The 57671-nt window shown below is 32.6% G+C and carries 53 protein-coding genes and 1 other RNA gene (1 of these 54 running past the window's edge); 39 read left to right on the forward strand and 15 right to left on the reverse strand.

The features are described 5' to 3' along the window. Positions 1-344: 344 nt before the first annotated feature. Together OF897_RS06085 and rpoN are read left to right on the forward strand one after the other, a co-directional pair. Positions 345-542, forward strand: a complete 198-nt coding sequence (locus tag OF897_RS06085; protein ID WP_267264799.1) for a hypothetical protein — start codon at positions 345-347, stop codon at positions 540-542. A 168-nt stretch (positions 543-710) separates the two neighbouring features. Beyond that, a complete protein-coding gene (gene rpoN, locus OF897_RS06090; RefSeq protein WP_267264800.1) occupies positions 711-2174 on the forward strand; it encodes an RNA polymerase factor sigma-54 in 1464 nt (487 codons plus the stop codon). Positions 2175-2235: 61 nt separating this feature from the next. Here rpoN and OF897_RS06095 read toward each other — a convergent pair whose 3' ends face one another. Both OF897_RS06095 and OF897_RS06100 read right to left on the reverse strand, forming a co-directional pair. Then, the gene (locus OF897_RS06095; protein WP_267264801.1) at positions 2236-2910 is read right to left on the reverse strand and encodes a beta-carotene 15,15'-monooxygenase; all 675 of its coding nucleotides are present in this window, start codon (positions 2908-2910) and stop codon (positions 2236-2238) included. Next, complete coding sequence (locus OF897_RS06100; RefSeq protein WP_034674450.1) at positions 2903-3394, reverse strand: RNA polymerase sigma factor; 492 nt, start codon at positions 3392-3394, stop codon at positions 2903-2905. Before OF897_RS06100 ends, OF897_RS06095 begins: the two co-directional genes overlap by 8 nt. Positions 3395-3581: 187 nt before the next feature. On the opposite strand from OF897_RS06100, the gene rnpB reads away from it, so the two are divergent. Then, an RNA gene (gene rnpB / locus OF897_RS06105) (RNase P RNA component class A) lies at positions 3582-3909 on the forward strand. 99 nt (positions 3910-4008) lie between these two features. On the opposite strand, the gene OF897_RS06110 is transcribed toward rnpB, so the two are convergent. Together OF897_RS06110 and OF897_RS06115 are read right to left on the reverse strand one after the other, a co-directional pair. Continuing rightward, positions 4009-4878 (reverse strand): polyphosphate kinase 2 family protein, encoded by an 870-nt coding sequence (locus tag OF897_RS06110; protein WP_267264802.1) that lies wholly within the window; start codon positions 4876-4878, stop codon positions 4009-4011. A 149-nt stretch (positions 4879-5027) separates the two neighbouring features. Beyond that, positions 5028-5483, reverse strand: a complete 456-nt coding sequence (locus OF897_RS06115) for a DUF1573 domain-containing protein (protein ID WP_267264803.1) — start codon at positions 5481-5483, stop codon at positions 5028-5030. A 128-nt stretch (positions 5484-5611) separates the two neighbouring features. On the opposite strand from OF897_RS06115, the gene OF897_RS06120 reads away from it, so the two are divergent. The 6 genes from OF897_RS06120 to OF897_RS06145 all read left to right on the forward strand — a co-directional run bounded on the left by OF897_RS06120 (position 5612) and on the right by OF897_RS06145 (position 11986). After that, positions 5612-8314, forward strand: a complete 2703-nt coding sequence (locus OF897_RS06120; protein ID WP_267264804.1) for a valine--tRNA ligase — start codon at positions 5612-5614, stop codon at positions 8312-8314. Continuing rightward, the gene (locus tag OF897_RS06125; RefSeq protein ID WP_267264805.1) at positions 8314-8625 is read left to right on the forward strand and encodes a hypothetical protein; all 312 of its coding nucleotides are present in this window, start codon (positions 8314-8316) and stop codon (positions 8623-8625) included. Before OF897_RS06120 ends, OF897_RS06125 begins: the two co-directional genes overlap by 1 nt. Before the next feature lie 101 nt (positions 8626-8726). Then, entirely contained in the window at positions 8727-9368 is a 642-nt protein-coding gene (locus OF897_RS06130; RefSeq protein ID WP_267264806.1) for a DUF4241 domain-containing protein, read from the forward strand. A 54-nt stretch (positions 9369-9422) separates the two neighbouring features. Next, positions 9423-10310 carry a ribokinase gene (locus tag OF897_RS06135; protein WP_267264807.1) on the forward strand — a complete coding sequence of 296 codons (888 nt, stop codon included), beginning with the start codon at positions 9423-9425 and terminating at the stop codon, positions 10308-10310. 91 nt (positions 10311-10401) lie between these two features. Further along, the gene (locus OF897_RS06140) at positions 10402-11238 is read left to right on the forward strand and encodes an alpha/beta hydrolase family protein (RefSeq protein WP_267264808.1); all 837 of its coding nucleotides are present in this window, start codon (positions 10402-10404) and stop codon (positions 11236-11238) included. Between the two features lie 103 nt (positions 11239-11341). Continuing rightward, positions 11342-11986, forward strand: a complete 645-nt coding sequence (locus OF897_RS06145) for an HD domain-containing protein (protein ID WP_267264809.1) — start codon at positions 11342-11344, stop codon at positions 11984-11986. Here OF897_RS06145 and OF897_RS06150 read toward each other — a convergent pair. After that, positions 11983-13224: a hypothetical protein gene (locus OF897_RS06150; RefSeq protein ID WP_267264810.1), complete on the reverse strand. Its 1242-nt coding sequence runs from the start codon at positions 13222-13224 to the stop codon at positions 11983-11985. The two genes, OF897_RS06145 and OF897_RS06150, sit on opposite strands and share 4 nt — an antisense overlap. A gap of 52 nt (positions 13225-13276) precedes the next feature. Between OF897_RS06150 and OF897_RS06155 the strand changes: the two genes are divergently transcribed. Further along, positions 13277-13867, forward strand: a complete 591-nt coding sequence (locus OF897_RS06155) for a hypothetical protein (RefSeq protein WP_267264811.1) — start codon at positions 13277-13279, stop codon at positions 13865-13867. A gap of 3 nt (positions 13868-13870) precedes the next feature. On the opposite strand, the gene OF897_RS06160 is transcribed toward OF897_RS06155, so the two are convergent. From OF897_RS06160 to OF897_RS06200, 9 genes are all read right to left on the reverse strand, one after another. Next, entirely contained in the window at positions 13871-14761 is an 891-nt protein-coding gene (locus tag OF897_RS06160) for a DUF72 domain-containing protein (RefSeq protein ID WP_267264812.1), read from the reverse strand. A gap of 222 nt (positions 14762-14983) precedes the next feature. Further along, positions 14984-15310, reverse strand: coding sequence for a hypothetical protein (locus OF897_RS06165; RefSeq protein WP_267264813.1), 327 nt, complete (start codon positions 15308-15310; stop codon positions 14984-14986). Positions 15311-15315: 5 nt separating this feature from the next. Next, positions 15316-18669 carry a T9SS type A sorting domain-containing protein gene (locus tag OF897_RS06170; RefSeq protein WP_267264814.1) on the reverse strand — a complete coding sequence of 1118 codons (3354 nt, stop codon included), beginning with the start codon at positions 18667-18669 and terminating at the stop codon, positions 15316-15318. 240 nt (positions 18670-18909) lie between these two features. After that, complete coding sequence (locus tag OF897_RS06175) at positions 18910-19110, reverse strand: helix-turn-helix transcriptional regulator (protein ID WP_267264815.1); 201 nt, start codon at positions 19108-19110, stop codon at positions 18910-18912. After that, positions 19107-19556 (reverse strand): hypothetical protein, encoded by a 450-nt coding sequence (locus OF897_RS06180; RefSeq protein WP_267264816.1) that lies wholly within the window; start codon positions 19554-19556, stop codon positions 19107-19109. Before OF897_RS06180 ends, OF897_RS06175 begins: the two co-directional genes overlap by 4 nt. Positions 19557-19953: 397 nt before the next feature. Beyond that, positions 19954-21612: a ribonucleoside-diphosphate reductase subunit alpha gene (locus OF897_RS06185; RefSeq protein WP_056077045.1), complete on the reverse strand. Its 1659-nt coding sequence runs from the start codon at positions 21610-21612 to the stop codon at positions 19954-19956. Between the two features lie 319 nt (positions 21613-21931). Next, positions 21932-22219, reverse strand: a complete 288-nt coding sequence (locus OF897_RS06190; RefSeq protein ID WP_267264817.1) for a hypothetical protein — start codon at positions 22217-22219, stop codon at positions 21932-21934. 265 nt (positions 22220-22484) lie between these two features. Then, complete coding sequence (locus OF897_RS06195; RefSeq protein WP_267264818.1) at positions 22485-22712, reverse strand: hypothetical protein; 228 nt, start codon at positions 22710-22712, stop codon at positions 22485-22487. A 12-nt stretch (positions 22713-22724) separates the two neighbouring features. Next, positions 22725-23699: a ribonucleotide-diphosphate reductase subunit beta gene (locus tag OF897_RS06200; protein WP_267264819.1), complete on the reverse strand. Its 975-nt coding sequence runs from the start codon at positions 23697-23699 to the stop codon at positions 22725-22727. A 433-nt stretch (positions 23700-24132) separates the two neighbouring features. Between OF897_RS06200 and OF897_RS06205 the strand changes: the two genes are divergently transcribed. The 5 genes from OF897_RS06205 (at position 24133) to OF897_RS06225 (ending at position 29398) form a co-directional block, all read left to right on the forward strand. Then, positions 24133-24822, forward strand: a complete 690-nt coding sequence (locus OF897_RS06205) for an ABC transporter ATP-binding protein (RefSeq protein WP_267264820.1) — start codon at positions 24133-24135, stop codon at positions 24820-24822. A 101-nt stretch (positions 24823-24923) separates the two neighbouring features. Next, the gene (locus tag OF897_RS06210) at positions 24924-25274 is read left to right on the forward strand and encodes a four helix bundle protein (RefSeq protein ID WP_267264821.1); all 351 of its coding nucleotides are present in this window, start codon (positions 24924-24926) and stop codon (positions 25272-25274) included. A 142-nt stretch (positions 25275-25416) separates the two neighbouring features. Then, positions 25417-26646, forward strand: coding sequence for an ABC transporter permease (locus OF897_RS06215; RefSeq protein ID WP_267264822.1), 1230 nt, complete (start codon positions 25417-25419; stop codon positions 26644-26646). Between the two features lie 164 nt (positions 26647-26810). Continuing rightward, the gene (locus tag OF897_RS06220; protein WP_267264823.1) at positions 26811-28079 is read left to right on the forward strand and encodes an ABC transporter permease; all 1269 of its coding nucleotides are present in this window, start codon (positions 26811-26813) and stop codon (positions 28077-28079) included. Between the two features lie 113 nt (positions 28080-28192). After that, positions 28193-29398, forward strand: a complete 1206-nt coding sequence (locus OF897_RS06225; protein WP_267264824.1) for an efflux RND transporter periplasmic adaptor subunit — start codon at positions 28193-28195, stop codon at positions 29396-29398. A gap of 75 nt (positions 29399-29473) precedes the next feature. Here the strand turns inward: OF897_RS06225 and OF897_RS06230 are convergent, their stop codons facing one another. Further along, on the reverse strand, positions 29474-29767 hold the full coding sequence (locus tag OF897_RS06230) for a hypothetical protein (RefSeq protein ID WP_267264825.1): 294 nt from the start codon (positions 29765-29767) through the stop codon (positions 29474-29476). A 172-nt stretch (positions 29768-29939) separates the two neighbouring features. Between OF897_RS06230 and OF897_RS06235 the strand changes: the two genes are divergently transcribed. The 24 genes from OF897_RS06235 to hisH all read left to right on the forward strand — a co-directional run. Then, a complete protein-coding gene (locus tag OF897_RS06235; protein WP_267264826.1) occupies positions 29940-30269 on the forward strand; it encodes an ArsR/SmtB family transcription factor in 330 nt (109 codons plus the stop codon). 72 nt (positions 30270-30341) lie between these two features. After that, complete coding sequence (locus tag OF897_RS06240) at positions 30342-30860, forward strand: DUF6428 family protein (RefSeq protein ID WP_267264827.1); 519 nt, start codon at positions 30342-30344, stop codon at positions 30858-30860. A 77-nt stretch (positions 30861-30937) separates the two neighbouring features. Beyond that, positions 30938-31549 carry a low molecular weight phosphatase family protein gene (locus OF897_RS06245; RefSeq protein ID WP_267264828.1) on the forward strand — a complete coding sequence of 204 codons (612 nt, stop codon included), beginning with the start codon at positions 30938-30940 and terminating at the stop codon, positions 31547-31549. Positions 31550-31553: 4 nt separating this feature from the next. After that, positions 31554-32588 carry an ACR3 family arsenite efflux transporter gene (gene arsB, locus OF897_RS06250; RefSeq protein WP_267264829.1) on the forward strand — a complete coding sequence of 345 codons (1035 nt, stop codon included), beginning with the start codon at positions 31554-31556 and terminating at the stop codon, positions 32586-32588. A gap of 100 nt (positions 32589-32688) precedes the next feature. Further along, a complete protein-coding gene (gene glyA / locus OF897_RS06255; RefSeq protein ID WP_267264830.1) occupies positions 32689-33954 on the forward strand; it encodes a serine hydroxymethyltransferase in 1266 nt (421 codons plus the stop codon). Positions 33955-34077: 123 nt separating this feature from the next. Continuing rightward, a complete protein-coding gene (locus tag OF897_RS06260) occupies positions 34078-34545 on the forward strand; it encodes a regulatory protein RecX (protein ID WP_267264831.1) in 468 nt (155 codons plus the stop codon). A 64-nt stretch (positions 34546-34609) separates the two neighbouring features. Then, entirely contained in the window at positions 34610-38014 is a 3405-nt protein-coding gene (locus OF897_RS06265) for a T9SS type A sorting domain-containing protein (RefSeq protein WP_267264832.1), read from the forward strand. A 7-nt stretch (positions 38015-38021) separates the two neighbouring features. Continuing rightward, positions 38022-38255, forward strand: coding sequence for a hypothetical protein (locus OF897_RS06270; protein ID WP_267264833.1), 234 nt, complete (start codon positions 38022-38024; stop codon positions 38253-38255). 293 nt (positions 38256-38548) lie between these two features. Next, complete coding sequence (locus tag OF897_RS06275; RefSeq protein ID WP_267264834.1) at positions 38549-40510, forward strand: polysaccharide biosynthesis protein; 1962 nt, start codon at positions 38549-38551, stop codon at positions 40508-40510. A 107-nt stretch (positions 40511-40617) separates the two neighbouring features. Beyond that, on the forward strand, positions 40618-41427 hold the full coding sequence (locus tag OF897_RS06280; protein WP_267264835.1) for a polysaccharide biosynthesis/export family protein: 810 nt from the start codon (positions 40618-40620) through the stop codon (positions 41425-41427). 24 nt (positions 41428-41451) lie between these two features. After that, on the forward strand, positions 41452-43827 hold the full coding sequence (locus OF897_RS06285) for a GumC family protein (protein ID WP_267264836.1): 2376 nt from the start codon (positions 41452-41454) through the stop codon (positions 43825-43827). A 245-nt stretch (positions 43828-44072) separates the two neighbouring features. After that, positions 44073-45365 carry a nucleotide sugar dehydrogenase gene (locus tag OF897_RS06290; RefSeq protein WP_267264837.1) on the forward strand — a complete coding sequence of 431 codons (1293 nt, stop codon included), beginning with the start codon at positions 44073-44075 and terminating at the stop codon, positions 45363-45365. Positions 45366-45384: 19 nt separating this feature from the next. Beyond that, complete coding sequence (locus OF897_RS06295; RefSeq protein ID WP_267264838.1) at positions 45385-46473, forward strand: DegT/DnrJ/EryC1/StrS family aminotransferase; 1089 nt, start codon at positions 45385-45387, stop codon at positions 46471-46473. A 1-nt stretch (position 46474) separates the two neighbouring features. Beyond that, the gene (locus OF897_RS06300) at positions 46475-47545 is read left to right on the forward strand and encodes a DegT/DnrJ/EryC1/StrS family aminotransferase (protein WP_267264839.1); all 1071 of its coding nucleotides are present in this window, start codon (positions 46475-46477) and stop codon (positions 47543-47545) included. Continuing rightward, positions 47529-48041, forward strand: coding sequence for a GNAT family N-acetyltransferase (locus tag OF897_RS06305; RefSeq protein ID WP_267264840.1), 513 nt, complete (start codon positions 47529-47531; stop codon positions 48039-48041). Before OF897_RS06300 ends, OF897_RS06305 begins: the two co-directional genes overlap by 17 nt. Before the next feature lie 22 nt (positions 48042-48063). Further along, positions 48064-48576: an acyltransferase gene (locus tag OF897_RS06310; RefSeq protein WP_267264841.1), complete on the forward strand. Its 513-nt coding sequence runs from the start codon at positions 48064-48066 to the stop codon at positions 48574-48576. Positions 48577-48589: 13 nt separating this feature from the next. Next, positions 48590-50092, forward strand: coding sequence for an oligosaccharide flippase family protein (locus tag OF897_RS06315; RefSeq protein WP_267264842.1), 1503 nt, complete (start codon positions 48590-48592; stop codon positions 50090-50092). Between the two features lie 10 nt (positions 50093-50102). Next, entirely contained in the window at positions 50103-51293 is a 1191-nt protein-coding gene (locus OF897_RS06320; RefSeq protein ID WP_267264843.1) for a glycosyltransferase family 2 protein, read from the forward strand. 30 nt (positions 51294-51323) lie between these two features. After that, on the forward strand, positions 51324-52517 hold the full coding sequence (locus OF897_RS06325; protein WP_267264844.1) for an O-antigen ligase family protein: 1194 nt from the start codon (positions 51324-51326) through the stop codon (positions 52515-52517). Continuing rightward, on the forward strand, positions 52514-53638 hold the full coding sequence (locus OF897_RS06330) for a glycosyltransferase (protein ID WP_267264845.1): 1125 nt from the start codon (positions 52514-52516) through the stop codon (positions 53636-53638). The genes OF897_RS06325 and OF897_RS06330 overlap by 4 nt, the downstream gene beginning before the upstream one ends. 182 nt (positions 53639-53820) lie before the next feature. Further along, positions 53821-54747: an NAD-dependent epimerase/dehydratase family protein gene (locus OF897_RS06335; protein ID WP_267264846.1), complete on the forward strand. Its 927-nt coding sequence runs from the start codon at positions 53821-53823 to the stop codon at positions 54745-54747. A gap of 1 nt (position 54748) precedes the next feature. After that, positions 54749-55837, forward strand: coding sequence for a glycosyltransferase family 4 protein (locus OF897_RS06340; RefSeq protein ID WP_267264847.1), 1089 nt, complete (start codon positions 54749-54751; stop codon positions 55835-55837). 143 nt (positions 55838-55980) lie between these two features. Beyond that, positions 55981-57123, forward strand: a complete 1143-nt coding sequence (locus tag OF897_RS06345) for an N-acetyl sugar amidotransferase (protein ID WP_267264848.1) — start codon at positions 55981-55983, stop codon at positions 57121-57123. A gap of 1 nt (position 57124) precedes the next feature. Next, positions 57125-57671, forward strand: the 5' portion of a protein-coding gene (hisH, locus tag OF897_RS06350) for an imidazole glycerol phosphate synthase subunit HisH (protein ID WP_267264849.1). The gene runs 68 nt beyond the window's last position; 547 of the gene's 615 nt are visible here — the first part of the coding sequence; it begins with the start codon at positions 57125-57127; its stop codon lies off the right edge, out of view.

The following is a 57671-nucleotide window of genomic DNA, read 5'->3' on the forward strand; positions in this document are numbered from 1 at the left end:
GAGAGTAGGTCGCCGCCAGTTTTTTTTCAAACTCCTCAGTCTTTAAGACTCGAGGAGTTTTTTTTTGATATATAAGCAAGGATTTGAAGTTTGAAGTTTGAAATTTGAATTTCAAGTTTGGAAAGATTATCTTGGCATAATAAATAAGCAACTTTGTTGATTATTAATTATTAATTGTTAGTTGTATTGCTCCTTCGGAGCTTATGAAAATAATGCTTTAATGTTCTACAAAGGTTGCACTCCTCCGGAGTGTTTGTTACGTTTTACCTTGACTATTGATTTGATTTAAAATCGAGATTTTTGAGCTTTACATTTAAAAATGGTAAATATTGAATTCTAAAAAGATGGATTTAGAAATCCTAATTTTAGTTGATAGACAAATATTACTATTGGATGCCTATAACCCTGGCCCGAATAAAAGGGGGTTAACCCATATCAGGAAGTCGGAAAGGTTGATAGATAATGAAGATGGCAAAGCTGTGGAGCGAGAAGTAGTAGAGGATAGCCGGATGATGCTCTTAAAAATCCTTAATAAATTTTAATTTTATTAATTTTGTCTAATTCAGTAATTATTTTACTAAACAAAATAAGCCAAAACATAAATGTATTGGCTTTCTAAATTTATTACTACAAAAATCGTGCTAAACATGTTTTTGTCAAAAAAAATTATTAAATTCGTAGATGCTACATTAACAAACACAAAGTAGAATATGCTAAAACAACATTTACAACTTAAATTAGGACAGAAACTTGCTCCACAGCAAATTCAGCTGATGAAGTTGATTCAGCTTCATACTTTGGAGTTTGAGGAGGAACTTGAAAGGGAACTTGAAGAAAATCCGGCACTTGAAGTAGCAAAAGATGAATCTAAAGAAGATGAATATTCTTCTTCAGAAGATAACTATGAAAGTGAGGGTACAGAAAGCATCGAAACAGATTTTGATGTCAATGAATATATATACGACGATGAGCCTAGTTATAAGACGGCTTCAAGTAATTATTCAGCGGACGATGAGGATTTCGACAATGAAAGTTTGCTTACAGAAGGACAGTCGTTGTATGACTATTTAATGGAGCAAATTAATCTTATAAATATCAACGAAGAAGATCTAAAAATTGCTGAATATATTATAGGAAATTTAGATACAGACGGATATTTAAGAAGAGAAATTAAAGCAATTGTAGACGATTTGGCTTTCTCGCAAGGAATTTATACAACGAAAGAAAAAGTAGAGGATATTCTTGAAAATTATATCCAAAAACTAGATCCTTCAGGAGTAGGAGCAAGAGGCTTACAGGAGTGTCTCTTGCTTCAAATTGAAAAGAAAGTGAGCTCTGATAAAGCAGTTTCTTTGGCTGCAAATATTCTCAGATTTCAATTTGATGCTCTAACCAATAAACATTACAACAAGATCATTCAAAAATATGATATTGAGGAAGAAGATTTGAAAGATGCTTTAGAAGAAATTTCAAAATTATCTCCAAAAGTTGGCGGTAACTTCGATACTCAAACAATTACTATCAATCAGGAGATTATACCGGATTTTGTTATTCAGGTAAAAGATGGGGTGGTTATTCCTATGTTGAATAGTAAAAATGCTCCAACTTTGAGGGTTTCTGAGGAATATAAAGATATTTTAACAACATATTCTCACGATAAAAAATCATCCGAGCATAAACAGGCTGCTTTATTTATTAAGCAAAAATTAGATGCTGCAAAATGGTATATTGATGCTATTAATCAACGGCAGAACACTTTGCTTCAGACGATTACTGCTATTGTGAAATTTCAGTATAACTATTTTATTACTGGTGATGAAAAATCTCTAAAACCGATGATTCTGAAAGATATTGCGGATATTACCGGTTTTGATATTTCGACAATTTCAAGAGTGGTGAAAAGTAAATATGCAGATACACCAAATGGTATCCTTTATCTTAAAGATTTGTTTTCTGACAGTTTAACTAATGACGACGGTGAAGAAGTTTCGACTAAAGAAATCAAAAATCACCTTCAGGAAGTAATAAGTAAGGAAAATAAGAGAAAACCTTTGACTGATGATGCTTTAGTAGTTATTTTGAAAGAACAAGGCTACAATATTGCTCGAAGAACGATTGCAAAATATCGTGAACAGCTTAATATTCCGGTCGCAAGATTAAGAAAAGAACTTTAAAAATAGAAAAGCATTTCAAATTTGAAATGCTTTTTTTATCTAAAATATTATTAAATATTTTTTAATTTTCATGAGATTCTATTTCTTTTAACTGATTTAAATTTTTATCTAGCCTGCTCATGATAATTCCGTAAACTAGACGATAGTAAATCCAAATTAAAATGACACACAAGATTGTACTTACAACAATTCCAACAATAAATCCAGTAAAAGATGAACTGTCGAGTTCAATGTGTTGAGCATTTAAGATATAAAAGGTAAATCCTATTAATGCAGTTATTAGAATTAATAATAATCCGATATTAGTTAAGATAAATGCATTTACGGTCTTCTTGAATGTAATTATTCTTATGATAAATAACTTAAGGTCTTCTTCGACTTTAATTTTACGGTAGTTTTGGTAAAACTTAAGTACAAAAAATCCCGTAACAACAAGACTTAAAATTTTTATAATTAAATAAATATTATCGAGTTTAGTAACAAGTTGGTTATCTTTTTGAACCCCCATTTTCTCTAAAATATTCAGGAAGCTATCTGATTCGTTACTTTGTATTAGATAAAACACACCTAAAACACTGAAAAATAAAAACTCGACCACGCTAATCCAGAAAATATATTTCATGTAATTACGTGATTTTTTATTGAGCATTTTCAGAATCTCATTATTGTCATATTTTGGTTGAACAGGTTGTTCCTGCCAAGTTTTCTTAAAGCTGTCTAAATCAAATTCAGGCATGTTTTTCCATTTTTTCTTTAAGGATTTTCTTTAATCTGTTCATTTTCACGCGCGCATTTACCTCGGTAATACCTAAATTTTCTGCAATATCTTTATAAGGCAAATCGTCAAGATACATCATCACAATTGCTCTTTCTACATTTGGTAAAGTCTTGATTACGGTGTAAAGAAGTGAAATTTGCTGCTGTTTGTCATCATCATCTTCAATAAAATCTCTGTGATTGATGTCGAGCTCATTGGTTTGTAAACTTTTACTTTTTTTTCTGAAAAGAGTGATTGCCGTGTTGAGAGCAACACGATACATCCAAGTAGAAATTTTTGAATTTCCTTTAAAAGAATCATAGCTTCGCCAAAGCTGTAAAACAATTTCCTGAAAAAGATCTTCTTCGTCTTCCAGAGAATTGGTATACAGACGCGAAACCTTAATAATCAATCCCTGATTATCTTTCACAAGCTGCGCAAACTCTTTTTCTTTAGAAATCAAAATAAATGTATAACGGCACGAAGATAATAATTATTAGTCAATTGTGAATTTTACTTCGTAAGTGAATTGTAAATTTTATGTTTTAATTTAATTAAAAAGTTTCAAAAAATTGACAACGAAGTGAATTGACTGTTCATCATTCACAAAATGTGAATTACTATTCGCATTTTACATATCTTTGCAGCCACGAGAAAGTCGGCTTGTTGATTCTTATTTCGGTAAGGGTAGGAAAGTCCGGACACCATAGAGCAGTAAAGCGGATAACATCCGTCATCCGTGAGGATAGGACAAGTGCAACAGAAAGCAGGTACAGTTCGGCTGTAGTGAAACCAGGTAAACTCTTTGCGGTGCAATGATAAGTATATCGGTTCTTTTCAGTAATGAAAATAGGGGCTGCTCGTCCTGAAAGCCGAGGGGTAATCAGCTCAAGTTTTGCAGCAATGTAAAGCGTAGATAAATAACAGGCATCCCGACTTTTCGGGATACAAAATCCGGCTTACAGATTTTCTCGTGATTTTTGTTAAAATTGCTACGAATGCATGAATATTTTTCAGAATTTTTTCTTTAAATTGATTCGTGCATTTGTGGCAATGTTTATTTCTTATTAGGCTCTCTTATTCGTTTTCTAACTGCTTTTTAGCCTCATCCAAACCCGCTTTGTCTTCTTTTGAAAGTTGTGGGAATTTCAAATCCATTTTTTCTAAAGTATCAATGATAATCTGTATTGCTGAAAGTCTTGCAAACCATTTGTTATCAGCTGGAATTACATACCAAGGCGCTTCATCTTTTGAAGTTTCATTAATTGCTGTTTCATAACAATCCATATACTGATCAAATAAAGCTCTTTCAGGAAGATCGGCTGCAGAAAATTTCCAGTTTTTTTCCTGTTCGTTGATTCTGTCTAATAATCTTTTCTTTTGTTCGTCTTTTGAAACGTGAAGAAATATTTTGACAATAGTTGTTCCGTTATTGGCTAAATGTTTTTCGAAACTTCTTATACTTTCATATCTGTTTTCCCAGAATTTCTTATCGAAATCTTTTACAGAATCCCAGGTTTTCTCGCTTAAATTATATTCAGGATGCACTTTACAAACCAAAACACTTTCATAATGAGAACGGTTGAAAATTCCAATCATTCCTTTTTGGGGTAAAGCCAAATAATGTCTCCAAAGAAAATCATGAGCATATTCTTTTGAGCTTGGTGTTTTAAAACTTGTCACATTACACCCTTGCGGATTTACTCCACCAAAAACATGCTCTATTAAACTGTCTTTTCCGGCTGCATCCATTGCCTGAAGTACAACCAAAAGAGATTTACTTCCATCGGCATACAATTTTTCCTGTAGTTCACGAAGTTTTTCTTTTTCCTGAATTAATATTTGTACACCTTCTTCTTTAGTCAGTTTTCCTTTATATTCTGTTGAAGTTTTTTTTATTGAAAATTTATCTTTAATTAAAAAATCGTCTGAGAAATTATTATTCATGTTTTTAAAATATTTAAAGTTTAGAATTAAATTTTTTATGTTTAGTAGATTCCATCAACCAAAATCTAAAAGCCATCAACTATTCAAACATAAATGTAACAAAAAAACCGCCTCGAGTGAAACGGTTTAAGAATTTTTTTGAGTAAAAATTATTTTTTAGCTGCAATTTTAGCCGCTTTTTTGTCAGCTTTTGCTTTTGCTTTTTGTTCTGCAGCAGTTAATGGCTTTGGTTCTGGAGCATTTGCGTTTACATCACCTTTAATGTAGATTACGCTTCTGCTGTTTACCGGGTCATTAGAAAATACTTCAATCATTTTGTTGAATGCTCCAGGGCTAGCTGTGTTGTATCCAACTTTAATTTTAGCAGATTTACCTGGTGCAATTGGATCTTGGCTAAATTCAGGAGTTGTACATCCACAAGATGGCTTTACGTTTGAAAGAATCAAAGGCTTATCACCTGTATTTGTTACTGTGAAGAATCGTGTACCATCAGCATTTGGCTTAATTGTACCGTATTCATAAGTAGTTCTGTCGAATGTAATTGTCTGTGCAGTTGCTAATGCAAATGTTCCGAATAATGCAATTCCTGCAAATAAATTTTTCATATTCTTGAATGTTAATATGTTTGTTAGATAAATTTTGAGAAACAAAGTTAAAAATTATTTTAATTAATGCTTACATTTTTTTACTTTAAACTATTTTTGCAAATTATAAGTTAAAGAAACCAGAATTTATGCAGATTTCAGAAAAGTATAATCCACAGGAAACAGAACAGAAATGGTACAATTACTGGCTGGAAAACAAATATTTCCACTCAGAACCCAACGAGAAGCCACCTTATACGATTGTAATTCCGCCACCAAACGTCACAGGGATTCTTCACATGGGGCATATGTTGAATAATACCATTCAGGATGTTTTGGTTCGTCGTGCAAGAATGCAGGGCTTTAATGCTTGTTGGGTTCCGGGAACAGATCACGCTTCAATTGCTACGGAAGCGAAAGTTGTTGCTAAACTGAAATCTGAAGGAATTAATAAATCTGATATTACAAGAGAAGAATTCTTAAAACATGCATGGGATTGGACCGATAAATACGGAGGAACCATCCTTGAGCAGTTGAAAAAATTAGGTTGTTCTTGCGATTGGGACAGAACGAGTTTTACTATGGAACCTAAACTTTCGAGTCAGGTAATCAAATCTTTTGTTGATCTATATAATAAAGGATTGATTTATCGTGGTTACCGAATGGTAAACTGGGATCCGGAAGCGAAGACCAATATTTCTGATGAAGAAGTAATCTTTAAAGAACAAAACGGAAAATTATATTTCCTAAAATATAAGATCGAAGGTACAGAAGAGTTTCTTTCGGTTGCTACAACGCGTCCTGAAACTATTTTTGGGGACACTGCTGTTTGTATCAATCCTAATGATGAAAGATATGCTCATTTGAAAGGTAAAAAAGTAATTGTACCGATCGTAAACAGAGTGGTTCCGATCATTGAAGATGAATATGTTGATATAGAATTCGGAACTGGAGCTTTAAAAATTACGCCGGCTCATGACATTAATGATTACGAAATCGGAAAAAAGCACAATCTTCAAATGATTGATTCTTTAGACGATGACGGAAATTTAAATGATCACGGACAACATTATGCCGGGAAAAATAGATTTGATGTAAGAAAACAAATCGCAAAAGAATTAGAAGAAAAAGATCTTTTGTTGAAAGCAGAAGATTATGTAAATAAAGTAGGGACTTCAGAAAGAACAGGTGCAGTTATCGAGCCTAAAGTTTCTGTACAGTGGTTTTTAAAGATGTCTGAAATTGCAAAACCAGCTTTGGATGTCGTAATGGATGATGAAGTAAAATTCTATCCTGAAAAATTTAAAAATACCTACAAATATTGGATGGAAAACATCCGCGACTGGAATATCTCCCGTCAGCTTTGGTGGGGACAGCAAATTCCTGCTTTCTATTATGGTGACGGCGAAAATGATTTCGTAGTTGCAGAAAATATCGAAGAAGCTTTAGTTTTAGCAAAACAAAAAACAAGCAACGATCAACTAACAACCGACAACCTAAAACAAGACGAAGACGCTCTTGATACATGGTTCTCATCTTGGTTGTGGCCAATGTCGGTTTTTGATGGTTTGAATAATCCTGAAAATAAGGATATCAATTATTATTATCCAACTTCAGATTTGGTAACAGGTCCGGATATCATTTTCTTCTGGGTTGCCAGAATGATCATGGCAGGATTGGAATACAGAAAAGAAGTTCCATTCAAAAATGTTTATTTTACTGGGATTGTAAGAGATAAAATTGGCAGAAAAATGTCTAAATCTCTTGGGAATTCACCGGATCCGCTAGATTTGATCGAACGTTACGGAGCTGATGCAGTGAGAGTAGGCATTATGATGAGTTCTGCAGCCGGAAATGATTTGAAGTTCGATTCTGAGCAGATTGATGAAGATGGAAATGTTTTAACTGAAAAGCAGGTAAAACAAAGAATGGAGGAAGGTAAAGAAGCAATTTACACTTCGCCGCTTTGTGATTTGGGAAGAAATTTTGGAACAAAAATCTGGAATGCTTTCCGTTTGATAAATATGTGGAATCATGAAGATAAACCAGCCAATCAAACTGAAATTCAGACAATAGAATGGTTCGAAAATCAGTTGAATAAAACGATTGCTGAAGTTAACGATCAATTCAGTAAATTTAGAATTTCTGACGCTTTAAATTTACTTCAAAAATTAGTTAAAGATGATTTCTGTGGTTGGTATCTGGAAGCAATCAAACCTAATTATGGGGAAGGTATTTCTAAAGAAGTTTATACAAAAACGATTTATTTATTTGAAGAATTAATGAAGCTACTTCATCCGTTTATGCCTTTCTTGACGGAGGAACTGTGGCAGACTATTTCGGAAAGAAATATAGAAGATGCTTTAATGATTTCTCAGCAAAAGAAAGCAGAAGCATTTAATGAAGATATCATTAAGAAATTTGAAACAGCTCAGGAATTCATTTCTGGAGTTAGAAATTATCGCCAGACAAAAGGTATTTCACCAAAAGAAGCAGCTGAAATTTACACTAATGCTTCAGAGTTAGCGAACGAATCTGTTATCAGAAAACTTGCCAACGTTTCAGAAATTCACTTCGATACAAAAACAGATAAGCCAAGCTTTACATTTTTGATTGGTTCGACAGAAGTTTCAATTCCTTTGAGTGAAAACTTAGATTTAGGAGAAGAAAAAACGAAAACTGAAGAAGAAATAAAATATCTAAAAGGATTTTTAATTTCTGTGGATAAAAAACTTTCTAACGAAAAGTTTGTTGCCAACGCAAAACCTGAAGTTGTAGAATCTGAGCGTAAAAAACAAAAAGACGCTCAAGATAAAATTGCAATTTTAGAAGAGAAATTAAAGAGTTTATAATGAACTTTAAAGATAAAGTTGGGACTTTTAGGGTAATAAGTAGTTTTACAATAAGAAGAAAAAAAGAGTTTTATCTAATTGGAGAATTGTTGGAGGGAAGTTTAAGTGAAAATAATTATATTAATATTGTTTTAAACTCCAGTCTAGTAATATCTGCGAAAATTTCTTCACTTGAAAATATTGAAGTTGCTAATGATCTTAAAACTTATCAATTAATAGTAATAGAGAGTTTAGAGGATGAAATGAATGATATTTTATTTTGTCAAAATGTAGAAACTGAAAATGTATACATCACTTTAGGTGGTGAATAGAAATTGAAAAAATTGTAGGATGCCAGAAGCTGGATATGGGATAATTTTTAAAGTCTAATCAAACATCCAGCTTCTATCATCAAACAACCATCAAAAAAATAATGACACACTTAGAAAATATACAAAAACTTTTCTCAAAAGACTTTGTTGAAAGTCCGTTGTTGGAAAGTTTTGAAGTCGGAAAAATATATCTTTCGACCGGAAAACTGGTTGCTTGTGATCCTTTGATTACAAACGATATGCAGCCGTTTTCTACTGAATTTCCAAAAGGAGATTTTCAGGTTTTACTTCATAAAGAAAGAGAAAGTAACTGTGTTGCGTATGCTGAGATTATCTTTAGTAATTCAAAAATTGCTTCATGGAAATTAGCGACAACAAAAGAACAAAATATTAAAGATCTTGCTGAAGGCGAAGTTTACGGTTATCCTGTAGAAAGCGGAATGGGCTGTTTTATGGACGTTCAGACTCAGGAACAGTTAAATCTTTTAGAGCAAAAACTTTTTCAGAGAAAAGGGGATGATTTTATGGGAATTTACGAAGAGTTTTTTCATGAACATTTCTTTGATGAGAACGGAGCAATTGATCAGTTCTCATTTTTGAAACCAACTGAAGAAAATCCCGGAAATATTTTCGCTTTCGAAACCGGTTACGGAGAAGGTTTTTACGCAAGTTATATTGGTTTTGATAATGAAAATAATCCGGTAAAAATTATTACTGAATTTATTGAGATATTGGTGAACTAAAATTGCTTACTTTTAAAGCCTTAGTTTTTAATTTACAAGACTAAGATTAAAATTATGAACTTTTCTTCAGAGCATCCAAAAATTGTAGTTGTAGGCAGTTGTTCGCTGGATTTGGTATTGTATACTGACAAAATCCCGTTGTGCAATGAAACGGTAATGGCAAAACATTCTGAAAATTTTTTTGGTGGAAAAGGTGCAAATCAAGCAGTTGGTACGGCAAGATTGGGAGCGAGTGTTTACTTTATAGGCTGTGTTGGTTTCGATCCTTTAGGACAGCAAATTATGCGAAATCTGGTTACAGAAAACGTTAATGTTGGTTTTGTATACGAAACAGATCAAGAGTCAACAGGAATTGCTTATGTGACAAGCTGTGACGGAGATTTTTCGATCGTTGTAGATCCTGCAGCCAACAAAATGCTTACTGTAAAACAAATCAATGATGCCGAAAAGTACATTCATAGTTCGGATCTTATTCTTTTACAATTGGAAATTCCGATGGAAGTGGTAGAATATACTGTGAAAAAAGCAAAAGATTTAGGTAAAATGGTCGGTTTATATGCTTCGCCGGGTAAAAAACTTAATGAAGAAATTCTTGATCAGGTTGATTTTATTATTGCCAAAAGTAATGAACTTTCTATCATTTTCGGAGAAGATAAAAGAGAAGAAATTCTAAAAAAATATTTCAACAAACTTTTTGTAAGAGACGAAACAAATTCTACTATTTATTTTGACGGAACAGAAATGAAATATTTCCGTAACGAAAATGAAAGCATGGTCTACAAAATGGGAATGGGAGACGCTTTTACTTCAGGTTTTGCAGTCGCTTTGTGTCATCAAAATACAATTGAAGACTGCGTGAAATTTGGGAATATTGTTTCTTCAAAAGTTTCTACAGGAAAAGGTGCGCAATCTGCACTTCCTTATCTTAAAGATTTGATTTAAACTTTATTTAATGCATATTGAAAAGTCTTTAAAATAAAGATTTATAATACTAAAAAGTCCACATTTGATGTGGATTTTTTATTTCTAATCGATGGAAAAACTTACACTGACTACAAAAGATAAAACTCAAATTGTTGGACATTTATTTAAGCCTGAAAAATCTAACAGGAAAATCATTCTGATCAATTCAGCAACGGGTGTAAAACAACAGGTTTACTTTTCTTTTGCACAGTTTTTTACTGAAAAAGGATTTACTGTCATCACTTACGATTATCGCGGAATCGGGCTTTCAAAACCCGAGAAAATGAGAAATTTTAAAGCTTCTATGCGAATCTGGGGGAATGAAGATTTTAAAACGGTTACAGAATTTATTATTGAAAATTTTCCTGATCATCAGAAATTTTGCTTGGGACATTCTGTTGGTGCTTTAATTATAGGAATGAATGAGAATTCTAAAATTTTTGAGAAATTTATCTTCGTTGCTACCCAAAATGCATATATTGGAAACCTAAAATGGAAGACAAAACTGGAAGCTTTTTTCGGTTTCGGATTTGCTCAGCCGTTTTTCACAGAGTTATTTGGTTATTTTCCAGCGAATTGGTTCGGATTGGGAGAAAGTCTTCCGAAAAATTGCGCTTATGACTGGAGAACCTTAATTTTGAACAGGAAATCCACTGGAAAATTATTGCTTAAAACAACAGATTATTCTAAAGATTTAAACCAAAAAGTATTGGTTTTATACGCTGAAGATGATGTTTGGTTAACCGAAAAAGGAGTGAAAAGTCTTCTCAACGAAACTTACCCTAATCTAAAACCAGATTACAGGTTCTTGAAAACTTCAGAATCTGAAAAAGGAGAAATCGGTCACATCAATTTCTTTAGAAGTTATAATAACAAACTTTGGGATATTGTTTTAAATACGATTTGATATTAAGCGATAAATATTCCCCTCCATTGGAGGGGGGCGAAAATTCCAAAGGAATTTTTGACGGGGTGGTCTAAATATTTATACAAAAAAATTAAATTCAAAAATGAACAACATAATTCAAAACACAATACAATTTGTAAAAGAAAAACTAGAAGGCGCTGAAGCAGGGCACGATTGGTTTCACATCGAAAGAGTCTGGAAACTTTCTAAAAAAATTGCTCAGACTGAAGACTGTGACCTTGAAGTTGTAGAACTTTCAGCTTTGTTACACGATATCGCAGATCCGAAATTTCATAATGGAGATGAGACTTTAGCTTTAAAAATTTCAAGAGAATTTTTAGAAAATCAGAATGTTGACGAAGAAATTATTCTGCAAGTTTTATTTGTAATTCAGAATATTTCATTTAAAAATAGAGGAGAAGCTCCAAAAGATTTACCTATTGAATTAAAAATCGTTCAGGATGCTGATAGAATTGATGCAATTGGTGCAATTGGAGTGGCAAGAACATTCAATTTTGGAGGTTTTAAAAATAATTTGATGTATCATCCCGATATTCAACCAAAACTGAATATGTCGAAGGAAGAATACAAAAAATCAAACGGAACGACCATTAATCATTTCTACGAAAAATTGTTGCTGTTGAAAGATTTGATGAATACCAATGAAGGCAAAAAAATAGCCGAAGAAAGGCATCAGTTTATGCTGACTTTCCTCGACCAGTTTTTGAAAGAATGGAATGTAGATTAGAATAAATTATAACCAATTATTAAAGATGTATATCCTACTTTAAAACTATGATTAACACCAGAAGGGAATAGTTGTCCTGGGTTATTGTATTGTATTTCTACAGAATATTTATTGTTATAAGTATAGCCTGCACCTAAAGAAAAATTGCTAAGTGGTTTTGGACTTTCAAATAGTAGCTCTGCCAAAACTATATCACGATATTCGTCTTTGAAATCCACATCTAGTGATTTTGCACTGCTTGTTTTTAGTCTTAATGCATTTAGGCTTGCATTTACAAAGAATTTTGAATTTTCATTTAAATACATGTGATGTCTTACACCAATTTTGACATCGATAAAAGAAAGATTTTCTAGTCTTAAAGTATAAAACGAGTTGCTTGTGGATTCTATAATTTGTGAATTAGAGTAGATGGAATAAGATGGCTCAAATAATATACTCCATTTATTTTTATTTATCGGAAGTAAAATTTCTGCTTCAACTCCTATTCTGTAATTGGTTTTTTGAGGAAGAGATTGCTCACCTAGATTTGTGAAAACATTTGTTGAATAAAAATTGACTCCAGGTCTTATATGAAGATTAAATTTAACTGTTTTGTTGTTATCTTTCGCGGTAAGATCTTGATTAGATTCACCATTATACAATGAAAATACTTTTACTAAATCATCTTCTTTGTATTCTGTTTTTTTTAATAATTTATATACATTCTGATTATCAGAAAATATTTCGCTTAGTTGGTTTATGTAACTGTTGTTTACAGCTATTTTAGATTCATCGCCATCAGGATGATACCTTTTGTAAATAAGAGGTGATATAGTGTTTTTTTCGCTAGTAGAGAAAAAATATTTTACCGTATTATTGGCTTTATATTGGAATAAGTTGATGTTTCCTTCTACTAATTGCTTCAAAAAAGCTGACGCATTTTGATAAACAGGCTCAGATTTTTCCGAGAGGCTAGATATATCATCTGAAGATAAATCTACCCATCCGTTGTATGCAACATATCTACCGCTGTCATAGATTTCAAATTCCTTTGTTAGGGAACTGCTTCCTTGTTGCTCGGTAGAATTTTCATTTTTTTTATATGTAAAAGTTGTAGGAGAATTGAACCAATCTAAATTCTTTATTAATACTTCAGTTTTAACGCTATTAAAGTCAGTGATATAGCCTTTTTGGTACTTTATTTGTCCGTTAATCTGCAAGAACGATACAAGAAAACTTCCTAAAATAATTCCTTTCATAGTTATTTATTTAATTAATCCTCAAATATACATAAATAAGTATCTTTGCGATATGGGATTTATCATTTTTGTTATTTTTCTGTCACTTGTTATCTCACTTTTTTTCTCAAAACTGAAAAAAGGAAAGTTGGGTCAGTTGGCGAAACTTTTCAGGATTGCGAGTGTGGTTTTTGCGGTTTCTGTTTTTACCTATTGGTTTATCCAAAAATCGGCGGTTAGAATTGTTAATGATTCATTGTCGTTGCAGGTGATAAATAAACTTCCACAACCGCTGGATTTTTATGTGATTAACACCAATAATTTAGATAAAAATACGCCTTTAGAAACCAAGCATATTGGAAAAATTCGTCCTGAATATTACAGAATTGAGTATCTGAAAATGAATAAATCTGATGAATATTGGATTGCAGGATATTTAGGTAAAAAAAATCTCGTTTACTTTTCTCAACATTCTGTTCCAAATAAAAATATGGATCAGATGATTGAAGTTCAAAATTATATCAATCAAAGCGAAAAACTTTCCGCAATTGCCAAAAAGGAAATTGAGGAAGACAATTATCAAAATATGTTGATGGGAATCTGGGTAACGCTTTGTTTTCTTTTACTGTTCCTGAATTTTGTTCTATTAGTCAGAAAGAAATAATATTTAGAACAAACTTGGCATATTTTCCTGTCCCATTTTAGGAATTGGAAGATCAGTTTTCCATTCTTTATTTAAATTTTCGATAAAATACGCTGAAAGAAGTGGCGATGCTTTTTCAATATTTTGGTGAACGAAAAAATAAAGATTTTGTAAACCTTCTTTTTTCCATGTTGTAAGATGGTTTAACCAATCGTTTAGTCTTTCGTAATCACTTTCTGCATTGGCTCCAACATATCTGATGAAAGCATTCGGAGTTGTGAGTCTCATGTGAAGCATATCTCGTCTTCCAGCAGTATCTACGATAATGTTGGTGATGTTATTCTGTTCAAAAAGTTGGCAGGTTTTATCTAAAATCTCTTCATCGGTAAACCATTCCGTATTTCTGAGTTCAATTGCTAAAGGAACTTCTTTTGGCCATTTATTGACGAACTGTTCCAATCTTTCATAATCTTTAGGTTTAAAATTATCATGGAGTTGAAGGAAAACCATTCCCAGTTTTTCATCAAAATTTAAAACCGCCGTTGCAAATTGCGTTACGACATCATCAATATTCAAAAGTCTTCGAAAATGAGAAACCGTATTGGTGATTTTCGGGAAAAATTTAAAATCTGCCGGAGTTTTTTCTTTCCAAGTCAAAACCTGTTCAGAGCTTGGCAAAGAGTAAAATGTAGCGTTTAATTCGATTGAATTGAACTGTGTTGCATAATAGGTTAATTCGTCTTTTGTTCCTTTCGGATAAAAGCCTTTCAAATCTGTTTTATTCCATTTTGCACAGCCAATAGAGATATTTTCAAGTCCTTTTTTGTTTTGTTTTAAAATTTCTTTCGTTCTTGAATGATCTTTTGGTAGCGTAAAATCTATTTTTGAAGGGTCTTCTACTTGTCCGAATTTCATTTGTAAATTTTTTGGAATTAACTTAAAACAAATATAGAGATAAGTATATAATTTTGAACTTTTTTTGAAAAATTATTGATGTCAATTAATTTAGTTCCAATTATTCTAAACAACAGTTTTTAATTTACTTTGTTTGAAAATTTCTTAATGATAAAGACAAAAAAAGCTGCTTCATTATGAATGAAACAGCTTTGATATACTTGTGGTTAATTTGGTTTAATCTTAATGAGTATTAATTTCTGCGTTTGCTTTCTTTTTCATTGAATAGCCCACTACAATTGTAACTCCAATTATAAAAAGTATAGGAATGTAATTGTCAATTGGTACAGGTTTGGGATCTCCTGGATTTCCTGGAAAGGTTTCGTCTCCAGAAACTTCATCACTACTCTCATATACATATTGATTGTCCGAAACATTCTGTGCTATTACAAAATTCGAAAGAACAAATAAACCAATCAATATTATTTTTTTTAAAATTGAATTTTTATGGTAAGATATCATTGCAAAACTTGATAAGAATTTTGCATTACCATTTAATAGTGATTTCATAATTCTTATTTTATTATTTTTTTCGTGTATTCTTTGCCTTCTGATGTTGCTTTGACAAGGTAAACTCCGTTGAGACTCAAAGTTATTTTTACTTCCTTCAATCCTCCCTGAATGGTTTGAATTTTTCTTCCTGATGCATCGAAGACAATCACATTATCAATGTTTTTATCGTTTCTCACAAAGAAATCTTCCCCGTTTCTATAAATCTCGAAAGAATTTTTTTCTATTTCAGAAGTAGATAATGTTTCCAGTTTGTAAACAATCTCAAATCTGTTTGAAACTTCTCCTGAATTAGCAGTGAACGAATAAGAATTATTCTGAAGATTAGTGTAGATTCCTGTTACTTTATCATGAAGATATATAGCCTGTCCGTTATTGAAAATTCCGTTCTTCTGAACTAAAGATATCGTGAAGTCTCCGTTTTGGAAATGTTTTGTTCCCACTGGAACTACATCGTTGATGTTGAATGATTCTCTACCCTGAATAATCAATTTTTGAGCACTTGCCAAAGTATGGAAAGCATCAGAACCAGTTCCTATTGCTTTAGAATCATATTGATCAACGGTATTTGAAGCGTCATCTAAATATGCAACTGCAAAAGTATTGTTGGTATTATAGGAAGAATTTAATCTTAACCAAAATTTTCCTTCTGTTGCAGAATTGTTTTTATTGTAGAAAGCTGATGGAGTAGCTACTCTCATACTATTGTTGAAACTTAATGAATTATCTGTTGGATTGTTTGCTTTTACGATAAATCCTTGTCCGATTTTCACACTGTTTTCTGTAGGAATTACAGTAATATTTGGAGCCGGAGACCAAATCTGAGAAGCCGGATTATAAGTAGCATAACCTACATTTGAAGTTGTTGCTCCCCCTTGAACCGTTACACTGTTGCTTGTATTATCCCAGAAATAGAAAGTGTTTGAAATTCTTCCCAAGTTTGCATTGTAAAATGCTACCAAATCAAGATTTGAAGGATAAGGATTTCCGATTAAGTTGAAGCCATTTCCTGTTGTTGACATAGTAAAAGTCTGTGTTCCGTTGTTGGGAACTCCATCAAATATCACTAAAGAATTTAGGTAAGTTGGTAATGGTGTTTTAATAGAATATCCTTTACCAAATAAAGATGTTGTAGAAGCTGCACTTATAAAGTTATCTGTGGCAGTATTGTATTCTGTGATGAATTCTGGTACATTTCCGCTTCCGTAAATATTATTTAGATTTTGAGACGCTACTGGTGAAGACCAAAATGCATATTTGCCCACCTCACTTGTTCCGATTTTTTTAACGCTGAATAATCCTGTGTAATTTAAGCCAGAACCATCTCTCTGAATAAAATTTCCATTGTTTTTTATTGTTACGTCAACTGCATTAATTGTATTCCCAGAAGTTATTTCTAAAACGGCATCCTTATTAATAGTAATGTTTTTAGCTGTAAATGATGGGTTTGAAGTTGTTGAATAGGGTGCATCGATGATTGCATTTATACTTGCTGAAGGAGTTCCGTTATTCCATGATGTTCCATTCCAAACCGTAGTGAGAAGATTGCTGCAATTACTTGAGAAATTTATATCAGGATAAATAATTTGCATATCATTCAGTTGGGCATCATCTACGCAAACTGATAAATTGTTATTGTAATTATTAAACTCAACACCTTGTTCAATAGAGTTATTTTTGATATTTAAAGAAGTAAGATTTATCATATTCCATAAAGAAATTCCTTCTAAATTGGGAGAATTTGAAAAATCTAATTGAGAAATTAATGGACAATTATTAAAATCTAATGTTTTTAAATTGACATTATTGGTAGTATTTAACTGTGTTAATGAAGGTAGTTGGTCAAAAAATAAACTTTCCAAAGCTATATTGTTAGAAATATTAAGTTGACTTAATTCTTGATTACCTAGTAAATTAAGACTTTTAAGTACGCTACAATCTGAGGTATTAAGAGAATTAATTTTAGTGTGTGAAATACTAAGTTCTTCAATCGAAGTACATTGTTCAAGATTCAAACTGGTTAAATATTGTAAACTGTCGTAAGCTTGAAAATTATTCGGAAGTGTCAAACTCCCAAGACTTGAACAGTTTTTGAGATTCAAAGTTGTTAGATTATAATTACCGGAAATATTCAAATTAGTAAGAGAAGTACAGTTTTGAGCATTAATTTGTTGAAGGTTAATAGGAACGCTGTTGTCATTAATGGCTCCTCTATATGCTCTTAAAGTGATTAGATTAGATAAATTACTGATATCAAAGTTGTTCATAAAACATATAGAATTTACTACATCTACTTCTTCCAGCAAAGGAGAGGAAGCAAAATTTATAGTATTCATAGGCTGATTATAAGCTAAAAATTTTTTCAATTTTGGAAGTCCGGTAAGGTTTATAGAATTCACATTTCCTAATGTAGCATATCCGCCATAACTTCCTGTATATCCATAACGATTATAATATGCGCAGTCTAATTCCTCAAGATTGATTAATCCGGAGTTGGAGAGATCTATATTTGGGTAATTTAATCCTTTCAGTTTTTTTAGATTTGAACATCCATTAACATTAATTGATGATATAAAAACCATGAAATTATTATAATAATCCCCGGAAGTAATTATTTGCTGAAGATTGTTGCAGTTATTTGCAATTAGTTCCACTCCTTGCCAAGGATAGAAATTAAATCCGCTAATCAATTCGATATTGATAAGACTATCTAAGTTAGGTACGGAAAGTTTTTTAAATTCTGTTCCAACATTGATGGTTAAATTTGCAATGGGACTGTTTTCGACATACATTTCTTCAAGAATACCTGCAATGTTTTGATTTCCGTTTACCTGCGAACAGTTTTTAACAGTTAAAACCTGTGGGATTGTATTTATTGCGGGTGGATACGATGATGTGTACGGAGAAGTTATAACATCATTCAGGTTTTGTAGTCCTGAGCAATTATCAAAAGAATAATTTATCATTGTGGGCATTACATCACCGTTATATGTAAATTTCACCTTTTTGATTTTGCTGTTATTCGAATAATTTAAGACAGCAGCATTTGTGTGATAAATGTATAGTTCTTCAACATTTGTGAATTTTGTAGCATCAGAAATACTGTTGGGAACTAAATTTAAATTAAAAGTTGGAAGCTTAACAGTAAGAATTTTTACCTGTTGCGCTTCTGAATGCTGAATTTCCCCATCTCCATCTGAGTCGATTGCAACAGAATTTCCATTGAGGTCTTTTGCAATGTTGTTGGTTGAGTTTGAGCTTAAAATTAAAGCCTTGAATTTAGAATCTGTAAAAGCTAAATTTTGTGAGTAAATCACAGAAAAGCAGCTTACAAAAAAAGTAAATAAAATCTTTTTCATAGCATTGTGTTTATGTTTTTTGTATCAATTTAAAGTGGAAAATTAAATTAACCATGCAAATATAATAATTGAAATTTATCTGAATAATTAACTGATTTGTATTTATTTATGATTATTTCATCTGTCAGTGTAAAATTTATGATTGTATTATTGTGAAATTGTAATTATATTCTTTTATGATAATTTGATATACAATAAAAGCAGTAAAATTACTTACTGCTTTTATTGTGATTTTATTCGTTAGTCATTCTCATCCAACTCAAAAACATCCTCCACTTTCTTGCCAAAATACTTTGCAATTTTCAAAGCTAAGACCGTCGACGGAACATATTTTCCTGCTTCCATGGCGTTAATTGTTTGCCGGGAAACTCCAATTACTTTTGCTAAATCTTCCTGCGTGATGCTTTTTAGAGCTCTCTCTATTTTAATGGTATTTTTCATTTTTTTAGCAGTAAATAATTAAATCTGAAAACATATAAAACCAAAGGTAGAAACATAATCAGAATCATCACAGTTAAAAATAAGCTACCAAAAACGGTAACGAATAAAATAAAAACGATAGAGTAGGATACAATCAAGCTCCAAAAAACCGATTTTAATCTTAAGCTTGAAATATACTCGTCTTCAATTTTCTCTTTCGAAAATCCCACCAATATTCCTCCGATGATAATTAAAATCCCAAAGAGATTCGGAAATAAATCGATTTCTGCTGATCTTAGAAAACCTTGTTCTCCGTTGTCAAAAAATCCCGAATTGTAAATCACGGGCAACGATATTTCGAAATTCATTATTCCCGAAAGAGAAATCAATCCCAAAATAAGCGACGGAATAAAAATAAACCAACCAATCATTTTAAAACGGTTTGGTAAAAGTTGTAATGTAGTCATGTTGTAAAATTTTATTGAAACAAATGTAAAGAATATTTTACAATATGTAAAGTTTATTTTACATTTTTTTTAATGTTAATTTTTAGAAAGCCGCTTTTATTTTATACTAGGAACACATCAAGTTAACGCCATATTTGTCATTCCGTAGGAATCTCAACGTATTGAAAATTAAGTCATTTAGATTCTTTCAGAATGACAAAATGTGTGAATATTCAATCCAAAAAAATCATTAAAATGTATAATTTTAAAATCTCCTATCTCCGCTGAATTTCCGCCTTAGCAAACGAAAAATATTCTCAAACATTTCAAAAAACCTTTACATCCTTCGCGCTTAAAACAAAAAACCGCAGAAAAAATTTCCACGGTCTATAATCACAGCCAAAACTTGGCTCTTTCTTTAAGCTTCACAAGCCGAACAGCTCACAAAATTCACCATCATTTCCTTAGAAACAGACGAACTTCTTTGGTAATACAAAGTTTTCACACCTTTCTTCCAAGCCTCAATATAAAGATAGTTTACATCCTTAACAGGCATCGTAGACGGAATCTGTAAATTCAGAGACTGCGCCTGATCGATATACTGCTGTCTTTGTGCAGCCTGAGAAATAATCTCCATCGGAGAAATTTCTTTGAAGGTTTTGAATACTGCTTTTTCTTCGTCAGTCAGTTCAGTCAGATGCTGTACAGAACCATGATTCAACATAATTGTTCTCCATGTTTCTTCATTATCAAGACCTTTGTCTTCTAACAATTTAGCAAGATATTTATTCTTACGCATGAAGTTTCCTTTCGCTAGACCAGCTTTGTAGTAGTTTGAAGCAAAAGGCTCAATTCCAGGAGAAGTCTGTCCCAAAATTGCCGAACTTGAAGTGGTAGGAGCAATCGCCATTACCGTTGTATTTCTCATTCCGTAACCTTTCAGTAATTCAGGCTCGCCGTAGATATTTGCCAGTTCTTTAGAAGCAATATCCGCCTGAGCTCTGATGTGTTTGAAAGCTCTTGCATTAAACTGTGTCGCCTCAAAACTCTCAAAAGGAATCATGTTTTTCTGAAGATAAGAATGGTAACCCAAAACTCCCAAACCAAGCGCTCTGTGACGCATTGCGAAGTCTCTTGCTCCCTTTAGGTAATAATTTCCTTCCGTTTTTTCGATAAATTCAGACAAAACAGCATCAAGGAAATAGATTGCCAGCTGTACAGCGTTCGTATCTTTCCACTCGTCGTACAATTCTAAGTTCATAGAAGAAAGACAGCAGATAAAAGATTCCTCTCGGGTAGACGGAAGCATAATTTCCGAACAAAGATTACTCGCATTGACGGTTAATCCTAAGTCTTTATAAACTTGTGGCTTGTTTCTGTTAACGTTATCGGTGAAGAAAATGTAAGGAAGACCTTTTTGCTGACGGCTTTCCAATACTCTTGCCCAGATTTTACGTTTGTCGGCATCGCCGTCGATCATATCCTGCATCCAGTAATCAGGAACACAAATTCCTGTAAAAAGGTTCTGAATCGGACTTCCGATGTCTTTAATTGATAAAAATTCTTCAATATCGCCGTGGTCAACATCAAGATAGGCAGCAAAAGCACCTCTTCTTACACCGCCTTGTGAAACGACATCCATCGAAGTGTCAAACAACTTCATAAACGAAACCGCACCCGAAGATTTTCCATTATCAGTCACCGCAGTTCCTCTGTTACGAAGTTCCCCGAAATATCCCGAAGTTCCGCCCCCGATTTTCGTCTGCATAATCACTTCACCCATTTTGTGGGTAATTCCTTCAATGCTGTCCGGAATATGCACGTTGAAACAAGAGATTGGAAGACCTCTCTGAGTTCCCATATTCGCCCACACCGGAGAAGAAAAACTGATCCATCCTTTCATGATCATCTCCTTGAAAGCCGGCTGTAGTTCAGGTTTGTATAGTTTTTTTGCTGCTGCAGTGGTGATTCTATCGATTGCACCGTCTACAGTTTCGCCTTTCAGAAGGTAACCTCTGTTCAGCATTTGCTCAGATTCTTCGTTGAGCCACCAGATATTGTTGTTTTGTTCTTCCATTTTTTATATTGTAAAATGCAACTTGTGCATTGTTTTGTTATTTTTTAGGAGCAGAAAATGTTTCTTTCTTCTCACTTGTGTACCTGCTTTCGCTACTCGCTTTTTTCTTTTGCAAAGAAAAAGAGCTCAAACATGCCGCTCAATCAGGGCTAAAACGACGGTTTGTTTTCTTTACTTCTGAATCACGTCATTGCGACCACTTTGTCATTCCGAGGAACGAGGAATCTCTACTTTTGTTGAGATGCTTCGACAAGCTCAGCATGACATCTCTAATACTATCTGTTTCGGCGCTCGCTTCTCTCGCGCCTTTTACTTTATTTCAGACAGGCTGTAAAAACTCTACTTTATGAGAATCATTAAGTCGGCTTTCGTCTCTTAATCTCTGAAATTCTTTGAAAGACGGAATGTTTAAAACTTCATTCTGTACTTCTTTGTTTTCATAATTTGAAAAATGAACAAACGTAACACCATCTTCTTTTACAAAAACTTTATACTCAAATTTTGTCTGATCCAAAGTTTTAAAATCATTCAAAAATTTTTGAATGTTGCTTTTGTTTTCAGAAACAAATTCAGGTTTTACAATATAAGTTACGATTACATTATTCATATTTTCTATTTATTGTCATTGCGAGGAACGAAGCAATCTTATCTTTTGTACAGATGCTTCGACAAGCTCAGCATGACATCTCTAATACTAACCGTTTCGACGCTCGCTTTATAAGTTTTGGCTAAAGCCAAATGAATTTCTTCTTTTTGCAAACGGGGTAAAGCCCGTTCCTATTGAAGTTTCCAACCAAACCTAACAGGTTTTCAAAACCTGTTAGGCTTTTTTGTCATTGCGAGAAAAGAAGTCATCAGAATAGTTAAATAAATTACTCTTCCTTAATGATTTTATTATTAATGATTACGGTCAAGTAATCTCTTAAAATTTTAATTTCATTTTGTGAAAGTGACATTCCTCCAATAGGTTTGATTTTATCGATAAAGTCAAAATGTAAACAAGTTTCATCTGGATCAACTCTTAATATTAGATCTCTATCCACACCATTTTGTTCTTCGGGGTATATTACTGAAACTTTTCCAAAATTAATTTCTTTCATCTTAATTTCTTTTTAAAAAAGATCATTCGCCGTAATACTCTTATCATGCTTTGTGTAATCCACTGGTCTTTTTGCGAAGAAATCATCCATAGAATTGGCGAAAACTTCTTCTTCAAACCATTTCATTGGGCTGTACTGTTCTGCAGTGGTATTGTAACGTTTTTCCATGTTGATTTTGGTTAAACTTTCGTCAACACGGTATTTCATAAAGTTGATTAAATCCTGTTTTGAGAATTTGTCGAGTTCGCCCATTTCGAAAATCCAATCCAAAATTTCTCCTTCAAGCTCGATAGATTGGTCTACCAAAGTATAAATATCTTCAATATCAGAATCAGTCAAAAGATCCGGCTGTTCTTCACGGATTTTATTGATCAGATAAATTCCACCGTTGGCATGAATCTGCTCATCAATAGACGTCCATGCAATAATATTGGAAACATTTTTCATGTATCCTTTAAATCTTGTAAACGAAAGAATAATCGCAAATTGTGAAAATAAAGACACATTTTCAATCAAAATACTAAACAGCAAAAGAGAAGAAACATACTCTTTCGGCGTTGCAGAATTGGCGTGTTTCAAAACATTTGATAGAAAGTCGATTCTCTTTTTCAAGGCAGGAACTTCTACAACGTGCATGAATTCTTCATTATAACCCAAAACCTCAAGCAAACGAGAGTACGCCTCCGAATGACGGAACTCACATTCTGCAAACGTAGATCCCAATCCATTCAATTCAGGTTTTGGAAGATGATTGTAAAGGTTCCCCCAAAATGATTTTACCGAAACTTCGATTTGAGCAATCGCTAAAAGTGCATTTTTTACCGCATTTTTTTCGTGCGGCTCCAGCTGCGACTGAAAATCCTGAACATCTGCCGTAAAATCTACTTCCGAATGTACCCAGAAAGATTTGTTGATGGCTTCTGTAAACTGAAGAACTTCAGGATACTCAAACGGCTTGTAGCTTACTCTTTTATCGAAAATTCCCATATTGTAAATATTATGTCTTTTGTTTTTGTAAAAAATAGAATTTTGTAAACACTTCCGATAAATCGATAAGTATTTGATTTTTTGAAAGTTAATAATGTAATTTTTTAATCTTAAATCTCATTTATTTTCTTTCAGAATATACCTACAAAGTTAGAAAATGAACACTGATTTTGAAAGGGGTAAAGAGTAATTGATTGACTTTTAACCTTAAAAGTTTTCCACATTTACATGAAACTCCCTTTGCTATTGGATTAGAGGAACTTAACCGCCTAAAACAAATTGCTCACGTGGATTTTAATTAAACAGAATATTTTAAGTATTTGATTTTTAATCAATAAGGTATTAAACAAGTATAAAATAAAAAGAATTTCTGAATCTTGTAACAAAACGATTGTGATGGCTACTTATAGGGTATAAAAACATCCAAAGCTTAATGTTAGTAATTCAGGATCTACATAAATCATACGATACAGGGAAGAGTAAACTGCACGTTCTCAAAGGAATTAACCTTAATATTTCTGAAGGTGAATTTGTCTCTATTATGGGAAGTTCAGGCTCCGGAAAATCAACTTTATTGAATATTATCGGAATTCTGGATGAGAAAGATTCCGGAGTCTATGAGTTGGACGGAATTCCTATCGAACACTTAAATGAAGTGAAAGCTGCAGAATATCGCTCCAAATTTTTGGGCTTCGTCTTCCAGTCTTTCAATTTAATTGGGTATAAAACAGCAATAGAAAATGTTGCACTTCCTTTATATTATCAAAATGTTTCCAGAAAAGAAAGAAACGAAAAGGCTTTAGAATATCTTGAAAAAGTAGGATTGGCACAATGGGCAAATCATTTACCCAACGAATTGTCTGGTGGACAAAAACAAAGGGTTGCCATAGCAAGAGCTTTAATCACTGATCCAAAAGTGGTTTTAGCAGATGAGCCAACCGGAGCATTAGATTCAAAAACGACACATGATATTATGAAATTGCTTCAAGATATTAATAACGAAGGCAAAACCATCATCGTTGTAACCCACGAAAACGACGTAGCCGCACAAACGAAAAGAAACGTCATTTTACGTGACGGAATTATCGAAAGCGATGAGTTTATAAAGCAGATTGTGCTTTGAAGGTGAATTGTGAATAGTCAATTTTGCTTCGCAAGTGAATTTTTAAATGCGATTATTTATACTTATAAAATAAACACAAATGAATTTTAAAAAGATAAAAAATGTTTTTAAATCTTAATCATTATAAACTTGATGTTTATAAATCAGCAAGAGAGCTAAGATTTGAATGTTATAAAATATTAAAAAGTCTTCCAAGTGAAGAAAAATTTAATTTAACAGATCAGATACGGCGAGCTTCAACTTCAGTAGTTTTAAATATTACCGAAGGTTGCTCTAGAAAATCTGAAATTGAAAGAAAAAGATATTTTGAAATTTCAAGAGGCTCAGTAATAGAATTGGATTCTTGTTTTGATATAATTATTGAATCTGAATATCTTAATTTGGTTGATTTGGAAAAAGCGGGAAATAAATTAAAAACAACATTTATCCTTTTGAGTGGAATGTTAAAGTAGTGAAATGTCAATTGTAAATTTTGCTGTGCAAGTGAATTTTAACAAAATTAAAAATTGACTCTAAGAAATTGACAATTGACTTGCGAAGCAAAATTCACTGCAAATCAAATTGACCTTTTCACAAAGTAAAAAAACAAAAAATATGTTTGACCTAGATCGTTGGCAGGAAATATTCAGTTCGATTCGCAGTAATGTATTGCGAACGGTGCTTTCGGGTTTTACCGTGGCTTTGGGTCTGTTTATTTTCATTGTTCTTTTCGGAATTGGAAGTGGTTTAAAAAACGCTTTTACAGAAGGTTTTGCACGAGATGCTCAAAATTTAATTACCATTTATTCAGGGAAAACAACGATTGCTTATAATGGTTTGCAATCTGACCGTAACGTGACGATGAATAATGAAGATTATGATTTCTTAGTGAATAATGATAAAGAAAAAGTAGGATATTCTACGCCGAGATATACCGCCAACTTGATGGTGAAGTATGGTAAAGAAAGTGGCTCTTATCAAATCAACGGAGCCGATCCTGAAGAAAAATACATCGAAAACAGAAAAATGTTGGAAGGCCGCTACCTTTCGTCAATGGATTTGGTACGCAAACAAAATGTTGCGGTTGTCGGTAGAATGGTACAACGGGATTTAATAAAAAACGGAAGTCCGGTAGGTAAAGATTTGGATATTAATGGGACGATGTTCAAAGTTATTGGAGTGTTTTCTGATGATGGAGGAGATAATGATGAACGACATATTACAATTCCTATTACCACTTTACAGCAGATGAAAAAAGGTTCGGATACGATCACTACAGCATACATTGCTTATAATGAAAATCTGACTCCGGAACAGGCCATAAAATATGGTGATAAACTGAAAGACGGTCTTAAAGCCCGAAAAAATGTTTCTCCCGACGATGAAAATGGAATTCGTGTTTGGAACAACGCTAAAAATATGAATGAAACTTTCATGTTTATGGCAGTTCTTACAGGAATCGTAACGTTTATTGGATTAGGAACTTTATTGGCAGGAATTATCGGAATCAGCAACATCATGGTTTACATCGTTAAAGAAAGAACCAAAGAAATCGGAGTGCGAAAAGCAATCGGCGCAAAACCGGGAAGCATCGTCGCTTTGATTGTTCAGGAAAGTGTTGTAATCACGGTGGTTTCAGGATTTGTAGGAGTTGGTTTGGGCGTTTTAGCATTACATTTAATAGGAGATAATTTAGAAGAATATTTTATTAAAAATCCAAGTGTGGGTTGGTACGAAATTATTGCGGCATTCATTGCTTTGGTAATTTCAGGACTGATTGCAGGTTTTGTCCCCGCTTACAGAGCTTCGAAAATTAAACCGATTGAAGCATTGAGAACAGAATAGCAAATAGTGAATGGTCAATTTTGCTTCGCAAGTGAATTTTTGAAGAGTTAAATTAACAATTAACTCGAAGAAATTGACAATTGACTTGTAGAAATTCACATTATAAATAATTGACTTGCGAAGTAAAATTCACTTTTACAAAGTAAAAAATTGACATTTTAAAGATGAACATTTTATTTAAAAAAGATACATGGCAGGAGATCTATTATTCACTGAAGAATAATAAACTTCGTACGTTTCTTACCATGATTGGCGTGGGCTGGGGAATGTTCCTTTACGTGGTTTTACTGGGGTCTGCAAAAGGAATGGAAAATGGTTTTGATAAATTATTTTCAGGTTTTGCAACCAATTCTATTTTTCTTTGGGCACAGAATACTTCCATTCCTTTCGAAGGGTTTCCAAAAGGAAGACCGATGGATTTAAAGCTTCAGGATGTCGAAATGCTGCAACGAAAAATTAACGAAATCGATTATATCTCTCCAAAAAATTCAAGAGGTAATTTTGGAAGTGCAGGAGAACAAATGTCCAGAAACGGAAAGACCGCAACCTATACTTTGAATGGAGATTATCCGATTGGAAATAAAATTTCAGAGAAAAAACTGATTTACGGAAGGTATTTGAATGATGCAGATGTTTCAGGAAATAAAAGTGTAGCGGTTATTGGTGAAGAAGTTTACAAAAACTTTTTTGATGCTAAAAAGAATGAAAATCCAATTGGGAAATCAATCAATGTAAAAGGTATTTTCTTTAATGTTATCGGAGTTTTCAGAGTGAAAAGAGGTGGCGGAATGGATAATGATCAAACGGTTTTTATTCCGCTTTCTACATTTACGAAAATTTATAATGATGGTGATAATGTAGATGTTTTTGCGATTGTAAGTAAACCTAACGCAGATGTAAATTTAGTGGAAGATAAAGTAAAAGCCGAACTGAAAAAGAAAAACAAGGTTTCTCCGGAAGACACTAATGCTTTTGGAAGTTTTAACCTTGGAAAAGAATTTAAAAAACTGACAGGATTTTTAACCGGAATGCAGCTTTTAACCATCATCGTGGGAACGTTAACGATTCTTGCAGGAGTAATTGCTATTTCAAATATTCTATTGATTACAGTAAAAGAAAGAACCAAAGAAATTGGTATCAGAAGAGCTTTAGGCGCAAAACCATCGGAAGTGAGAAATCAGATTTTGCTGGAAAGTGTGGTGATTACGTTAAGTTCGGGTTTGCTCGGATTTATCTTCGGTATTTTTGTCTTGATGATTTTTAATGCGTTAACGCAGAATCAGGATGAGTTTCCTTTTTATAATCCAACCGTCAATTACGGAAATGTTTTCAGCGCCATGACGGTAATGGTGATTTTAGGTTTAATTATCGGAATGATTCCGGCACAAAGAGCCGTGAAAATTCGCCCAATTGAAGCATTAAGAAGCGAATAGAGTTATAAGTTGTGAGTTATGAGTTAAGATCTAAAATTATCGAAAAAATAATTTCTAAATGTCTTAATTTCTAAATCTCAAAATTAAATTAATTAAAAAATAAAAATTTACATATGAAAAAGAAGTTCACCTGGAAAAAAGTTGTTTATATACTTTTGGGACTTTTATTAGCATGGGCTTTGTTTGCAGGAATAAGTTATCTTGTAAAATCAAATTCCAAACAAAGTGAAGCTTTCCTTACAAGAAAACCATCTATTCAGAATATGGAAGATAAGGTTATGGCGACAGGGAAGATTGTTCCGAAAGAGGAAATTGAAATTAAGCCAAATATTGCAGGAATTATCGATAAAATTTTGGTGGATGAGGGAGATAGAGTAGAAGTAGGACAATTGATTGCAACGGTGAAAATTATTCCAAACATTGCAGAAGTAAATAATGCAACACAAAATGTTCAGAATTCACAACTGCAAATCAACAATGCAAAAATGAATGTTTCTAATATGCAGACTCAATTTGCAATGTCAGAAAAACTGTACAAACAAGGTGTAATTTCTAAGCAGGAATATTTGACGGCTCAACAGCAATTATACACGCAGCAACAAGCATTGAAAAACGCTAATCAGCAATTGGTAACGGCTCAAAAATCTTTGCAGATTGTGAAAACCGGTGCTATTCCTGAATTGCAGGGCTTGGCAACAACACAAATTCGTTCAAAAGCTGCAGGAACGGTTCTTGAAGTTCCTGTAAAAGTGGGAAGTCAGGTAATTGAAGCGAATTCATTCAACGCAGGGACAACGATTTGTTCTATTGCAGATTTGAATTCATTGATTTTCCAAGGTGAAATTGATGAAGCTCAAGCCGGAAAACTGAAGCAGGGAATGGATATGAAAATCGTTATCGGAGCTTTACAGAATAAATCTTTTCCCGGAACATTGACAATGATTGCTCCAAAAGGAAAAGATACCAACGGAACAATAAAATTCCCGGTTGAAGGCGATGTGAAAAATCCAAATAACGAATACATCAGAGCCGGATTTTCAGCAAACGGAGAAATTGTGATGAGCTCACAGAAAAATGCTTTGCTTTTGGATGAATCTTTAGTTCAGTATGAAAAGAAAAACGGAAAAGACGTTCCTTTTGTTGAGGTAAAACAGCAAGACGGAAAGTTCAAGAAAGTATATGTAAAATTGGGTGCAAGCGACGGAATTAATGTACAACTTTTACCAGGATCTGGAATTGATAAAAATTCGGAGGTAAAAGTTTGGAACCCTTCTGATAAAGACAAAGAAGAATTAAAAGAGAAGGCTAAAAAGAAATAATAGTTTCTTTTTAAAACCAATAAAAAAGTCCCAAAATATTTGGGACTTTTTTGTTTGCGTATTTTTAAATGAAGACTAACTCAAAAATTTGATTTCTTTATCTTTAAAATCGTTTTTCTCCACAATTTTATTCATCGTGGTCATCATTTTTCTACGGAGCTTAGCTAATTTTCTGATGTTTTTATCTTCGCTGTAATCAAAAATATTATCCTTAAAACTGAATGTGTCACCATCTTTAAACTCGATTTTGCTCTTTTTTAGTTCTCCTAAAAGCATAAGATTAGTCATGCTTTCAAGGATATAGTGCTCAGATTGACCTAAAGATTTCAAAGAGTTGATCAGTTGCTTTTTATATTTCTTCTTTCCCATAATTCAGACTATTTTTTTCTTTTTTAAGATTTATACAAATATATCTTTTTCGGTAAAACTATCATTGCTTAAACCCAACTTTTACTAAAATTTATGATTTTGAAAGATAATTTGAAAATTAAGTTCTCCATCATATTTTATTATCGTAATATTGCAATGTTAAAATTGATGTATGGGACTTACGAAAACCGAAATTTTTACCGAAAAGCAAAATAGATTGGCAACTCTTTTCAAAGTTTTGGGACATCCTGCCAGAATTGCTATTTTACAGCATATCATCAATCAAAAAGCCTGTATTTGTAATGATTTGGTTGAAGAATTGGGTCTGGCTCAGGCAACAATTTCACAACATTTAAAAGAACTGAAGAATATCGGCATCATTAAAGGCTCTATTGAAGGGAAATCAGTTTGTTACTGTATTGATGAGAAAGTCTGGAAGACATTGCAAGCTGAATTGGGAATGTTTTTTACTCAGGATATTCAGTCAGAATCATGCTGTTAAAGGCATTTTTTTATTCATTAATATCGTTATATAGCAATATTACAATTTAAAATTAATTAAATATTAAATCATATGAAACTTTCAAAGATTAAAGAGATTTTACAGTCATTAGAAAATGTAGAATTTCAATTAGAAAACGGAAAGTTTGTTCCTGAACATTTTCACGTAACAGAAGTGGGACAGATTAGTAAAACCTTCATTGATTGTGGAGGTGTGGTTCGCTCAGAAAAAGTGGTCAATTTCCAGCTATGGAATGCCGATGATTTTGAACATCGCCTGAAACCAGGAAAACTTCTTCATATCATTCAGCTTTCGGAAGAAAAATTAGGGATAGAAGATTCAGAAATCGAAGTGGAATATCAATCTGAAATCACAGATTCGCAAACACTCAATCAAATAAAAAATGGTTTGCAAACGATTGGAAAATATGACCTGGATTTTAACGGAAAGCATTTCGTTTTAAAAAATAAAACAACAGCTTGTTTGGCTCAGGATGCTTGCGGAATTCCATCTGAAAAACAAAAGAAAAATTTATCAGAATTAATATCTAATACAGGAAATTCTTGCAAACCCGGAAGCGGATGTTGCTAATTTTTTCGACCACGAATAGACGAATCATTCTGATGTATTTGTGAATTCATGGTATTAAAACAATCAAATTACTCAAAATGAACCAAAAGATCAAAGAACGCTGCGACATTATCAGCAAAAATTTTAAAGAAATCAGTTCTGATAGAAAAACTTTACTAGAAAAATTAGCCAACCATATTCAAGAAAAAAAGGATCACAACAAAGAAATAAATCTGATTTATGTGTGTACTCACAATTCACGCAGAAGTCATTTAGGACAAGTTTGGTCAAAAGTTGCCGCTGATTTTTACGGTTTTAAAATCAATACTTTTTCTGCCGGAACAGAAGCAACGGCTTTTAATCAAAATGCAATCAATGCTTTAATTTCTGCAGGTTTTGAAGTGAAAAAGCTGGACGAAAACGAAAATTCAAAATATGAAGTGATTTTTGGCAAAGGAAAATCTAATCTCTGTTTTTCTAAAACTATTGATGATGAAAGCTTGCCGAAAGAGAACTTCGTTGCAGTAATGACTTGTGGTGATGCAGACGAAAACTGTCCGTTTATTCCGGGTTGTGATTTGCGAATTGGAACGACTTATTTCGATCCCAAATCTTTTGATAATTCAATTCTTCAGGACGAAAAATACACCGAAAGAAGCAACCAGATTGCGATGGAGTGTCTTTACGTTTTTTCTTTAATTAAAAGATAAAATAATGCAACCCAAACTCAAATTCCTCGATAGATATTTAACCTTATGGATCTTCCTTGCTATGGGAATTGGAGTGGGATTAGGTTATGTATTTCCGAATATTTCCGAAATTACCAAGTCACTTTCTGTTGGAAATACCAATATTCCGTTAGCGATTGGTTTAATTTTAATGATGTATCCGCCGCTTGCAAAAGTGAATTATTCGCTTTTACCAATGGCTTTTAAAGATAAAAAAGTACTGTCACTATCTCTTCTGCTCAACTGGATTATCGGTCCGGTTTTAATGTTTATTCTCGCCATAATTTTCCTCAAAAATGAGCCTGATTATATGATAGGTTTAATTCTTATTGGTTTGGCAAGATGCATCGCAATGGTCATTGTCTGGAATGATTTAGCTAAAGGAAATCGTGAATATGCTGCGCTTTTGGTTGCTTTGAACAGTATTTTCCAGATTTTTTCTTACAGCTTTTTCGTGTGGTTGTTCATTAATGTTCTGCCGCAAAAATTAGGTCTTGGAAATTTCAATGTTTCTGTACCAATGCGAGATGTGACTGAAAGTGTTTTAATTTATCTCGGAATTCCGTTTTTAGCAGGATTTCTAAGCCGATATTTTTTTGTGAAAACAAAAGGAATCGAATGGTACAAACGAAAATTTGTACCCAAAATTTCGCCAATTACTTTGTATGCTTTATTATTTACGATTGTTTTGATGTTCAGTTTGAAAGGTGACAAAATTTTAGAATTACCGATGGATGTGGTAAAAGTTGCCATTCCGTTGATTATTTATTTTATACTGATGTTTTTTGTAAGTTTTTTCATTAATAAATCGATGAACGTTCCTTACGATAAAAACGCTTCTATCTCATTTACCGCAACCGGAAATAATTTTGAATTGGCGATTGCGGTTGCCATTTCTGTCTTCGGAATTCATTCTGCACAGGCGTTTGTAGGTGTAATTGGTCCTTTGGTGGAAGTTCCTGTGTTGATATTGCTGGTAAGGGCAAGTTTGTGGTTGAAGAAAAAATTCTATTCAAGTTAAATAAAACTGAACTTCAAATTCCAAAAATCCTTAAAATGAATACGTAAATCTGTATGAAATTCCGTATTTTTGGCATTCAAAATCTAAAATCTAAAAGTAAATGGACATTATTTTTGACCTTATCGAAAAAGAAAGAGAAAGACAATCCCACGGATTAGAACTTATTGCTTCAGAAAACTTTGTTTCTGAAAATGTAATGAAAGCAATGGGAAGTGTACTTACAAACAAATATGCAGAAGGATATCCCGGAAAAAGATATTACGGAGGTTGTGAAGTAGTAGATGAGGTTGAGACTTTGGCAATCAACAGAGCTAAAGAACTTTTCGGAGTAGAGTATGTAAATGTTCAGCCACATTCTGGTTCTCAGGCGAATGCTGCGATTTATTTGGCAGTTTTAAAACCTGGAGATAAAATCATGGGGATGGATCTTTCAATGGGAGGACATCTTACTCATGGTTCTGCAGTGAATTTCTCAGGAATTCAGTACGATGTAGTTTCTTACGGCGTTCAGCAGGAAACCGGTTTGATTGATTACGACCAAATGAGAGAAGTGGCTTTGAGAGAAAAACCGAAAATGTTAATCGCAGGTTTCTCGGCGTATTCAAGAGATTTAGATTACGCTAAATTTAGAGAAGTTGCAGACGAAATCGGAGCGACACTTTGGGCAGATATTGCACATCCTGCAGGTTTGGTAGCAAAAGGATTATTAAATTCTCCATTCGAGCACTGTCATGTTGTAACAACAACGACTCACAAGACTTTAAGAGGTCCAAGAGGAGGAATGATCATGATGGGAAAAGATTTTGAAAATACATACGGTCACAAAACGCCGAAAGGAGAAATCAAGCAGATGAGCCAGGTTCTTGACGGAGCTGTTTTTCCAGGAATTCAGGGAGGTCCTTTAGAGCACGTAATTGCAGGTAAAGCTGTTGCATTTGCAGAGGCAATTGATGATCAATTCTTGACTTATGCAAAACAGGTTAAATCTAATGCTCAAGCTTTATCAAAAGCAATGATCAGCAACGGATTTGATATTGTAAGCGGCGGAACAGATAACCACTTGATGTTGGTAGATCTTAGAAACAAAGGAGTAAACGGAAAAGAAACTGAAAAAGCTTTGGTAAAAGCAGATATTACTTGTAATAAAAACATGGTTCCGTTTGATGATAAATCTCCATTTACAACTTCTGGTATCAGATTCGGAACTGCTGCAATTACTACAAGAGGTCTTAAAGAAAATGATATGGAAACAATCGCAGGATTGATTTCTGAAGTGGTGGACAATATCAAAAACGAAGAATTAATTTCTGAAGTTAGAAAAAAAGTAAACGGATTGATGGAGGGTAAAGCTCTATTCAATTACTAATCAGCTTTTAATAAATAAAACAGAAAGAGGTGCAAATATTTTGCGCCTCTTTTTTGTAAATTGTAATTTTGAACTATCAACTATCAACTATCAACTATCAACTATCAACTATCAACTAAAAAAATGAATTCCGAGAAAAAATTGTTCACTTTTGAAGAAACAAAACAGAAATTGGTCAACTATTGTGTTTACCAAGATCGTTGTCATGCCGAAGTGGAACAGAAAATGCGAGAATTTGTTTTGATCCCCGAAGCGAAAGAAGAAATTCTTTTGTATTTAATGAAAGAAAATTATCTGAATGAAGAACGCTTTACAAGAAGCTATATTCGAGGGAAATTTTATATAAAAAGCTGGGGTAAGACGAAGATAAAAATTCATTTAAAACAAAAAGGTATTACAGAAAAACTAATCTCTAGCTGTTTTGACGAAATTGATGAAAACGATTATTTAAAAATCATCACGAAGACGTACGAAAATTACGAGGGTAAATTGAAAGGTTTGCAGAATTATCAAAAAAAATCAAAGACTATTAAGTATCTTCTAAATAGAGGCTTCGAATACGAAACTATTTTGCAAGTAATTGAAAATTAACATATATGTAATTTTAACATTCATTAATATTATTTAGATTTGTCAGACGAAAAAAATAATTTATATGAATTTAAAACTACAAAAATTGTCAAAGATGTCTATGGCGTTTTTGATGGCTCTTTTCTCAGTTTGGGGATGGGGCCAAACAACGATCTTCTCTGAAAGTATGGGGACAAGTTCGACTAATCCGCTTGTTAATAATTATCAAGGTTTTCAGAACTACGGTAGCTTGACTTTTACTGGAGATCCTAATACTGATGTAAGAGCCACAGGAACATTAAGTTCTACTTCAGCATATGCTGGAGCGTCTGGTAGTAATTTTGTTCTTTTGAGTACAACTTCTAAGTACATTCAAATATCAGGAATTAATACTCAGAATTATACTAATTTAACATTATCTTTTGGTGTTAGAAAAGGGACAAATGCTACAACGCAACCTGTTAAAGTTGAAGTAAGTGCAGATGGAACGAATTATACAACATTAACATATACTAATCTGACAACAGGTAGTGGTAGTACTGGTTGGTATTATAGAACTGTTTCTGGGACTATCCCCGCAACATCAAATTTAAGAATTAAATTTACAGGGAGTGCAGATAGCAGTTCTGCAATTGATGATGTGAAATTGGTAGGTTCTGTACCAACCTGTACCACTCCAACTTTTTCTTTTGTTTCAGCAAGTATAAATAAAACAACTGCTGATGGAGTATTCACAAATACATTTACTAGTGATAATACTTCTCCCAAAGTATGGTCAAGTAGTGATGCTGCTGTAGCAACTGTTGATTCTAATGGTCAGGTTACTATACTAGGTGTAGGTTCTACAAATATCGTTGTTACTCAAGTTGCAGATGGAACTCATTGTGCTGTGAGTACAAGTTACCCATTAACAGTAACTGCGCCAACTTATGCTATTTCTGCCACCTCTAATAATAATAGCTTTGGAGCTACATCTGTTTCAGGTAATGTAATTACTGCTACGCCAGCTTTAGGATATACATATGCTACACCGGCTTATACAATCATTAGTGGTTCTGCTACAGTATCTCAGGCCGGAAATGAATTTACAGTTACTCCAAGTGCTGCAACTCAGATACAGATAAATTTTGAGGCAAAGCCTACTTATACATTATCATTGATGAACAATGGTGTCGCTTATGCAAATTCAAATTTTCCTTATGTAACTTACGAAGGAAATACTATTGCCTTACCAAGCTTACCTAATTGTGGTAATTTTACATTTGTAGGATGGGATACAAATAATGCTACAACATCTACTCCTACTCACGCAGGTGGTGCTACTTATACTACAACAGGAGCTAATACAACTTTATATGCAGTATATAGTGAAACAACGGGTACCCCTGTGCAATGGTCAAAAGTTACAAATATTAATAATATTGTGGCTGGAACCTATGTGATTGTAAATGGTGGTTTCTTCTTACCAAATACAGCTACTGGAGCGGGTGGCTCTCCACAACAGGTTACTTTAGCATCTAAAAGTGTAACGGTATCAGGGAGTACATTGTCAGGGGTAATTGCTGGAGATATGCAGTGGGATTTTGCGGGTACAAACTCAGCTATGGCAATAAAATCTGCTGCAAATTCAGCAAATAATCTTTATAATTCAAGTACTACTGGTGCTACGGGTATAAGAGTTCATACAGCAACTCCTGCGGATTCTTGGGCTTTTGAAACGTATTCTACAGGTTTTGCAATGCTAAATAATACTCGATATTGTGCAGTTTACACAAGTGGTAGCGATTGGAGAGCTTATGGTACTCCTAATGCAGCTAATTATAACACCAATGATGGTATTTTAGATTTGTATAAGAAAACGGGTGGGGTTACAACTACTTACACTACAACTACAACTTGTGGCGCTAATGCTACAATTTGGGATGGTGCAGTTTGGTCAAATGGTAATCCTTCTTCTACACTTGATGCATATATATCAAGTAATTACTCAGGAAACGGATTTACAGCACAATCAATGACTGTTAATCAAAGTACAACACTTACAATCAATTCAGGTCAAACGTTTACGACAGGAAACATGACCAACAATGGTAATATTATTGTAAATGACGGTGGTAACTTTGTTCAGACGGTTGGAGGAACTTATACGGCAGGAACTGGAGCATCATTTGTTGCAAACAGAAACAGCGCAAGCCCTGCAACGAAGTATGTGTTCTGGTCTTCTCCGGTGGCTGATCAGAATTTATATAAGGCGTACACAAACGTTCCTTCAGGTACAGCTCCGACTTATGTAATGACATACGATACGGCTACAAACCTTTATCCTAATGTTAGTAATGATGATGCAAACTTTACTGCTAATGCAGGGAAAGGATATTCAGTAAAGGTACCTGCAACGAATGCAAATGTTTCTTTTGGAGGTTCTGCTAAAATTCCTAACAACGGAAATGTAAATGTAGCTTTGAGTACAGCGAGTTTCGGATATAATCTTATTGGAAATCCGTATCCTTCTAATATCGATTTGACAGCATTCTATAATGCAAACACTTCTTCAATTGCACCAACAATGTGGTTATGGGACAATACAACCGGAAATGTTACGACACAAACAGGCAATACAGCTGTAAATGTAGGGTATGCAACATTCAATGGACCTTCTGGAACATGGACGGAAGCTCCAAGCACAACAGGTTACAATAATGCGACGCTTAATGGAATCGGAGCTTTTGCTAAAATTGGGCAAGGATTTATTGTGAAAGCAATTTCTGCAGGCTCTGCTACGTTCACCAATGCGATCCGTGCTTCGAATACAGCAGTTACTTTAAATAAAAATCTTAACAATACAGAAGGTAAATTCTGGGTTAAGTTAACGACATCTTACGGAAATAATGTAACTCAGGCAATCACTTACAGTCAAGGGGCTTCAGATGCTTATGATGTTTATGATTCAAAAGCGATGGGGATGGGTTCTGACGCTTTCTATAGTTTGGCAGGAACTGAAAAATTAGTTATTCAGGGGAGAGCACCATTCAATGTAAATGATGTGGTACAGTTGGGTAACAAACATTTCGAAACAGGAAACTTTACAATTTCCCTATCTCATAAAGAAGGTTTGTTTACAAATGGACAAGAAATTTATTTACACGACAAACAGTCAGGAACTTACACAAACCTTCAGAATGGTACATATAACTTCTCAGCTAATGCAGGAGATTTTACCAACAGATTTGAAATTGTTTATAAATTAAATGTTTTATCTACAAACGAAACTGAAAAAGGAGCTTTTGAAGTGTACAGAGATGGTGAAGATTTCGTGGTAAGAAATCATAAGAATATCCAAAGCGTTGAGGTTTTTGATGCTGCAGGGAGAAAGATTCAGCAAATTACTGCAAATTCAAAATTAGTAACGGTAAAAATTCAGGCTAAAGGAATGTACATTCTGAAAGCGTTATCTGAAGGGAAAGAATATACTCAAAAAATAATTAAATAAGAAGACGATGAAAAAGATAATAATAATGTTTTCAATGATTGTTTCGAGCATCGCATTTGGGCAGTCAACCAACCCTTATGTGTATGATGAGCCCGAAATGTCGGAAATGGACGAAGGTGATAATCCTGCTGCTCCGGGAGATCCGGTACCGATAGATCAGTATATTCCTGTTTTATTAATGGTTGCAGCTGCTTTAGCATTTGCTTATACAAATAAAAATAAAGTAGCGAAAAATAATTAAGAAATAAAAACTTAATGATATCCGTATTAATTCCCAAAGCAAATGCTTTGGGAATTTTTTTTAACAGTGATATTAATTTTCATTAATCACTTTTTAAATTTTTAACAGTTTGGGCGATTTTAATTGATTTTTTTAACCTTTTTATTTAAGTGAAGTAATATTTAAGAGGTTTTTTCTACACAATACGATGGTATGTATCAAGGTCTTAATGTAAAATATACCATTTACTAATTTTTTTATAGGAATAATATGAGTACATTTGCAAAATAAAACTAAAACACCAAAAATGTTGAATGAGAAAGCTAAATGATGCTTTTGCTGCCCTTTATAACGGAGATAATATTGTGAAGCTCACAGAGCTAAGATATCTACCCAGATGGATTGTTATTCTTATAGATATCGCAATCATACTGCTGTCAATACTTCTGTCATACTTTTTTCTTGAGAAACTTCATGTGGAAGTAAATTTCCCTGAGTATATGGTCCAGCAGAGGATTTTGGTCATTGCTGTTAATGTGCTGTTTATGTTCGTCTTTAAAACCTATGCTGGGATTATAAGACATTCTACTTTTTTTGATTTTTTTAAAATTATTTTATCGTCCGGAAGTACTTTGATTACTTTACTGGGGATTAATTTCGCAACCGAGATTGGGTTGGGAAAATCATTGTTTCTATATCCCAATTTATTTCTGTATTTCTTTGTTTCGGTTTCTGTCATGTTTTTTTTCAGGATGTTTACCAAACAGTTTTTTAATATCTTGATCGACTTCAAAGGCTCATCATCAAAAGTGCGGATAGCGGTAGTCGGAGTGGGCGATGCTTCTGTTTCTTTAGCGAGAGCTATTTTACATAATCCCAATTACCCTTATCGTCTGGAGGGTTTTCTTACAAAAAGATCAGATTCTCATAAAGCGCTTCTCTTAGGGCACAAAATTTACAATATAGATAAGTTTTTTGGTGACAAAAATTTGGTAAGCCGGTTTGATGCTGTTTTGATTATAAAAGAGATCATGACGAAGCAGGAGTTGGAAGAATGGATGACTTGTGCGCTGGATAATGGGCTTAAAGTTTTAAAAGCGCCTACTGTCAGTAAAATGCGCGATTCAGACTTAGTGGGCGGGATTCGTCAGCTTCAGATTGAGGATCTTTTGAACCGTAGACCCATTAAAATCGAAAATGAAGACGTTAGAAAAAGACATTTTGAGAAAAATGTTTTAGTAACGGGCGGTGCAGGTTCTATTGGGAGTGAAATTGTAAGGCAGGTCGCTCAGTTTAATCCTTCGGTCATTGTGGTGTTGGATCAGGCGGAATCCCCGTTATATGAACTGGAATTAGAATTATTGGAGAAATTTCCCGAACAGAAATTTAAATTTGTTTTGGCAGATATTTCTAACAGCTATAGATTAGAAAAGGTATTTGAAACCTATCAGTTTTCTATGGTGTATCATGCTGCGGCTTACAAACATGTTCCGTTAATTGAAGAAAATCCGCATGAAGCAATTTTTGTGAATGTATTAGGAACAAAAAATCTGGCGCTACTTTCTAAAAAATATAATGTGAACCGTTTTGTAATGGTTTCAACAGATAAAGCGGTGAATCCGACCAATGTAATGGGGGCTTCCAAAAGAACTGCTGAGCTTTTTGTACAGTCTTTACAGAACTCTGAAGGGAATACAACAAAATTTATCACAACTCGTTTTGGCAACGTTTTAGGTTCAAACGGTTCAGTAATTCCTCATTTTAGAAAACAAATTGAGAAAGGCGGTCCGGTAACAATTACCCATCCCGATATTATCCGGTATTTTATGACAATTCCTGAGGCGTGTGAATTGGTACTTCAGGCTGGAACAATGGGAGCTGGTGGAGAAATCTATGTATTCGATATGGGTGAACCCGTAAAGATTTTAGATTTGGCAAGAAGAATGATAAAGCTGTCTGGATATACTCCGGACGAAGATATTAAGATTAAATTTATCGGTTTAAGACCAGGTGAAAAGCTATATGAAGAATTGTTGAGCGATAATGCAACTACAATTCCTACTCACCACGAGAAAATTATGATTTCCAAAGATCCTTACATTGACTATGGTGAAATTGAAATTTTATGTAAACAGATTATTAAATCAGCTGTTAAAAGAGACAAAATACAGGTCGTAACACTTTTAAAAGCGATCGTTCCGGAATTCATTAGTAACAATTCTGAATTTGAAGCCTTAGATAAAAAAAATATCGACTCTGTGGAAGAGATAGTATAATAATACAGGAGTATATTAATAATTGGTAACAGTAGATCTTGAATATAAATACAAACAAATTTTGTTTAGAAAATAATAATCCTATTTTTGTGAAAAAATTATCGAAAATGAATTGTAAGAAATATTTTATTAGTGGCGTAGTAGGCTTTATGATATTTTCTTGTGCACCACGACAGGAAATTAATTATATGAAAGATATTGAGAATATTTCCCTCGATAATTCAATCAAAAACAGCCGAAGTACAATACAGCCGGGAGATCAGTTGGTTATTACCGTGACTGCTAAAGATATGGATGTGGTAAAACCTTTTAACCAAAGCTATTCGTCTAGTGCTACTGTAACACAATATTCTGTTCCCAGCTCGAATAATCTTCCTCAGCAGCTTCCTGTATCAGGACCTACTTATATTGTAGACACTGACGCAAACATAACTTTTCCACAAATAGGAACAATAAGCGCAAAAGATGAAAATCTAGAAACTTTCAGAACTAAGTTAACCAATTTGATTTCTGCGTATGTAAAAAATCCGGTAGTAGATTTAAAATTAATCAACTTTAAAGTATCGGTATTAGGGGAAGTCAATAAACCTGGTCAATATATTATTCCGGACGGAAGCACTACTTTGTTAGGAGCTTTAGGTTTGGCAGGAGATTTAACGCCGTTTGGGATTAGAACCAATGTATTAATTGTAAGAAATATAGATGGGCAGATTACCAAAGAAAGAGTTGATTTAACGAGTGCTCAGTTTATCAATTCACCATATTATTATTTAAAACAAAATGACATGGTCTATGTGCAGCCAAATGCAAACAGAGAAAAATCGGCTAGAGTTGACCCTAATACAGGTCTTTATATTTCGGTGGCTTCTGTAATAGCGTCATTAGTTATAGGTGTTTTAGCCCTTACAAAAAATTAATTTTAAGCATAATAATTCTAAATAGTGGATTATAATCAAACACAAGAGGAGGTTCAGGAAGAGTCTCTAAATATCAGAGAAGTCATAAAACCTTACATTCACCGTTGGTATTGGTTTATTATTGGATCAATATTTACTGTTGTTGCTGCCTGGTTTTTTTTAAGATACAGCATTCCAGTTTACAATACAGAATCTACTTTGTTGATAAAGGAAGTTAAAAAATCAACTGCAGGCCAACCGGAGTTATCTGTAATTTCAGAACTGGGAGGTATTGGTGGAATGGGAACGAATTCTGTAGATAATGAGATAGAGATTCTGAAATCAAAGAAGTTGATGTTGTCAGTGGTTCGTGAACTGGGACTGGAAACCAGTATTTTTGCTAAGGGAAAAGTAAAGGATGCAGAGTTATATAAAGAAAATTTACCATTTTTGGTTAGAATTATCAATGAAAAACACAAAGCTAATTATCCCACAAAAGAAGTAATTGCCAGAATAGAGGGCAATACCATTATATTAGAATCCGAAAGTTTCGAAAAGTCGATTAATGCCACTTTTGATAAAGCTTTTTCCATGCCTTTTGGGATTGTGATGTTCCAGAAAAATCCCAACTACAAAAGCATTTCTAAACCCAAATTAGAATATAAATTAAAATTCATGTCAGGCATGAATCGAGCACAGATGTTTCTAAGTTTTTTAAATGTAAGTTTGGTACAAAAAGAGGCAACAGTTCTTAAAATTTCATTGAATTATTCTGTCCCAGATAAATCTGAAGATATTTTGCAACGTTTAGCAATTAATTATAATCGAGAGGCTGTACAGGATAAAAATTCGGAGGCTCAGAAAACGGCTAGTTTTATTGATGAAAGAATTACTTTGATTGGTAAGGAATTGGGGCAAGTAGAATCTCAGAAGGAAGACTTTAAAGTAAGAAATAATATTGCAGATATTCAAACTGAAGCCGAATTATCTTTAAAAACAGTTGCTGCATCTAGAGAAAAGCAATTGGAAAATGAATCTCAGCTAGAATTAGTAAATGGTTTATTAAATACTGTAAATAGACAGAGTGTTTATCAAGTTCTTCCAATAAATGTAGGACTCTCAGATCCTAATTCTGCGTCAAATATTGCAATGTACAATCAGCTGGTAATTGAGCGATCTCGGTTGCTTGAAAATTCTACAGTTGCAAACCCTGTGGTAAAAGACATAACTAATCAAATCGGAAGTATGCGTACCGTAGTACTTCAAAGTTTACAAAAAAGCAAAGCGGCACTTCAAATTTCAAGTGATAATATTCAGTCCGAACAGAATAGATTGTCAGGAAGAATTTCAAAAATTCCAGTTCAGGAAAAATTATTCCGAAGTATTGAAAGACAACAGAATATTAAAGAACAACTGTATCTTTTATTATTGCAAAAAAGAGAGGAAGCAGCGATATCGTTAGCAATTGCAGCTCCGAAGGCGAGAATTGTAGATGATCCTTTAACTAATTCTAATCCTGTTTCTCCTAAAAAAATGATTATTTATTTTGGGGCTATGGTTATTGGTTTGTTAATTCCTTTTTTGATTATTTATTTGTTGGAGCTATTTAACGATAAAGTGAAAACTAAACAAGAATTAGAAAAATTGGTTAACGAGGCTGTAATAGTTGGTGAACTTCCTTCTTTACAAAAAGGTGAGCCAGAAATTGTACAGTTGAATGACCTCTCACCTTTAGCAGAAGCGTTTAGAATTCTGATTACTAATATTAATTTTATGTTACCTAAAAATCAAAAAGGTAATGTCATTTTTGTTACTTCAACAGTAAAAGGCGAAGGGAAAACATTTACTTCAGTTAATTTAGCTCTTACACTTGCGACTCCACGAAAAAAAGTAATTATCATCGGGTCAGATATACGTAATCCGCAATTGCAGAGATATAACGAAAGTAGAAGAGGCTTGATTGGTTTGTCTGAATTTATGTATGATGAGCAGATGACTGTATCTGAAATTATTCATCCGACCTCTTTTAATCCTTATTGTGATGTTATTTACTCAGGTGCAATTACTCCCAATCCTACAGAACTATTATCAAACGGTAGATATCAAGAATTGATCGATACATTAAAGCCACTTTATGACTATATACTTTTAGACACTGCGCCTCTGATGTTGGTAACTGATTCTTTCTTAATTGCAGATGTTGCAGATGTTACAGTATATGTGACAAGATCAGGATATACTGAGAAAGAATTGATAAGATTTATAAATAAACAGATTAAAGATAATAAAATCAAAAATGTAGGTTTAGTACTGAATGATGTAAATAAAATGAACAGCGGATATGGGTATGGGTATAAATATGGTTATGGCTACACTGCAGATCAAAATAAATCTTTTTTAAGTAAGATTTTTAAAAAATAGACTTAAAATTTGGATTTTTAAATTTGCAATCAGATCATTAAAATAGTATAAGTTTAAACCTTATGGAGAGATTTGGGTATAGGTTAGATAAAATTAAATGAATCATGGTAGTGAATGTTGCGAATCTATTAAGATATAAAAAAACACGTATAGCTTATAATAAAAAGAGTAATTAGAAATCTTATGTAATAAATGAAATTTATTGAAAAAACAAACTTTATAATATAATAAAATACTCAAATTAAATGAAATTATATAAAATAGCTGTTATTGGACAAGGTTATGTGGGACTTCCTCTATCTTTAGAATTTGCAGAGCATTATCCTGTATTAGGATATGATATTAATACACAAAGGGTTGATGAATTAAATGATGGGCATGACAGTACACTTGAAGCGGATTTAGAAAAACTTAACACAAATTTAAAAAAATATAAAGATTCTCATGGGGATACTGGGTATGTCGCTACTAGTGAAATAGTTGATATTGCTGTAGCAAATATATATATCGTAACAGTTCCTACTCCAATAGATAAATATAATGCGCCAGATCTTAATCCTTTAATTTCCGCATCAAGGATGTTAGGCAAAATTATTAAAAAAGGAGATGTTGTTATTTATGAATCTACTGTATTTCCTGGTTGTACTGAAGAAGAATGTGTCCCTGTCTTAGAAAAATTTTCAGGATTAAGATTTAACGAAGATTTCTTTGTAGGGTACTCTCCAGAAAGAATTAATCCCGGTGATAAAGTAAACACACTTACAAGTGTGAAAAAAGTAACTTCAGGCTCAACTGAAGAAATTGCTGAAGAAGTAGATCAATTATACAAAAAAATTATTACTGCAGGTACTCATAAAGCTCCAAGTCTTAAAGTAGCAGAGGCATCTAAAGCTATAGAAAATGCACAAAGAGATGTTAATATTTCTTTTGTGAATGAATTAGCGCTAATTTTTGACAGAATTGGGATTGATACGCATGATGTTTTAGAAGCTGCAGGAACTAAATATAACTTTCTAAAATATAAGCCAGGCCTAGTTGGAGGTCATTGTATTTCTGTAGATCCATATTATTTGGCCCATAAAGCAGAGCAGCTCGGATACCATCCGGATGTTATCTTATCTGGCCGTCGTGTAAATGATTCTATTGCGAAATTTGTAGCTTCCAAGGTTGTAAAACTTCAAATTGCTAAAGGAGGGATTATAAAAGATTCTAATGCATTAATTTTAGGGGTTACATTTAAAGAAAACTGCCCAGATGTGAGAAATACAAAAGTGGTTGATATCTATAGTGAATTGAAAGACTATGGTGTAAATGTAGATATTTACGATCCTTGGGCGAGTAAGGATGAAGTAAAACATGAATATGGAATTGATTTGCTTGATTTACTTATTGAAGGGAAAAAATATGATTCCATCATTATAGCAGTTGCACATGACGAATTTTTGAAAATGGATTTAAATACCATTAAGAAAGATAATTCAGTTGTCTTCGATACCAAGGCTTGCTTAGATAGGAGCTTAGTTAATGCAAGACTATAATAATATTATACCAATTTAAATGATACCATTAGTAAAACCATATTTACCACCACGAGAAGAATTATTACCTGAATTGGAGAAAATTCTATATTCTGGATATATTGCAGAAGGACAACCCGTTTACGATTTTGAAGAATTGTTTGGTAAATATCTAGACAATCAAAACGTTTTGGCTCTTCATTCTGGTACCGATGCATTACATATTGCTTTGTTACTTGCCGGCGTTTCAACAAATGATGAAGTTATTAGTACTGCAATGACAGCAGAACCTACGAATGTTGCAATTACAATGGTTGGTGGCAAAGTTATTTGGGGTGACGTGGATCCTGATACCGGATTATTATCTCCAGAATCTGTAAGATCATTAATTACAGAAAAAACAAAAGCTATTATTCTTGTTCATTACGCAGGTATGGTATGCGATATGAAAGAATTTAATAAGATAAGTTCAGAATATAATATTCCTATTATCGAAGATGCGGCACATGCATTAGGGAGTAAATTTAAGGGAAAAAGAGTTGGAAGTAATTCTCACTATACTATTTTTTCTTTACAGGCAATAAAACATATGACTACTGTTGACGGAGGATTTTTATCCTTTAATAAATCAGATCAAATGGCAAGAGCTCGGAGAATGAGATGGTTTGGGTTAGATAAAGGCAAAAGCAGATTAGAAAACGATATTGTTGAAACCGGATACAAATATGCAATGAACAATGTAAATGCTACAATTGGTTTAGTGCAAATGAATCATTTAGAATCTATTGTAGGAAAATACATCGATAATGGTAAATTTTTTGACGAAAAATTGAAAGATACTGAAGGTTTACATTTAGTAAAATATTCTGAAGATACCGAGCCTTCTTACTGGTTGTATACAATGAAAGTTGAAAGAAGAGAAGATTTCATAAAACATATGGAAGCTAATGGTATTTCTGCAAGTCCATTGCACTATAGAAATGATCTGCATTCTATTTTTAAAGAATCTAAAAGAAATCTACCGGGATTAGATGAATTTTATTCTAAGATGGTACATATCCCCTGTGGTTGGTGGCTGTCTGAAGAAGACCGTCAGCATATTGTTCATACAATAAGAAAAGGTTGGTAATATGATACCATTATACAAACCCTTTATGCCGGAAACTCCACAAATCAATGAGATATTGAAAAGTGGTCAATTAGCATACGGAAAATATGGTCGAGCTTTTGAAGAACAGCTTTCCCATTATTTTGAAACGAGTAATGTATTAGTTACCAATACATTTAATATGGCTATTTTAGTGGCATTAACTACTTTGGATGTTAAAGCTGGTGATACTGTGATTGTTTCTCCGATGGCATGTCTTGCTTCAACACAACCTCTTTTGTCAATCGGTGTAATCGTGCAATGGGCAGATGTCGATCCAATGACAGGTACTTTGTCCCCTGAAAGTGTTAGAAGTTTAATGAACATCAAACCTAAAGCAATTATCCATAATCATTATTGCGGTTATCCTGGACATATTGATGAGATTAATGCTATAGGAAATGAATTTGGTATTCCGGTAATTGATGATGGTATAGAAGCATTCGGTAGTGAATACAAAGGAAAAAAGATCGGAAACGTTGGTTCTGATGTTACGATATTTTCCTTTAATCCGGTAAGAATTCCTAATACACTAGATGGTGGTGCTGTTATTTTCAAAGATGATAAGCTCTTTGAAAAAAGTAAGCTTATTAGAGATGCCGGTATAGACCGGACACAATTCAGAGATAACTTAGGCGAAATCAGTCCGAACTGTGATATTACTATGATTGGCCATAGTGCTACACCTATGGAGATTAATACGTACATCGGTACACAACAAATGGAAAATGTTGATTCTCTATTATCAACACAAAGAGAAAACGCAAAATTATGGAAACAATGGTATGCCTCAAATTTAAATGGGAAGCCTATTGAAAATCATAATTCAAATCCTAATTTTTGGGTATTTGGAATTTTAGCTGAGGATAAAATTGAAATGATAAAAGAAATGAGAAGCAAGGGATATTATGCTTCTGGTGTTCATATAAATAATAATATATACAGCGTTTTTGGTAAAAGTGATTTCCTACCTGGAGTTGAATATTTTAGTAATCATTTCGTGGCAGTTCCTTCAGGATGGTGGGTAGACTTAAAAGATGAACTCAATGTATAATGTACATTTTATTCAGCATGATAAGCTAACTCAAGCTGTACTAGATGAAATAATTAAGGTGAAAACTGTTGCTTGGCCCTTTAGTTATGATCAACAATGTGAATGGATGACGAATAACTTAAAAAATTCGGATGTTCACGTTCTGTTGTTTGATGGAGAAAAAGTAATCGCTTATCTTAATCTAATTAAAATAGAAATGGAGATCGATTCTGTTAAATTAAAAGGTTTTGGAATCGGTAATGTCTGCGCTATTGAGAAAGGAAAAGGATGGGGAAAAGAGTTGATGCTTAAAGTTAATCAGTATTTGCATGAAAATAATGATGTCGGGTTGTTATTTTGTAAAGATAAGCTGATGAAATTTTATTCAGAAAATAATTGGACTTTAGTAACTGATCAACAATTAGAAATTTCAAATATCAATTCGCAAATCTATACTTTTGCTTATAATATTCCGAAAAATTTTAAGCTACTTCAATATGAAGGAATTCTTTTTTAATGCCTAATAGACTAAAATAAAAATGCGGCTTTTTTCAAAAATAACTCTTGCTTTTACTAGCCTTTGGTTTTCATTTCTAATGATTCTTCCTGATGAGTTCAGCAAGTTAAGAGTTAGATACTATAATAAAAGAGGAGGGAAGATACACAAAAGTGTTGCAATTTCACCTAATGTTCGTATTCGAGGAAGAGTTGAAATCGATGAGGGGACTTCTATAGCTCAAAACTCTTCTATTTCTGGTGAAAAGGTTGGAGTCTTTATCGGAAAAAATGTTATGATAGCACCCAATGTCGTTATTGTAGCATTCAATCATGGATTTGAAGCAATTGAGAGACCTATGGCTTTTCAAACTAATACCGAAAAAAAAATAGTTATTGAAGATGATGTTTGGATTGCTTCTAACTGTAGTATTTCAAAGGGTGTAACAATTGGAAAAGGTTCTATTATTGGTGCAAACTCTTTTGTAAATAAAGATGTTCCTCCATTTTCAATTGTAGGAGGGGTACCAGCAAAAGTAATTAAATCTAGAATTTAATATAAAAGAAACATTGAAAAAGAATATTATTGCTAATGTCATTGGGAAATTTTGGAGTGCACTTTCTGGTTTTCTATTTATTCCTCTTTACATTAAATTTTTAGGTTTTGAAAGCTACTCTGTTATTAGCTTTACACTTATTGTTGCAGGAGTAATGGCAGTATTAGATGCTGGTTTAACGGCTACTTTATCACGAGAATTTGCAAGAAAAGATCAATTAATCGTAGAAAAATTTAGGGTTTTTAAAACTTTAGAGACATGTTACTTTTTAATCATTATTTTTACAGGTATCTTCATATTCTTTTTTTCTGATTTTATAGCAGTCAAATGGTTAAATCTGAAAATAATAGATCCTGAAAGAGTTTCATTATTTATTAAAATAATAGGCTTCGAGGCAGGATTCCAAATGCTATTCCGTTTTTATATGGGAGGTGTTTTAGGATTTGAACAACAGATTAAAGCAAATATTTTTCAAGTAGGATGGGGTATGTTGAGAAATGGCGTAGTTGTATTAGTGATTTACTTTGTACCTTCTCTTGAAATGTTCTTTACTTGGCAGCTTATTTCTACAATTATATTTACTATTTTAATGAGATTTTCTATATTAAGAATCCTGAGTGGTAAATATATTTTAGGCTTTAAACCAACTTTAGAAAAAGAAATTTTTTTTAAAATTGGTCGCTTTGCAGGAGGAATGCTATTAATATCATTGATAGCTTCTCTTAATACACAGATGGATAAGTTGACAATAAGTAAATTGTTGGATATTAATATTTTAGGATATTATACTTTAGCAATTTCTATTGCTACAGGGATTTATATTTTGGTAAGCCCTATTTCTATTGCGCTTTTACCACGCTTTACTGCACTTTATTCAAAAGGAGAGAAAGAAAACGCTAAACAGCTCTACAAAAAAATTAATTTGTTTGTCTCTATTTTATTGTTTTCATTCATGGCCAATATAATGTTCCAAGGAAATAAAATTATTTGGATTTGGACTGGAAACTCTGACTTAGCTGAAAAAGCCAATATTTTTTTACCTATTCTTTCATTTTCGTTTTCTATGCTTGCACTTGCTACAATTCCATATGATATAGCTATTGCAAATGGGTATACTAAATTAAATAATCTGTTAGGTATATTGAGTTTATTTCTAACTTTACCAGGTTATTGGATTGCTACAAAATTATATGGAGGAATCGGTTCCGCATATGTTTTTTGTCTTGTACAAACTATGATTACACTTGTTTATTTGTACTTTATAAATAAAAAATTTCTTAGTCTTACTTTATATGAATTGTTTATTAAAAATCTTCTTTTACCATTAATTGTTTGTTTAGCTATGGCTTATGGATTAACTTTTATTCCAAATGTATTTAAAGATAACCGAATTTTGACTTTTTTATTAATAGGAATATTTACGGCTACAACATTATTTTCTGGAATACTTATTTTTGTTCCATTTAGAGAATTAAAAAATATATTCAATTTAAGAAAAAATAATTTAAGTAATTAAAATATAGATGATGACTCCTTTATTAAGCATAATTGTTCCTACAAAAAATAGATATTATTATTTAGGATTTCTAGTTGATTATTTTAACAAAATTGATTATCACGGAATAGAGCTTATCATTCATGATAATAGTAATGATTTTACTGATAAGACTGATTTCTTAAGTAAACTTACAGATTATAATGATAGTCGCATAAAATATATTTTTATTGAGAACGAGCTTTCTGTTATAGAAAATTCAGATCGTGCTTTATTGGAAGCATCAGGTGAATACATTTGTTTTATTGGTGATGATGATATTTTTAGTAAGCACCTTATTAATTATGTTATAGAATGTAAATTAAAGGGTATTGATGCAATTCTTCCAACAAAACCTAGCTATAGCTGGCCAGACATTCGTTCAAGATTTTATGGTAACAAACTGTCAGGGAAATTTTCTACCAAAGAATTTTTTGGTGTTGAAAAGGCAGTTGATGCCAAGCAAATATTAGCTACACTATTGAAAATTGGAGGCTGTGACATTCTAAATTTACCAAGAGTTTATCATGGAATTGTTAAACATGATCTACTAAAAGAAATTTACGTTAAAACAGGATCTTATTTTCCGGGACCTAGCCCTGATATGGCAAATGCGACAGCATTAGCTATACTGGTTAAAAAAATGGTTGAAATAGATATACCTTTTGTAATTTCAGGACATTCGGTAAAAAGCACAGGAGGTCAGGGTGCGGCAGGAAAGCATTTTGGAGAGATAAAAGATATAAAGCACTTACCTAGTAATACAGCTAGTCTTTGGACTAAAGATATACCCTTTTACTGGTCAGGTTATACGATTTATGCAGAAAGTGTTATTCAAGCATTAAAGCGTCTCAATCGTTTTGATTTACTTGAAAAATTTAATTTTAATTATTTATATGCTTGCTGTTTAGTCTTTGACTCATCTTATAAAGAGAGAATTAATAAAACGATAAAAATTGCAAAGTTCAATAAAATTAATGTGTCTAAAGCAAAGATATTTTTTTATTATATCCAAATTTGGAAGAATAGATTAATTCATCATTTTAAAAATACTATTAGAGTTGCTATATCTTTAAAGAATAGTAAAAAAGTTTTTGAGTTTGAGAATATTGTGCAGGTAGCAGAAAAAAATGATGAAATGATTTTCAATAAAAACTTTCAGATTCTCAAAAAAAATAATTAGATGCTTTTAATTAGAACTAAAAATATAAATATGAATCTCAGTACATTAAACTTTGTACTGATAATCATAGGCTATCCTTTAGTTACAACATTATTGTTACCAAGCAATTCTGACTTAGAAAATATATCACAGTCAATCACAATTCCTTTTAGAATATTTTGTCTGAGTTTAATGATATTGGTAACTTTTCTAAATATTAGTTTTAAAACCCAAATTACGGCATCTCTCAAAGTATTGGGATTGGTTTGGTTACTGTGGATTTTTAGAATTTTTTATGATTTGTATATAAATGGAAATACTATTGACGGTGCTGCCCAACTGTGGCTCTATGTGTTGGGCATATGTATACCTGCAATGATTTCCATTACCAAAAGTATAAATAAAATTGATAGCAAAATGGCGTTAGATTGGATCTGGTATTCGCTATCTTTAATTTTAATAGTTACTTTGTTTTCAAATCAGGCACTTATAGGAAATACTGATAAAGAGCTTCGTGTAGATGGTAACATTGCGTTGAATTCAATCTCGTACGGAAATGTTGGTACATTGGCTTTTATATTAACATTATATAGAGTAATGCAAACAAAAATAAAGAGCCGATGGATATTGTTATTACATATAATAATAGGTATCCTATCTTTTTATAGTGTTTTGAGAGCAGGAAGTAGAGGACCAGTAATAAATCTCTTTTTTACACTTTTTTTTTGGTATTTTTCTATAAGAAAAAATGCTTTAGTTGGAATTGTTGTGGTGTGTTTTTTTATACTAGGACTTTTTATTTTTAGAGATTTTTTTTTAGAATTGCTTGGAGATATTGCACCAGTTATAGAATCTAGATTTCGTGATACATTGGAAGGTAATTCAAATGACGGAAGAGATGTATTGCATTCAAAAGCAATTGATGCATTTTTCCAGTCACCTTTAATTGGACAGCAATTTGGAATATTCGATGGTAATGGTGGATATGCGTATTCTCATAATTTACTTTTAGATTTTCTTATGGGGTTGGGATTAGTTGGTGGAGGAATGCTACTTTATATTTTGTCCAAAGCAATAAAATTACTATACTATAGTATTAAAAATAAGGATAATTTTTTTTGGGTTTCTTTAATCTTGCTACAACAGTTATTTAGTTCTATGTTTTCAGGTACATTTTATCAAGATCAAATACTAACAGCATTATTGACATTCGTATTTATTAAATATAAAAATTTCTCTAAATGAAAGTTGCCGTAATTACAAATATTCTTACATCATATCGTAAAGGTTTCCTTGATAGACTGTTCCTGCGTGATGATGTTGATGTGAAATTCTATTGTCAGGATTCCTTGTCTGGAACAAATTTTATATCTATACACGAAAAATATGATGATAAGGTTGAAATCGTTAAGGGATATCAATATAAAGGAGGATTGATTGGTTTTCAGTGTTTACCTATTTATAAAATTATAAAAGAAAATGATGTTATATTCTTAGATGGTAATCCGCGGATTCTATCAAATATTGTGATTAGTTTTGTTGCATTATTTTCTCGGAAAAAATTTATAATGTGGACTATGGCACATTCTTATGGTGCTAATCAGTTTACCGAATTTTTAAGATTAAAATGGACTTATTTATATAAGAATATTTTTGTTTACACAGATAAAGAAGTTGAGGATTTGAAGAATAAGAAGTTTAATTCTCATTATATGATGGGGATGAACAATGGTCTTGATCAAGATAAAATTGAAATTGAAAAAGCTAAATGGATTGAAGAAAAGCTTTTAAAATGGAAAAAAACAAAAAAAATAGATAATAAAATTATAGGCATCTCATTAGCTAGATTAACATCTAAAAATAAATTTGAACAAATTATTTTCGCCCTACCCGAAATATTAAAATCGATACCTAACTTTTTGTGGGTAGTAATTGGGGATGGTAACGAAGAACAAAAACTGAAAGATTTGATTTCGAAATTTAATTTGGAGAATAATGTTTTTTTTGTTGGAAAACTTTTTAGTGAAGATGAAATTGCACCGTATATGATTTCTGCTGAAATTTTTTTACATCCTGCATCAATTGGCTTGAGCTTGATGCATGCATTTGGATACTCTTTACCCGTGGTAGTTAACGATTCGATTGAAATGCATGGTCCCGAGTATGGTGCTTTTGAAGACGGTAAAACTGGTTTAAATTTTAAAGATGGAAATTATTTGCAATTAGCAAATAAAATCACTACGCTAATTCAAGATCCAAAATTAAGAATTGAAATGGGTGAGTATAATCTTTTTTTGGCAAGAGAAAAATTTAATGTAAATGTTATGGTTGATAGATTTGTTAAAATTGCTAAAACAGCAAAATAAAAAATAATCTCTATATATCTATATGAAAAAATATTTTAGACATGAATATTAGAAATTTAAATATAGAAGAATAATTTTTAACAAGCTTCAAAGAACAAAATTTTAATATTTGCGTTGATTAAATATTCTTCATAGAACTTTTATATTTAATAAAAACGCATAAAAACTTATTTTTAAAAATTATGAAAAAAACAATAGCAATTATTGGAGGAGGTGGATTTATAGGGATCAACTTTACGACATATTTTTCAGCTAATAATTTTGATGTAACTGTTATTGATCGTCACATTAGAACGAATTTTTTTAACAGCAATATTAAAATTAAGAACGTAGATATTCATAATACAGATGAATTGGTAAAAGCGGTAGGGGATGTTGACTATATACTTTGGCTTGTACATGCATCAGTTCCTTCAACAACCGAATTGAGTCTTACAGATGACTTTTCTATTAATATTAGCCCGATTATTAAATTTTTAGAACAAATTCAAAATGTAAAGAAATTTATTTACTTATCTTCTGGTGGTACAGTATATGGTGACATAAAGGAGAGTTTTCCTGTAGCTGAAGAATTCAATCAAAAGCCAATATCTAATTATGGTTTATCGAAGTCTGTTGCAGAAAAATATATTGAATTTATTACAACACAAAAAGAAATAGAAAGCGTTATTTTGAGACCGTCTAATGTGTATGGTCCTCATCAGAATCTTATAAAACCGCAGGGAATTATCGGATATGCATTTAAGTCAATAAAAGATTCTCACTCATTAGACCTATACAACGAAGGAAAAGTAATACGTGATTTTATTTATGTAGAAGACTTAGCAAAAGCTGTAGAAAAATTTCTAATAAACGATGTAGTGTCAGGAAAAACTTCTTTTTATAACGTTGGAAGTGGTGAAGGTTTTTCAATTATGCAGGTTTTAGAAAAAATAGAAATAATTACGGGAGAAAAACTACAGCTTACCCACAAATCATCAAGAGATTTTGATTGTGAATATAGTGTTTTGGATGTCTCAAAATTGGAAAAAGAAAAAAAATGGTCAATTACTACTTCTTTGGACGAAGGTCTTTTGAAAGTTTGGAAATGGATTAAATACGAATATTAAAATGAAAATATTATTTATTGCACCAATTCCTCCACCGATTAACGGGCAAAGCAAAGCTTCAAAAGTTCTACTAGATGCTTTATTAGATGATAATAAGATAGATATTGTTAATTTAAGTAAATCAAGTCTTAAAAGCGGAGCAAACTCTTTTAAACGTATTTTTGAAATTATAGGGATTTTAAAAGAGGTAAGACAAAAGAGAAAAAATAATGACATTATTTATATTTCCTTGGCAGAGTCTTTTGCTGGAAATGTAAGAGATCTATTGATTTATTATTTGTGTAGAAAAGACCTGAATAAAGTTTACATTCATATGCTGGGTGGAGCAGGAATGAAAGAAATTCTTTCGAATGAAAGTTGGCAAAAGAAAATTAATGCAAAATTTATAAGTAGATTTGCGGGAGTTTTCGTAGAAGGTCCTCTAAATTACGAGGTTTTTAAAAAGGTCATTGATGAGAGTAAAATTCATATAATTCCTAATTTTGCTGAAGATTTTTTATTTGTAAATGATGAGGAAATAGATAGTAAATTTCAATCATTGGATACGATAAAAGTTTTATATCTAAGTAATTTAATTTCGGGTAAAGGTTATGAAGAATTAGCAGATGCTTATCTATCACTGAATAATATTGAACAAAAGAAAATAAGTGTTTCTTTTGTAGGTGGTTTTGAAAGTGAAGATAAAGAAAAAAGCTTTCTAACTAAAATAAAAGGAAATGATGGTATGAAATATTTAGGGAAATTTATTGATGGAACATCAAAAAGAGAACTTTATTGCGAAAGTCATGTATTTTGTTTACCTACCTATTATCCATTTGAGGGACAGCCAATTAGTATATTGGAAAGTTACGCCACTGGTTGTGTTGTAGTTACAAGTAATCATAGTGGAATACCTTTTATATTTAAAAATAATAAAAATGGTTTTGCTGTAGAAAAAAAGTCTGTAACTTCCTTAGCTAATGCTCTCCGAAAATTAATTGCTGAAAAAGATTCTCTAAAAAATATTGCTTTTCAAAATAGAGATGAAGCATTAACGAAATACAGAACTGAAATATACCAAAAAGCCATTTCATCAATTTTTTTGAAATAAAATAAATACGAAGAAAATACAGAAATACCTATTTTTGTATTTTAAGAATTAATAGTTTCTTCAAAATGATATCACATAATATAATCTTCTCACATTAAAAATTTTAGTAAACTTAATACATCTCCTTACCGAGTTTAAAAATAATGATTAATAGACCATACCAAATATGTACAAAAACAATTATGGATACAACAGATCCAAATATTGTTTTTAATGAAAAAGGTGAAAGTGATTACTACACCAATTTTAAGGAAAATATAGAACCGAATTGGCATACTGATCAGCGTGGATATGATGAGCTGATGAGAATCGCAGATAAAATTAAAAAAACTTCTAAGAATAAAGATTTTGATTGTATAATTGGTCTCAGTGGTGGTTTAGATAGCTCATATGCTGCATACATTGCTAAAGAAGTTATGGGTATTAGACCGTTGATATTCCATGTTGATGCAGGGTGGAATACTGATAAAGCGGTTGGTAATATTGAAAAACTGATCAATGGTCTTAATCTTGATTTGTATACTGAGGTAATTAACTGGGAGGAAATGAAAGATCTTCAGGTCGCTTTTCTTAAATCTCAGATCTCAGATCAAGATTTGCCTCAGGATTACGCTTTTTTCTCAGGTCTATACAAATTTGCTAAAAAGAATAAAATCAATTATGTGCTTACTGGAGGTAATTTTTCTACAGAATGCTGTAGAGAGCCTGAAGAATGGGGTGGTTTTCCGGGAATAGATACTACACTAGTTAAGGATATTCATAAGAAATTTGGCAAACGTCCTTTAAAAACTTTCCCATTGGTAGATATACTTTCTTATAAAATTTATTATAAATATGTTTATGGAATGGAAGTTTTTAAACCATTGAATTTAATTCCATATATTAAAAAAGATGCTGAGGAACTTTTACAGGCAAAATTTGGCTGGGAACCATTTCAGCATAAACACCATGAGTCAAGGTTTACAAGGTTTTATGAAGATTATTGGCTTCCAAGAAAATTTGGTTACCAGAAAAGAAAAGCGCACTTTTCGTCACTTATTCTTACAGGACAAATGACACGTGAAGAAGCGTTGGAAAGAGTCTCGAAACCGGAACTTTCTGAGGAATTTCTTCAGAAAGAATTTGAATATGTAGCTAATAAGTTGGATCTTACAAAAGAAGAATTACAACAAATCTTTGAAGGTGAAAATAAGACTTACAAGGATTACAAAAATAAAATGGGGATTATTAAATTAGGTGCTCAGGCAATGCAGAAGCTTGGTCTCGAAAAAAGATTATTTAGATAGCATGATAACAATTATTGATTATGGTGTAGGAAATATAAATGCTTTTGTAAATGTCTATAAAAGAGTTGATGTTCCTGTGAAAATTGCAAAAACAAAGGAAGATCTTTTGGATGCTAAAAAATTAATACTTCCGGGGGTGGGTCACTTTGATCATGCCATGACTCAGCTGAATAATTCAGGGATGAGAGATATGCTGGATGAATTGGTTCTTGGAAAAAAAGTTCCTGTAATCGGAATTTGTGTAGGAATGCAAATGATGGCAAATAGTAGCGATGAAGGACAGATGGAAGGACTGAAATGGATTGATGCTTCTGTAAGGAAATTTGATGAGACAAAAATTCATCAGGTAACTAGACTTCCGCATATGGGTTGGAATGATGTTAAACCGGTTAAAGATTTGGAGCTTTTCAGAGGGTTAGAAAATGATTCTATTTTTTACTTCTTACATACATATTATTTTGAATGTAAAAATCAAAACGATATAATGGCGGTAACCGAATATGGTGATGAATTTGCTTCAGCAGCCCATCACGAAAACAAATATGGGA

This window comes from Chryseobacterium formosum (assembly GCF_026460885.1).
Lineage (GTDB): Bacteria > Bacteroidota > Bacteroidia > Flavobacteriales > Weeksellaceae > Chryseobacterium > Chryseobacterium formosus.

Excerpts from the sequence above, each read along its gene's own strand:
- OF897_RS06180 (WP_267264816.1), bottom strand. The coding sequence starts at position 19,556 with ATGACTACATTACAACTTTTACCAAACCGTTTTAAAATGATTGGTTGG.
- OF897_RS06270 (WP_267264833.1), top strand. The coding sequence starts at position 38,022 with ATGAAAAAGATAATAATAATGTTTTCAATGATTGTTTCGAGCATCGCA.
- OF897_RS06225 (WP_267264824.1), top strand. The coding sequence starts at position 28,193 with ATGAAAAAGAAGTTCACCTGGAAAAAAGTTGTTTATATACTTTTGGGA.
- OF897_RS06345 (WP_267264848.1), top strand. The coding sequence starts at position 55,981 with ATGATTAATAGACCATACCAAATATGTACAAAAACAATTATGGATACA.
- OF897_RS06085 (WP_267264799.1), top strand. The coding sequence starts at position 345 with ATGGATTTAGAAATCCTAATTTTAGTTGATAGACAAATATTACTATTG.
- OF897_RS06135 (WP_267264807.1), top strand. The coding sequence starts at position 9,423 with ATGAACTTTTCTTCAGAGCATCCAAAAATTGTAGTTGTAGGCAGTTGT.
- OF897_RS06130 (WP_267264806.1), top strand. The coding sequence starts at position 8,727 with ATGACACACTTAGAAAATATACAAAAACTTTTCTCAAAAGACTTTGTT.
- OF897_RS06190 (WP_267264817.1), bottom strand. The coding sequence starts at position 22,219 with ATGAATAATGTAATCGTAACTTATATTGTAAAACCTGAATTTGTTTCT.
- OF897_RS06310 (WP_267264841.1), top strand. The coding sequence starts at position 48,064 with ATGCGGCTTTTTTCAAAAATAACTCTTGCTTTTACTAGCCTTTGGTTT.
- OF897_RS06245 (WP_267264828.1), top strand. The coding sequence starts at position 30,938 with ATGAACCAAAAGATCAAAGAACGCTGCGACATTATCAGCAAAAATTTT.
- OF897_RS06155 (WP_267264811.1), top strand. The coding sequence starts at position 13,277 with ATGGGATTTATCATTTTTGTTATTTTTCTGTCACTTGTTATCTCACTT.
- OF897_RS06165 (WP_267264813.1), bottom strand. The coding sequence starts at position 15,310 with ATGAAATCACTATTAAATGGTAATGCAAAATTCTTATCAAGTTTTGCA.
- OF897_RS06095 (WP_267264801.1), bottom strand. The coding sequence starts at position 2,910 with ATGCCTGAATTTGATTTAGACAGCTTTAAGAAAACTTGGCAGGAACAA.
- OF897_RS06205 (WP_267264820.1), top strand. The coding sequence starts at position 24,133 with ATGTTAGTAATTCAGGATCTACATAAATCATACGATACAGGGAAGAGT.
- OF897_RS06230 (WP_267264825.1), bottom strand. The coding sequence starts at position 29,767 with ATGGGAAAGAAGAAATATAAAAAGCAACTGATCAACTCTTTGAAATCT.
- OF897_RS06340 (WP_267264847.1), top strand. The coding sequence starts at position 54,749 with ATGAAAATATTATTTATTGCACCAATTCCTCCACCGATTAACGGGCAA.
- OF897_RS06140 (WP_267264808.1), top strand. The coding sequence starts at position 10,402 with ATGGAAAAACTTACACTGACTACAAAAGATAAAACTCAAATTGTTGGA.
- glyA (WP_267264830.1), top strand. The coding sequence starts at position 32,689 with ATGGACATTATTTTTGACCTTATCGAAAAAGAAAGAGAAAGACAATCC.
- OF897_RS06175 (WP_267264815.1), bottom strand. The coding sequence starts at position 19,110 with ATGAAAAATACCATTAAAATAGAGAGAGCTCTAAAAAGCATCACGCAG.
- OF897_RS06295 (WP_267264838.1), top strand. The coding sequence starts at position 45,385 with ATGATACCATTAGTAAAACCATATTTACCACCACGAGAAGAATTATTA.
- OF897_RS06185 (WP_056077045.1), bottom strand. The coding sequence starts at position 21,612 with ATGGAAGAACAAAACAACAATATCTGGTGGCTCAACGAAGAATCTGAG.
- OF897_RS06280 (WP_267264835.1), top strand. The coding sequence starts at position 40,618 with ATGAATTGTAAGAAATATTTTATTAGTGGCGTAGTAGGCTTTATGATA.
- OF897_RS06265 (WP_267264832.1), top strand. The coding sequence starts at position 34,610 with ATGAATTTAAAACTACAAAAATTGTCAAAGATGTCTATGGCGTTTTTG.
- OF897_RS06210 (WP_267264821.1), top strand. The coding sequence starts at position 24,924 with ATGTTTTTAAATCTTAATCATTATAAACTTGATGTTTATAAATCAGCA.
- OF897_RS06215 (WP_267264822.1), top strand. The coding sequence starts at position 25,417 with ATGTTTGACCTAGATCGTTGGCAGGAAATATTCAGTTCGATTCGCAGT.
- OF897_RS06170 (WP_267264814.1), bottom strand. The coding sequence starts at position 18,669 with ATGAAAAAGATTTTATTTACTTTTTTTGTAAGCTGCTTTTCTGTGATT.
- OF897_RS06240 (WP_267264827.1), top strand. The coding sequence starts at position 30,342 with ATGAAACTTTCAAAGATTAAAGAGATTTTACAGTCATTAGAAAATGTA.
- OF897_RS06275 (WP_267264834.1), top strand. The coding sequence starts at position 38,549 with ATGAGAAAGCTAAATGATGCTTTTGCTGCCCTTTATAACGGAGATAAT.
- rpoN (WP_267264800.1), top strand. The coding sequence starts at position 711 with ATGCTAAAACAACATTTACAACTTAAATTAGGACAGAAACTTGCTCCA.
- OF897_RS06160 (WP_267264812.1), bottom strand. The coding sequence starts at position 14,761 with ATGAAATTCGGACAAGTAGAAGACCCTTCAAAAATAGATTTTACGCTA.
- OF897_RS06235 (WP_267264826.1), top strand. The coding sequence starts at position 29,940 with ATGGGACTTACGAAAACCGAAATTTTTACCGAAAAGCAAAATAGATTG.
- OF897_RS06150 (WP_267264810.1), bottom strand. The coding sequence starts at position 13,224 with ATGAAAGGAATTATTTTAGGAAGTTTTCTTGTATCGTTCTTGCAGATT.
- OF897_RS06120 (WP_267264804.1), top strand. The coding sequence starts at position 5,612 with ATGCAGATTTCAGAAAAGTATAATCCACAGGAAACAGAACAGAAATGG.
- OF897_RS06125 (WP_267264805.1), top strand. The coding sequence starts at position 8,314 with ATGAACTTTAAAGATAAAGTTGGGACTTTTAGGGTAATAAGTAGTTTT.
- OF897_RS06305 (WP_267264840.1), top strand. The coding sequence starts at position 47,529 with ATGAACTCAATGTATAATGTACATTTTATTCAGCATGATAAGCTAACT.
- OF897_RS06335 (WP_267264846.1), top strand. The coding sequence starts at position 53,821 with ATGAAAAAAACAATAGCAATTATTGGAGGAGGTGGATTTATAGGGATC.
- OF897_RS06320 (WP_267264843.1), top strand. The coding sequence starts at position 50,103 with ATGACTCCTTTATTAAGCATAATTGTTCCTACAAAAAATAGATATTAT.
- OF897_RS06115 (WP_267264803.1), bottom strand. The coding sequence starts at position 5,483 with ATGAAAAATTTATTTGCAGGAATTGCATTATTCGGAACATTTGCATTA.
- OF897_RS06300 (WP_267264839.1), top strand. The coding sequence starts at position 46,475 with ATGATACCATTATACAAACCCTTTATGCCGGAAACTCCACAAATCAAT.
- OF897_RS06260 (WP_267264831.1), top strand. The coding sequence starts at position 34,078 with ATGAATTCCGAGAAAAAATTGTTCACTTTTGAAGAAACAAAACAGAAA.
- OF897_RS06195 (WP_267264818.1), bottom strand. The coding sequence starts at position 22,712 with ATGAAAGAAATTAATTTTGGAAAAGTTTCAGTAATATACCCCGAAGAA.
- OF897_RS06325 (WP_267264844.1), top strand. The coding sequence starts at position 51,324 with ATGAATCTCAGTACATTAAACTTTGTACTGATAATCATAGGCTATCCT.
- arsB (WP_267264829.1), top strand. The coding sequence starts at position 31,554 with ATGCAACCCAAACTCAAATTCCTCGATAGATATTTAACCTTATGGATC.
- OF897_RS06200 (WP_267264819.1), bottom strand. The coding sequence starts at position 23,699 with ATGGGAATTTTCGATAAAAGAGTAAGCTACAAGCCGTTTGAGTATCCT.
- OF897_RS06330 (WP_267264845.1), top strand. The coding sequence starts at position 52,514 with ATGAAAGTTGCCGTAATTACAAATATTCTTACATCATATCGTAAAGGT.
- OF897_RS06145 (WP_267264809.1), top strand. The coding sequence starts at position 11,342 with ATGAACAACATAATTCAAAACACAATACAATTTGTAAAAGAAAAACTA.
- OF897_RS06220 (WP_267264823.1), top strand. The coding sequence starts at position 26,811 with ATGAACATTTTATTTAAAAAAGATACATGGCAGGAGATCTATTATTCA.
- OF897_RS06290 (WP_267264837.1), top strand. The coding sequence starts at position 44,073 with ATGAAATTATATAAAATAGCTGTTATTGGACAAGGTTATGTGGGACTT.
- OF897_RS06110 (WP_267264802.1), bottom strand. The coding sequence starts at position 4,878 with ATGAATAATAATTTCTCAGACGATTTTTTAATTAAAGATAAATTTTCA.